Source organism: Microbispora sp. H10830 (genome assembly GCF_014161375.1).
In the GTDB taxonomy this organism is placed as follows: Bacteria; Actinomycetota; Actinomycetes; order Streptosporangiales; family Streptosporangiaceae; genus Microbispora; species Microbispora catharanthi.
Genome location: NZ_JABBWX010000005.1, coordinates 1 through 56,623, shown reverse-complemented (window position 1 = coordinate 56,623; position 56,623 = coordinate 1). Strand labels below are relative to the sequence as shown.

The 56,623-nt window shown below is 71.8% G+C and carries 52 protein-coding genes and 2 tRNA genes (1 of these 54 cut by a window edge); 27 read left to right on the top strand and 27 right to left on the bottom strand.

From position 1 onward, the window contains the following. The 3 genes from HHX35_RS14965 to HHX35_RS14955 all read right to left on the bottom strand — a co-directional run. Nucleotides 1–121: the 5' portion of a hypothetical protein gene (locus tag HHX35_RS14965; RefSeq protein ID WP_182899445.1), read on the bottom strand. Its footprint begins 38 nt before the window's first position; 121 of the gene's 159 nt are visible here — the first part of the coding sequence; its start codon is at nt 119–121; its stop codon lies beyond the left edge, outside the window. A 100-nt stretch (nt 122–221) separates the two neighbouring features. Next, nucleotides 222–2,135 (bottom strand): Xaa-Pro dipeptidyl-peptidase, encoded by a 1,914-nt coding sequence (locus HHX35_RS14960; protein WP_310739102.1) that lies wholly within the window; start codon nt 2,133–2,135, stop codon nt 222–224. Between the two features lie 282 nt (nt 2,136–2,417). After that, on the bottom strand, nt 2,418–3,911 hold the full coding sequence (locus HHX35_RS14955; RefSeq protein ID WP_182899444.1) for a hypothetical protein: 1,494 nt from the start codon (nt 3,909–3,911) through the stop codon (nt 2,418–2,420). A gap of 62 nt (nt 3,912–3,973) precedes the next feature. Between HHX35_RS14955 and HHX35_RS14950 the strand changes: the two genes are divergently transcribed. Next, nucleotides 3,974–4,687, top strand: a complete 714-nt coding sequence (locus HHX35_RS14950; protein ID WP_182899443.1) for a TetR/AcrR family transcriptional regulator — start codon at nt 3,974–3,976, stop codon at nt 4,685–4,687. Between the two features lie 6 nt (nt 4,688–4,693). Here HHX35_RS14950 and HHX35_RS44605 read toward each other — a convergent pair whose 3' ends face one another. The 4 genes from HHX35_RS44605 to HHX35_RS14930 form a co-directional block, all read right to left on the bottom strand. Further along, on the bottom strand, nt 4,694–6,301 hold the full coding sequence (locus HHX35_RS44605; RefSeq protein ID WP_182899442.1) for an SMI1/KNR4 family protein: 1,608 nt from the start codon (nt 6,299–6,301) through the stop codon (nt 4,694–4,696). 247 nt (nt 6,302–6,548) lie between these two features. Next, a tRNA-Pro gene (locus HHX35_RS14940) sits at nt 6,549–6,620 on the bottom strand. Between the two features lie 18 nt (nt 6,621–6,638). Further along, nucleotides 6,639–6,711: transfer RNA gene (locus HHX35_RS14935), tRNA-Lys, on the bottom strand. A gap of 42 nt (nt 6,712–6,753) precedes the next feature. Beyond that, the gene (locus HHX35_RS14930) at nt 6,754–8,166 is read right to left on the bottom strand and encodes a hypothetical protein (RefSeq protein ID WP_182899441.1); all 1,413 of its coding nucleotides are present in this window, start codon (nt 8,164–8,166) and stop codon (nt 6,754–6,756) included. Nucleotides 8,167–8,269: 103 nt separating this feature from the next. Here HHX35_RS14930 and HHX35_RS14925 point away from each other — a divergent pair, with 103 nt between their 5' ends. Further along, nucleotides 8,270–8,770, top strand: a complete 501-nt coding sequence (locus HHX35_RS14925) for a GNAT family N-acetyltransferase (RefSeq protein ID WP_182899440.1) — start codon at nt 8,270–8,272, stop codon at nt 8,768–8,770. A gap of 44 nt (nt 8,771–8,814) precedes the next feature. On the opposite strand, the gene HHX35_RS14920 is transcribed toward HHX35_RS14925, so the two are convergent. After that, nucleotides 8,815–9,150, bottom strand: a complete 336-nt coding sequence (locus HHX35_RS14920) for a hypothetical protein (RefSeq protein ID WP_182899439.1) — start codon at nt 9,148–9,150, stop codon at nt 8,815–8,817. A 9-nt stretch (nt 9,151–9,159) separates the two neighbouring features. Continuing rightward, nucleotides 9,160–9,603 carry a VOC family protein gene (locus tag HHX35_RS14915; protein WP_079318383.1) on the bottom strand — a complete coding sequence of 148 codons (444 nt, stop codon included), beginning with the start codon at nt 9,601–9,603 and terminating at the stop codon, nt 9,160–9,162. Nucleotides 9,604–9,897: 294 nt separating this feature from the next. On the opposite strand from HHX35_RS14915, the gene HHX35_RS14910 reads away from it, so the two are divergent. Further along, nucleotides 9,898–10,854 (top strand): DUF2332 domain-containing protein, encoded by a 957-nt coding sequence (locus HHX35_RS14910; RefSeq protein WP_182899438.1) that lies wholly within the window; start codon nt 9,898–9,900, stop codon nt 10,852–10,854. Nucleotides 10,855–10,860: 6 nt separating this feature from the next. On the opposite strand, the gene HHX35_RS14905 is transcribed toward HHX35_RS14910, so the two are convergent. Next, entirely contained in the window at nt 10,861–12,057 is a 1,197-nt protein-coding gene (locus HHX35_RS14905; protein ID WP_220505452.1) for a cytochrome P450, read from the bottom strand. 90 nt (nt 12,058–12,147) lie between these two features. Between HHX35_RS14905 and HHX35_RS14900 the strand changes: the two genes are divergently transcribed. The 4 genes from HHX35_RS14900 (at nt 12,148) to HHX35_RS14885 (ending at nt 14,251) form a co-directional block, all read left to right on the top strand. Further along, entirely contained in the window at nt 12,148–12,888 is a 741-nt protein-coding gene (locus tag HHX35_RS14900) for a class I SAM-dependent methyltransferase (protein ID WP_182899436.1), read from the top strand. Between the two features lie 67 nt (nt 12,889–12,955). Then, complete coding sequence (locus HHX35_RS14895; protein ID WP_182899435.1) at nt 12,956–13,333, top strand: hypothetical protein; 378 nt, start codon at nt 12,956–12,958, stop codon at nt 13,331–13,333. 36 nt (nt 13,334–13,369) lie between these two features. After that, nucleotides 13,370–13,954 (top strand): hypothetical protein, encoded by a 585-nt coding sequence (locus tag HHX35_RS14890; protein ID WP_182899434.1) that lies wholly within the window; start codon nt 13,370–13,372, stop codon nt 13,952–13,954. A 21-nt stretch (nt 13,955–13,975) separates the two neighbouring features. Beyond that, the gene (locus tag HHX35_RS14885) at nt 13,976–14,251 is read left to right on the top strand and encodes a hypothetical protein (RefSeq protein WP_182899433.1); all 276 of its coding nucleotides are present in this window, start codon (nt 13,976–13,978) and stop codon (nt 14,249–14,251) included. 3 nt (nt 14,252–14,254) lie between these two features. Here the strand turns inward: HHX35_RS14885 and HHX35_RS14880 are convergent, their stop codons facing one another. Together HHX35_RS14880 and HHX35_RS14875 are read right to left on the bottom strand one after the other, a co-directional pair. Further along, a complete protein-coding gene (locus HHX35_RS14880) occupies nt 14,255–14,557 on the bottom strand; it encodes a hypothetical protein (protein WP_182899432.1) in 303 nt (100 codons plus the stop codon). Nucleotides 14,558–14,607: 50 nt separating this feature from the next. Further along, entirely contained in the window at nt 14,608–20,124 is a 5,517-nt protein-coding gene (locus HHX35_RS14875; RefSeq protein ID WP_310739101.1) for a non-ribosomal peptide synthetase, read from the bottom strand. Between the two features lie 507 nt (nt 20,125–20,631). Here HHX35_RS14875 and HHX35_RS14870 point away from each other — a divergent pair. Genes HHX35_RS14870 through HHX35_RS14855 form a run of 4 tightly spaced genes read left to right on the top strand, consistent with a single transcriptional unit; the run spans nt 20,632 to nt 25,867 of the window. Further along, entirely contained in the window at nt 20,632–21,558 is a 927-nt protein-coding gene (locus HHX35_RS14870; protein WP_182899430.1) for a TauD/TfdA family dioxygenase, read from the top strand. Nucleotides 21,559–21,583: 25 nt separating this feature from the next. Next, entirely contained in the window at nt 21,584–23,701 is a 2,118-nt protein-coding gene (locus tag HHX35_RS14865; protein ID WP_182899429.1) for an HAD-IIIC family phosphatase, read from the top strand. A 5-nt stretch (nt 23,702–23,706) separates the two neighbouring features. Continuing rightward, entirely contained in the window at nt 23,707–24,990 is a 1,284-nt protein-coding gene (locus HHX35_RS14860; RefSeq protein WP_182899428.1) for a glycosyltransferase, read from the top strand. Between the two features lie 52 nt (nt 24,991–25,042). Further along, nucleotides 25,043–25,867 (top strand): SDR family oxidoreductase, encoded by an 825-nt coding sequence (locus HHX35_RS14855; protein ID WP_182899427.1) that lies wholly within the window; start codon nt 25,043–25,045, stop codon nt 25,865–25,867. Nucleotides 25,868–25,871: 4 nt separating this feature from the next. On the opposite strand, the gene HHX35_RS14850 is transcribed toward HHX35_RS14855, so the two are convergent. After that, a complete protein-coding gene (locus HHX35_RS14850; RefSeq protein ID WP_182899426.1) occupies nt 25,872–26,570 on the bottom strand; it encodes a TetR/AcrR family transcriptional regulator in 699 nt (232 codons plus the stop codon). A 69-nt stretch (nt 26,571–26,639) separates the two neighbouring features. Between HHX35_RS14850 and HHX35_RS14845 the strand changes: the two genes are divergently transcribed. Both HHX35_RS14845 and HHX35_RS14840 read left to right on the top strand, forming a co-directional pair. Continuing rightward, entirely contained in the window at nt 26,640–28,103 is a 1,464-nt protein-coding gene (locus tag HHX35_RS14845; RefSeq protein WP_182899425.1) for an FAD-dependent oxidoreductase, read from the top strand. Between the two features lie 68 nt (nt 28,104–28,171). Continuing rightward, complete coding sequence (locus tag HHX35_RS14840; RefSeq protein ID WP_182899424.1) at nt 28,172–29,449, top strand: helix-turn-helix domain-containing protein; 1,278 nt, start codon at nt 28,172–28,174, stop codon at nt 29,447–29,449. On the opposite strand, the gene HHX35_RS14835 is transcribed toward HHX35_RS14840, so the two are convergent. Together HHX35_RS14835 and HHX35_RS14830 are read right to left on the bottom strand one after the other, a co-directional pair. Next, nucleotides 29,442–30,596 carry an NAD(P)/FAD-dependent oxidoreductase gene (locus tag HHX35_RS14835; protein ID WP_310739100.1) on the bottom strand — a complete coding sequence of 385 codons (1,155 nt, stop codon included), beginning with the start codon at nt 30,594–30,596 and terminating at the stop codon, nt 29,442–29,444. The two genes, HHX35_RS14840 and HHX35_RS14835, sit on opposite strands and share 8 nt — an antisense overlap. Before the next feature lie 2 nt (nt 30,597–30,598). Beyond that, nucleotides 30,599–31,864, bottom strand: a complete 1,266-nt coding sequence (locus tag HHX35_RS14830; protein WP_182899423.1) for a serine hydrolase — start codon at nt 31,862–31,864, stop codon at nt 30,599–30,601. A 194-nt stretch (nt 31,865–32,058) separates the two neighbouring features. On the opposite strand from HHX35_RS14830, the gene adh reads away from it, so the two are divergent. The 4 genes from adh (at nt 32,059) to HHX35_RS14810 (ending at nt 35,134) form a co-directional block, all read left to right on the top strand. Next, nucleotides 32,059–33,582, top strand: a complete 1,524-nt coding sequence (gene adh / locus HHX35_RS14825; protein WP_182899422.1) for an aldehyde dehydrogenase — start codon at nt 32,059–32,061, stop codon at nt 33,580–33,582. 8 nt (nt 33,583–33,590) lie between these two features. Further along, nucleotides 33,591–33,962, top strand: a complete 372-nt coding sequence (locus HHX35_RS14820) for a DUF779 domain-containing protein (protein WP_182899718.1) — start codon at nt 33,591–33,593, stop codon at nt 33,960–33,962. 156 nt (nt 33,963–34,118) lie between these two features. Further along, on the top strand, nt 34,119–34,766 hold the full coding sequence (locus HHX35_RS14815; RefSeq protein WP_182899421.1) for a hypothetical protein: 648 nt from the start codon (nt 34,119–34,121) through the stop codon (nt 34,764–34,766). Beyond that, nucleotides 34,763–35,134: a type II toxin-antitoxin system PemK/MazF family toxin gene (locus HHX35_RS14810; RefSeq protein ID WP_182899420.1), complete on the top strand. Its 372-nt coding sequence runs from the start codon at nt 34,763–34,765 to the stop codon at nt 35,132–35,134. Before HHX35_RS14815 ends, HHX35_RS14810 begins: the two co-directional genes overlap by 4 nt. 77 nt (nt 35,135–35,211) lie before the next feature. Here the strand turns inward: HHX35_RS14810 and HHX35_RS14805 are convergent, their stop codons facing one another. Continuing rightward, complete coding sequence (locus tag HHX35_RS14805) at nt 35,212–36,723, bottom strand: RICIN domain-containing protein (protein WP_259405085.1); 1,512 nt, start codon at nt 36,721–36,723, stop codon at nt 35,212–35,214. A gap of 270 nt (nt 36,724–36,993) precedes the next feature. Here HHX35_RS14805 and HHX35_RS14800 point away from each other — a divergent pair, with 270 nt between their 5' ends. After that, nucleotides 36,994–37,674, top strand: a complete 681-nt coding sequence (locus HHX35_RS14800; RefSeq protein ID WP_182899418.1) for a TenA family protein — start codon at nt 36,994–36,996, stop codon at nt 37,672–37,674. Here HHX35_RS14800 and HHX35_RS14795 read toward each other — a convergent pair. After that, nucleotides 37,671–38,111, bottom strand: a complete 441-nt coding sequence (locus HHX35_RS14795) for an SRPBCC family protein (RefSeq protein WP_182899417.1) — start codon at nt 38,109–38,111, stop codon at nt 37,671–37,673. The two genes, HHX35_RS14800 and HHX35_RS14795, sit on opposite strands and share 4 nt — an antisense overlap. A 44-nt stretch (nt 38,112–38,155) precedes the next feature. Beyond that, on the bottom strand, nt 38,156–39,247 hold the full coding sequence (locus HHX35_RS14790; protein ID WP_310739099.1) for a winged helix DNA-binding domain-containing protein: 1,092 nt from the start codon (nt 39,245–39,247) through the stop codon (nt 38,156–38,158). Between the two features lie 46 nt (nt 39,248–39,293). On the opposite strand from HHX35_RS14790, the gene HHX35_RS14785 reads away from it, so the two are divergent. After that, nucleotides 39,294–40,397 (top strand): helix-turn-helix transcriptional regulator, encoded by a 1,104-nt coding sequence (locus tag HHX35_RS14785; RefSeq protein ID WP_182899416.1) that lies wholly within the window; start codon nt 39,294–39,296, stop codon nt 40,395–40,397. A 128-nt stretch (nt 40,398–40,525) separates the two neighbouring features. After that, complete coding sequence (locus HHX35_RS14780) at nt 40,526–42,514, top strand: phosphocholine-specific phospholipase C (RefSeq protein ID WP_182899415.1); 1,989 nt, start codon at nt 40,526–40,528, stop codon at nt 42,512–42,514. Nucleotides 42,515–42,536: 22 nt separating this feature from the next. Here HHX35_RS14780 and HHX35_RS14775 read toward each other — a convergent pair whose 3' ends face one another. Next, nucleotides 42,537–43,097, bottom strand: a complete 561-nt coding sequence (locus HHX35_RS14775) for a Dps family protein (protein WP_139577154.1) — start codon at nt 43,095–43,097, stop codon at nt 42,537–42,539. Nucleotides 43,098–43,213: 116 nt separating this feature from the next. Here HHX35_RS14775 and modA point away from each other — a divergent pair, with 116 nt between their 5' ends. Next, nucleotides 43,214–43,972, top strand: a complete 759-nt coding sequence (gene modA / locus HHX35_RS14770; RefSeq protein ID WP_310739098.1) for a molybdate ABC transporter substrate-binding protein — start codon at nt 43,214–43,216, stop codon at nt 43,970–43,972. On the opposite strand, the gene HHX35_RS14765 is transcribed toward modA, so the two are convergent. Next, complete coding sequence (locus HHX35_RS14765; protein WP_259405084.1) at nt 43,953–45,371, bottom strand: MFS transporter; 1,419 nt, start codon at nt 45,369–45,371, stop codon at nt 43,953–43,955. The genes modA and HHX35_RS14765 overlap by 20 nt on opposite strands. 81 nt (nt 45,372–45,452) lie before the next feature. On the opposite strand from HHX35_RS14765, the gene HHX35_RS14760 reads away from it, so the two are divergent. Next, a complete protein-coding gene (locus HHX35_RS14760) occupies nt 45,453–46,289 on the top strand; it encodes an alpha/beta fold hydrolase (RefSeq protein WP_182899414.1) in 837 nt (278 codons plus the stop codon). Nucleotides 46,290–46,295: 6 nt separating this feature from the next. On the opposite strand, the gene HHX35_RS14755 is transcribed toward HHX35_RS14760, so the two are convergent. From HHX35_RS14755 to HHX35_RS14740, 4 genes are read right to left on the bottom strand one after another with little or no spacing between them, the layout of a single operon-like run. After that, nucleotides 46,296–46,667 carry a hypothetical protein gene (locus tag HHX35_RS14755; RefSeq protein ID WP_030511662.1) on the bottom strand — a complete coding sequence of 124 codons (372 nt, stop codon included), beginning with the start codon at nt 46,665–46,667 and terminating at the stop codon, nt 46,296–46,298. A gap of 23 nt (nt 46,668–46,690) precedes the next feature. After that, entirely contained in the window at nt 46,691–47,059 is a 369-nt protein-coding gene (locus HHX35_RS14750) for a roadblock/LC7 domain-containing protein (protein WP_182899413.1), read from the bottom strand. A gap of 38 nt (nt 47,060–47,097) precedes the next feature. Further along, nucleotides 47,098–47,907 carry a helix-turn-helix domain-containing protein gene (locus tag HHX35_RS14745; RefSeq protein WP_182899412.1) on the bottom strand — a complete coding sequence of 270 codons (810 nt, stop codon included), beginning with the start codon at nt 47,905–47,907 and terminating at the stop codon, nt 47,098–47,100. 14 nt (nt 47,908–47,921) lie between these two features. Next, nucleotides 47,922–48,293, bottom strand: coding sequence for a roadblock/LC7 domain-containing protein (locus HHX35_RS14740; protein ID WP_139576883.1), 372 nt, complete (start codon nt 48,291–48,293; stop codon nt 47,922–47,924). Nucleotides 48,294–48,500: 207 nt separating this feature from the next. Between HHX35_RS14740 and HHX35_RS14735 the strand changes: the two genes are divergently transcribed. After that, the gene (locus HHX35_RS14735) at nt 48,501–49,028 is read left to right on the top strand and encodes a DUF523 domain-containing protein (RefSeq protein WP_182899411.1); all 528 of its coding nucleotides are present in this window, start codon (nt 48,501–48,503) and stop codon (nt 49,026–49,028) included. On the opposite strand, the gene HHX35_RS14730 is transcribed toward HHX35_RS14735, so the two are convergent. Continuing rightward, complete coding sequence (locus tag HHX35_RS14730; RefSeq protein ID WP_182899410.1) at nt 49,003–50,229, bottom strand: DUF4032 domain-containing protein; 1,227 nt, start codon at nt 50,227–50,229, stop codon at nt 49,003–49,005. The two genes, HHX35_RS14735 and HHX35_RS14730, sit on opposite strands and share 26 nt — an antisense overlap. Nucleotides 50,230–50,285: 56 nt before the next feature. Here HHX35_RS14730 and HHX35_RS14725 point away from each other — a divergent pair, with 56 nt between their 5' ends. Further along, on the top strand, nt 50,286–51,860 hold the full coding sequence (locus tag HHX35_RS14725) for a DUF885 domain-containing protein (protein ID WP_182899409.1): 1,575 nt from the start codon (nt 50,286–50,288) through the stop codon (nt 51,858–51,860). A gap of 4 nt (nt 51,861–51,864) precedes the next feature. Here the strand turns inward: HHX35_RS14725 and HHX35_RS14720 are convergent, their stop codons facing one another. Then, nucleotides 51,865–52,518, bottom strand: a complete 654-nt coding sequence (locus HHX35_RS14720; RefSeq protein ID WP_310739097.1) for a class II aldolase/adducin family protein — start codon at nt 52,516–52,518, stop codon at nt 51,865–51,867. A gap of 47 nt (nt 52,519–52,565) precedes the next feature. Between HHX35_RS14720 and HHX35_RS14715 the strand changes: the two genes are divergently transcribed. After that, the gene (locus tag HHX35_RS14715) at nt 52,566–52,838 is read left to right on the top strand and encodes a 4a-hydroxytetrahydrobiopterin dehydratase (RefSeq protein ID WP_182899408.1); all 273 of its coding nucleotides are present in this window, start codon (nt 52,566–52,568) and stop codon (nt 52,836–52,838) included. Between the two features lie 18 nt (nt 52,839–52,856). Here HHX35_RS14715 and HHX35_RS14710 read toward each other — a convergent pair whose 3' ends face one another. Further along, nucleotides 52,857–53,720 (bottom strand): nitroreductase/quinone reductase family protein, encoded by an 864-nt coding sequence (locus HHX35_RS14710; protein WP_182899407.1) that lies wholly within the window; start codon nt 53,718–53,720, stop codon nt 52,857–52,859. A gap of 66 nt (nt 53,721–53,786) precedes the next feature. Between HHX35_RS14710 and HHX35_RS14705 the strand changes: the two genes are divergently transcribed. Together HHX35_RS14705 and HHX35_RS14700 are read left to right on the top strand one after the other, a co-directional pair. Further along, on the top strand, nt 53,787–54,248 hold the full coding sequence (locus HHX35_RS14705; RefSeq protein ID WP_182899406.1) for a MarR family winged helix-turn-helix transcriptional regulator: 462 nt from the start codon (nt 53,787–53,789) through the stop codon (nt 54,246–54,248). Nucleotides 54,249–54,363: 115 nt separating this feature from the next. Then, complete coding sequence (locus HHX35_RS14700) at nt 54,364–56,322, top strand: DUF222 domain-containing protein (RefSeq protein WP_182899405.1); 1,959 nt, start codon at nt 54,364–54,366, stop codon at nt 56,320–56,322. Nucleotides 56,323–56,623: the final 301 nt, after the last annotated feature.

Sequence of the window (56,623 nt, the reverse complement as noted above, 5' to 3'; positions counted from 1 at the left end):
CCGAGCTGAACTCCGCGTCGGTCAGCACCCCGCTCCGGTGCGGCTCGCCCAAACGGTGCACCCCCCAGGACAGGCAGCGCGGGTCCTCCTCCGGCCGGCCGGACGGCCCCTCGCCACGCACGTGGAAACGCAGGCTCGCGTAGGCCAGGCCGGACTGCGGCTTGCTCGGACGCGGCGCCGGGACGGAAATCCCGGCGCCGCGTCACCGGACGGTCAGGGGATCAGTAGAGCTTGATCTCCGGCACCGGCAGCCGCACCTGCTTCGGGCCGTGCCAGTCCTTGTGGCCCTTCGGCAGGTTGATCAGCGCGCCGACCAGGTCCAGCGGGAGCGAGACGCTGCTCTTCCTCAGATCGACGGTGACGTTCGCGCCGGTGGCCTGCTCACGGCTGTAGGTGGAGTCGGTCCCGGCGATCACCAGGCCGATCCTGTGGCCCTTCTTGAACGTGTACTCCTGCGGCAGGGTCTTCCACGTGACCTGTGCGTACGTCCCGGGGGTCAGCGGCGACGGCTCGGTGAGGGAGCCGCGGTTCTGCGCGTCGATCCAGCCGCGGGCCACGACCTCCAGGGGCCTGGTGGCCAGGTTGGCGGCGACCTTCTTGTAGCAGGCGTCGTCGGAGGCGGTGCTGTCGCCGTGGCAGTCCTCCTCGGCGAGGGTGGTGATGCCCTGGCCGAGACGCCAGTCGATCCGGGTGTCCTCGCCGAAGTCGACCAGGAGCGCGGTCAGGTTCGAGGTCGGCTTGTCGAGCGAGATCCGCAGGTCCACCTCGGGTGTGCCGGACATGCGCAGGTTCATCGGCAGCTCGCCGGTGGTGAAGGCCACCCTGCCCGGCGTCGCCGTGCCGACGTCGGCGACCATCGCGTCCTCGGACTGGCGGGTGTCGGTGAAGGCGGCCGTCTCACCCTTCCTGGCGGGGAGCAGGCCGAGCGAACCGTCGGCGGCCGGGCGGAGGGGGATCTTACGGGCGAGCGGCGCGGGCCAGTCGCGCTGCGTGATCCACTCGGCCGGTCCGACCTGCACGTCGGCGCGCGGCTCCCGCATGATCCCGTTGTCCACGCCGAGCAGCCAGTGGTCGAACCAACGGTGCAGCGTGTCGACCCACAGGTCGCGGCGCCCCTCGAAGTCGAAGGGGTCCACGTGCTGATACCGACCGATCCAGATCTTGCGCGGCACGTTCCGGTCGGCGAGGGCCTGCCACCACACCGAGAAGTTGTCGGGCTTGACGTTCAGGTCGTTGACCGTGTGCACGACGAAGACGCTGGCGTGCACCTTCGACGCGTCGCCGAGCGACCCGGCGACGTAGTCGCGCTCGGCCCAGAAGCCGTTGTAGTTCCCCGTGGCGTCGTCGGCGTCGGCGTCCAGTTGAGCCCGCTTCGCCGCGCACTTGGCGGGCGGGTCGGTGTCGATCACCCGGGACAGGTACGACATGTAGTTGTAGTTGTAGATGACTCCGTTGGAGCGCTGGTACTTGTACCAGGAGCTGATGGCGGAGATCGGGACGATCGTCTCCAGGCCCTGCACCCCGGTCGCCGCGACCGCGTTGGCCAGCGTTCCGTCATACGACTTGCCGATCATGCCGGCCTTGCCGGTGCTCCAGTCGGCCACCGCGGGGGAGCCGTCGTCGTGGTAGGCGGGGGCGCGGCCGTTCAGCCAGTCGACGACCGCCTTGCCGCCCAGCACGTCCGCCTTGCCGCTCACGTCCGGGCAGCCGTCGGACTTCGTTGTGCCGACCATGTCGACGTTGAGGACGGCGTACCCGCGCGGCACGAAGTAGTTGTCGTAGAACAGCGGGAACTTGGCGGGCTCGCCCGCCGCGTCGTACACCTTGCGCTCGGACTCGTTGCCGCGGCCGGAGTTGTCGTAGTAGGGGCTCTCGTCGATGATCGTCGGAACCTTGAGCGCGGGCCCCGACTCCCTGGGCCTGATGATGTCGACCCTGACCCGGTCGAGGCGGCCGTCGGAGTCGCTGTCGACGCTCGACTCGACGTAGACGTGCTCGCGAACGGCGTCGGCGTAGGAGAAGACCGGTTGGGTGCGTCCCTGGTCGACGGTGATGGCCGGGCCGGTGGCCGCGTGGGCAGGAACCGCGCCGATCGCGGTCACGGCGACCGCGGCCATGGCTGCTCGTAACAGCACGGAGAGCCTCCAGAGGGGGGGTGAGGAATTCCCCGCAAATCTCCATGCGTGCCTGTATGCCGACAAGATCCCTTTATGTGATCGACATCACCTTGGTCCTGCTGTGTGACAGAGGTGGTTCCCGAGGGCCGGAAAACGCCGTGAACCCTTGACTGCTCCCCGGCGAGCTTCAGCGTGGAGGCGGCCCGGCGCCTGACAGGGCGGCTGCGCGACCCGGTGCCGGGACCGCCCGCCACCCTGTTCATGGACGTCACCCTGATCGAGCGGGAGTCCGTCGCTCGATCAGGTCCCGGGGCTGACGAACACCGGCGTGCCGGAAACGGCCACGCGCAGCCGCCGGTCGCGGACCTCGACGGCGAGCGGCTCGCCGAACGCGTCCACGGCCGTCGCGCTGGAGGCGGGCCAGGGCCAGGAGACGGGGACGGGCGGCTGGTCCTCCCCGTCGGCCGTGTCGTCGGCCGTGTCGCGCCGGTCCCACAGCACGAGTAGCGGCCCTCGTCCGGCACGCTCGACCTCGAACGCGTACAGGCCGGGCGGGTCGGCGGACTGGACGCGGGTCACCCGGCGGGCCCCCGCGAGCTGCGCGGCGAGCAGGGCGAAGGTGTCCGCCGCCGGATGCCGGACGGCGAGTTCGCCCTCCCGGTAGCCGAGCATGGCGAGCTTGCCGAACATCAGATGCATGATCTGCAGCGGGTCGGCCGGTCCGGGGACCTCGGGCGCGAGGTTCCAGTAGAGAGTGCGGCGGACCCCGGCGGCGAGCGCCTGCAGGGTGCACGCGACGAGCCGGCGGCAGTTGATCCGGTGTCGTCTGGCCTCGAGCTCGGGCGGGCACCCCTCCATGAACATCCGCAGCCTGGGCGGCAGCTGCGGCATCCGCGCGTACAACGCGGCCATGGCCCGTCGCTCGGGGGTGTCCTGCCGCGCCCTGGCGGCCAGTTCTCTCGTGCTTTGCACGGCCGGCTGACCCGTGCTCTGCGCCTGCGCGTCTCCGGTGAAGGCCTCGGCGAACACCTCGTACATGACGGCCTGGGCGTCGGGGAACTCGAACGGCACGGGCGCGCCGTACTCGCCCACCACCACCGGCCTGAGACAGCCGTGCGCCCGCATCAGCTCCCGCACGGCCTCGATGTGGGCGGGGACCGCGGCGGTGTCGCCGTACAGGTGCACGTCGAACAGGTCGAAGGCGTCTCGGCCGCCGGACAGCACCTGCGCGAAGAAGCGCCACGGCTCGCTTCCCGCCTCGCTGCCGAGCACGTCGTATCCGCACCCGCCGAGCACCACGGCGGCCGCGGGGTCGGCCTCCTTGACCGCGGCGTACATGACCCTCAGCTGCGCGGCGTACTCGTCGGCGGTCCCCGCCCACAGCAGGTCGGTGTTGCTCGGCTCGTTGTCGCACTGCCAGTAGTGCACCCGCCCGGCGCAGCGGCGCACCACCCGGCGTACGAACTCGGCGTAGGCGTTCAGGTCGTGCGCGGGGGAGGGCGGCAGGAAGTCGGTCGGTGTCCGGGTGGCCCACGGGGAGCTGGAGCACAGCGTGATCCACACCTCCTCGTCGCCGTCGAGCTGGCCGAGTAACGCGTCGACCACGTCCCAGCGGTAGCGGCCCGGCTCGGGCTCGACCTGGCTCCAGTACACGTACGCCCGCACGATCCCGGCCCCCAGCGATCGGGCCTGGGGGACGAACGTGCCGGGCGGGCCGAACAGGCCGTAGCTGACGCCCCTCACGATGCCCAGCCGGATCCCCTGCGGTTCGTACGCGTCGGTCGCCTGCGTCATCAGTACCTCCGACCCTGGAAAGTTTATGTCGTATACATGAGCTTATAGCGTAAACTTGTACCGTGGGCGAGGGAGAGACGAACGCGTTCCCGCTGATCTGGACGCAGCAGCCGCCGCGCCGGCGCGGGCTGGACCGGGAGAAGATCACGGCGGCGGCGATCCGCGTGGCCGACGAGGCCGGACTCGACGGCCTGACGATGAAAGCGGTCGCCGCCCGCCTCGGGCCGTACTCGCCGATGGCGCTCTATCGGCACGTGCACAGCAAGGAGGGCCTGTTCGACCTGATGCTCGACGCGGCCACGGCCGAGATCCCGCTCCCCCGGGAGCCCGGTGACGACTGGCGCGGCGATCTGCGTACGCTCGCCCTGGAAACCCGGCGGATGACATCGCGGCACCCCTGGTTCGCCGTGCTGGTCCACGCCCGCCCTCCGGCCGGCCCGCACATGATGCGCCGACTGGAGTTCATGCTCACCGTCCTCGTACGGCGGGGGGCGACCGTCGGCGACGCCATGACCTATGCGGTGCTGATCGATCGGCACGTTCTCGGCAGCGCCCTGCAGGAGAGCGAGGAGGCTCGTCTGGAGCGGCGCCACGGCCTGGACGACGACGCCCGGCTGTACGCCGCCATCGCGACGCTCCGCGAACTGGCCGCCGCCGACGGCGGCCTGCCCCACCTCACGGAATGGCTCACCCATCCGGCCGGTCCCACGCCGGAGGAACGCTTCGTGATCGGGCTCGACTTCGTCCTCGACGGGATCGCCGCCCGGTTGGCCTGATCGCGGCTACCGCCGGGTGGTGCTCTCCCACTCCAGTTCGCCCTTGACGACCTTCGGCCGCCAGCCGCGGATCGGCCTGCCGGTCTCCAGCGACCTCGTGGTCGCCTTCAGCAGCGCCAGGTAGGACGGCCACACCACGTCGCCCTCCAGCGTGAGCCCCTCCTCGTTGAAGAACTCGCCGGTCTTGCCCGTACGGGTGTCGACGAAGAGGTTTCCGCCGTCGATGGCGTAGGCGAAGGGGATGAGGTGGCCGCTCCACCAGTAGCCGAGCGAGTCGCCGCCGATGTCGCACAGCATCTTCCACTCGGAGTGGATGTGCTTGGCGGGCATCAGCTCGTAGAAGGGCGCGGGGCCGAACCCCAGCGAGCCGGCGCCGTCGTGCCGCAGCAGCGAGGCGCGCAGGTCGTCGGGGAAGCGCAGCCCCATCGCCGCCTCCGACCTGGCGATGTCCAGGGGGCGGGCCGGTGGCCGGAGCCGCTTGAACGTGACGGGGGCCTTTCGCGCCAGCCACCGCTCGACACGCCGCCACACCGCGTTCACCTCGGCGATGGCACGCGGCCCCGGCATACGCACCCGCGGCGTACGGCGGGGCGGCAGGCACCCGCCGGCCCGCAGCTCCCCGGCCGTCGGCTTCTCCGGGGTCGGCTCCACGGTGGGCGTGGGGCTGGGGGACGGCCGGGGGCCGCCGGCGCAGCCCGGCCGCACGGGGGCCGGGTCCTCGGCCCAGCGCAGCTCGCAGCCCGCCGTGACGACCGGATACCAGTCGCGCAGCGCCGCACCCCGTTCCAGCGCGCCGGCCAGCGCCTCCAGCATCGCGACATGCGACGGCCAGCCCATCGGGCCGTCGTACTCCAGTCTCTTCTCCGACGCGGCCTCGCCCACACGCCCCGTACGCGGCTCGACGAACAGCTCCCGGCCGCGGCCGTCGCTCCCGATGGCCAGGAAGCTGCCGTGCCACCGCCCGTCCTCGGGGTCGGCCGCGTCCAGGTCACCCTCCATCACCAGGTCCTGGCAGTTGCCCCAGTTGAAGGAGTCGATTTCGAACAGACCGAGCAGGCCGTACGACGGGGGGAGCTGGAACCCTTCTCCCAGGTTGCCGTCGGCGCCGTCATGGCGCAGGTAGGAGGCGTACAGGTCGTCGGGCAGGCGGCGGCCGTGATTGGCCTCCCACCCGGCGAGGGCCTGCGGGCCGGCGCCGAACTCGAGCTTCCGCAGCGTGGCCGAGGCGTGCGCGCCCAGCCAGCGTTCGATCCGGTCCCACGCCTGGTTCACCCGGGCGGCGATCGCCGGATCGGGCGTACGCGGGACGTACGTGGGCTCGTCGCCCACGAAGACCGGTTCCTGCGGCTCCTCGCTTCCCGTCGCGGTCCCGTCGTCTTCCCACCGGATCGGCGGGCAGCCGATGGCCTTCGCCTCCTCGGCGGTGAGCGCGTTGGCCTTCATCTCGGCCTCGAACTCGGGATCGTCGCAGGACAGCGACACGGTGTCGCCCATGGACATGGAGGAGCACATCACCGTCTCCTCCATGAGGTCCGGCTCGCCCGCGAGCCCTGCCATCAGGAGCGCGGCCACGAGCGCCGGTCGTACGACACGCGCCCACCGGGGTCCGATCACCCGCGCACCTTATCGATCTTGCACTATGGACCGCAGGCCGTTCGCAGATGCCAGGTGAGGACGCGCGCGGTCCGCTCACCCCGCGCTCCCAGGCGGGACACGGCGCGTACGGCCTCCGCCCGCACACGGCGCCGCCGGAACAGGGCCGTCCACAGGTCTCACAGCACGTACTGATGACCCGGCGCGGCCCTGGCGACGAGCGTCTCGACGGTTTCGACCACATCATCACGATCCACGCCATGGAGGTCCCCGCCGGCCGGGCTCGAACCGGCGCCCACCCGGGCCCGAGCCGGGCGCTCTACCGCTGAGCTACGACGAGGCCGCTCCATCGTGTGGGCACCGCCGGCCGGGCTCGAACCGGCGCCCACCCGGATGAAGAGCCGGGCGTTCTACCTCTGAACTACGGCGGGCCGGGTTCCAGTCTGCTCGACCGTTCCCGGCCGCGCCACGGATTAATCCGTCTCCACGGCGGAGGGCAGGTCACCGATCACGACGCCGCTCTGAAGCCCGTGCAGGGCCTCCGGAGCCAGGTCGGGCCTGAGGGGCCCGCCGCTGAACACTCCGGCGCGGCGCAGCAGGGCCGCCCACACCGGATCGGCGACGGCGACCCCGTGCACCAGCTCGGGGGTGGGCCGGAACACCGCGACACGGTGCTTGGGCGCGGGCGCGGTCCAGCCTGACTTCTCCGGGTCGAGCCCCGCCGTACGGCAGGCCGCCTCGACATCCGCACGGGTGCAGGACGCCGTGCCGTCCAGCACCTCCCAGGGCGGCGGCAGCGCGGCCCACACCCGGGTGCCGGGATCGACGTCGCCACCGGTCGAGCGGTGCCAGGCCGCCAGGTCCGCGGCCATCAGCCGCATCGCCTTGCCCGGGCAGGACGCGTCCAGCAACTCCAGAGCGTTCAGCGAGGCGAGGCACGCGAGCCACCCGGCACGGGCCGCGTTGTAAGCGCCCGCCAAAGAGTTCCACGTGCTGGAGTCGTCGCCGAGCCGGACGACCATCGTCGCCCGGTCAGTGGCCGGCCGCCAGCGCAGGCCCAGGAGCCGGGCACTGTGCCGCATCACCGCGGACCACTGACCGAGCAGCCGTCCCCGCTCCCCGTCGGTGAGACGGTCCAGCACGTCGGGTGTGGACCGGACCTGCGCGATCATCCACCAGTCCGAATCGTCTCCGCACCGGCGGAGCAGGACCTCCGCGATCTCGTCGAAGGGATTGTCCCGCCCCGAGAGGCTGAACTCGCGGCGCAGCTTGCGGCGCGCGGTGTAGTACGCGACGAAGCAGGCTGCGTCCGGGTCCGCGACGAACCTCTCCAGAGGAATGTCCGCGCCGAAGCCGGTGACACCGATCAGCAGCAGCCGCCGCTTGTCCCGCTCGACCTCGAGTGTGCCCGCCTTCGCGGCGATGCGGCGCAGCATGCGGAACCGGCGGTTGTACTGCCGCTTCGACAGGTCCATCCCGGCGGCCTCCCGGGCCTCGCGGTTGAGCCGGTCGGCCAGGAAGTCGGTCCGGCCGGGCGTCCATGCGATGGAGCGCCCGACCGTGCTCGCGTACGCCAGCAGGGACTCGGGGTCGTCGGGGTCCGCCTCCGCCGGACCGCCGAACAGCCGGGCCGCCGTCGCCACCTGACGCGCTCCGCCGACCGGCCGCGCGTAGTCGCTCGACATCGAGGTGAACCACGCGGAGCCGCGCGAGGAGTGCCGCGCGGCACGGCCCAGCACGAGGCGCTCGCGGCCCGACAGCCGTCCGTCCAGTGCCTGGAGGACCAGTTCGGCGACGTCCTCCGGCCGGTAGCGGCGGTCCAGCGAGCCGTGCAGCTCGACGAGCGCCTCCCGGCGGGCGCGCTCGAAACCCTTGCGGTGCTTCATGCCCGCCATGATGTCCGCCGTGCACGCCAGGAATCGATCGGTTATCCGGCCGCCCGCGAAAAGCCGTTGGGCGTACGGGCCGGGACGGGGGAGACTTCGGCGTATGGAGACCATCTCGGCGGCGCGGCTCACGCTGTGGCCGCTGACCGTGCAGGACGCGGACGAGATGGCGGAGGTGCTGGCGGGGGAGGAGTTGTACGCCTTCATCGGCGGAGCCGCGCCCACCCTGCCGGAACTACGCGCCCGGTACGCCGCGCTCGAAACCCGCTGCTCTCCGGACGGGCGGCAGGAGTGGCTCAACTGGATCATCCGCCGCGACACCGACGGGCGGGCGGTCGGCTACGTCCAGGCGACGGTGGAGGACGAGGGGCGGCGGGCCGAGGTCGCGTGGGTCGTGGGAACCGCGTGGCAGGGCCGCGGGTACGCCTCGGAGGCCGCGGCGGCCCTGGCCGGTTGGCTGCGTGCGCGCGGTGTCGCCCGCATCGAGGCCCACATCCATCCCGATCACCAGGCGTCCATGACGGTGGCCGGCCGGATCGGCCTTCTGCCCACCGATCGTTTTGAGGACGGCGAGCGCCTGTGGGCCTGGGACCGACCGGCCTGAGACCCGTGGTGGCGGGGTGAGATGACAAACGCGACCCCTGATGATCATTGGAGGGCGTCTCCGGGGAAGCCGTGGCACGGGTGAACCTCGCAGCGCATCATCCCGGCTCGAACGCAGGGGTCCCCGGCCATGATCTCCGCGGCTTCTTCGGCCGGCACGGTCATGATCGCGACGCCGGCCACGGTGTCGGAGGCGACCGGGCACAGGATCGCGATCACCCCCTCGGCGCGCAGCGATACCATGCGTCGCTGGTGTTCGAGTTCGATTGCGTCCGCGCCGTCCACGGTCCGCTCCGGCCCCCACTGAAGGAGCGCCAGGCTGTAGGGCTTCGCGGTCGCGGCCAGGGCCCGAATCTGTTCGTCGGTGACGGTCGTGCTCATGATGTCTCCTCACTTCTCGATGCGCTCGGCCAGCGAGACGATGATTCCTTCGGGCCCGCGGACGTAGGCCATCCGCCACACGCCTTCGTATTCGCCGATGCCTCCCACCAGGCCGTAGCCGTCGGCTGCGGCGTGGTCGACGGCGGCTTGGAGGTCGTGCACCTCGAAGGCGACGTTGCGCAGGCCCAGCTCGTTGGCCGGCGCGGCAGGCGAACCCGGGAGGTGGTCCGGCCGCGTGAAGCTCGAGAGCTCCAGCGTCGTACCTCCGCCGGGCGCTCGCAGCATGACGATCTCGGTGCGGGCGCCGGTCATGCCGATCACCGTGTCCAGGAACTCGCCTTCGACGGCCATCTTCCGATCGGCCTCCAGACCGAGGCTGACGAAGAACGCCGTCACAGCATCGAGGTCGGCGACGGTGATGCCGACGTGGTCGAAGCGCCTTATGAATGTCATCGGATCCCTTCCGAGGTTTCTTTAAGAGACGCTGGAAAAGGTAGCACCCGAGGTTCCGTAAGGGAACCCCACTTGCTGGATTGCTGCCATGCAGCGAGCGCGGTTCGGGGAGATGGCGGTGTGGGCCAGGGTGCGCCGCTTCGACCACATCCAGGCTGAGGTGCTCCCCTGAGAGGGCGGACCGTCGTAGAGAAAGAAAGCGGGCAGAAGGTCGAGATCGTCCAGCCGGACGAGGGCTAGCGAGCCGGGTTCGGGCTGATTTGATGGGTCTTCGGCGTTCCTCGGGGAGGCGGCATGGAGACGGCGGAGTGGTACCGGTACTTCGCGGAGCGGGAGGTCAGAGGGCACAGCCCCGCCTACGAGGCACTCGCTCTCGGGATCGCCGCCGACGCCGGGCTGCTCGAACTGATCGACGGCCTGCCGGAGCCGAAGCGGCAGCCGAACCTGCTGCTGGCCGCCGTACGCTTCCTCGGCGGGCCGTACGACGAGTTCGGCCGCTTCCGGGAGTGGACCGTGAGCCACTGGGCCGAGGTGCGGGAGACGATGCTCGCCCGGCGGACGCAGACCAACGAGGCGGGCCGGTGCGCGAGCCTGCTGCCGGTGCTGGCGACGCTGCCGCAGCCGCTGGCCCTGGTGGAGGTGGGCGCCTCGGCGGGGCTGTGCCTCTACCCGGACCGCTACCGCTACCGGTACGACGACGGGCCCGAGATCGGCCCGGCCGAAAGCCCGGTCCTGCTCACCTGCCGGACGAACGGGAAGGTGCCGGTGCCGCAGCGCCTCCCCGAGGTCGTGTGGCGGGCCGGGCTGGACCTCGATCCCATCGACGTACGCGACGACGAGGCGGTGCGCTGGCTGGAGTGCCTCGTCTGGCCGGAACAGCGGGACCGGCTCGCGCGGCTGCGCGGGGCCGTGCGGATGGCGAGGCGGGACCCGCCGCGTCTGGTGCGCGGGGACGCCGCGGCGGCTCTGCCCGATCTCGTCGCCGCCGCGCCCGCCGGGGCGACGGTCGTCGTCTTCCACAGCGCGGTCATGCCCTACCTCGACGCCGAGGCACGGGACCGCTTCGTGGCGCTCGTACGTAACCTGCCGGTGCGGTGGATCTCCAACGAGGGCTCGCCCCGGCTGCCCTCCCTGCTTCCGAAGCTGACGGCCGACCTGCCGGAAAGGCGGCTGGCGTTCCTGCCCGCGCTCGACGGGGAGCCGCTCGCGATGGCCGGGCCGCACGGCGAGTGGCTGGACTGGCTCGCCTGAGCAGCATCACCAGGTGAGCCACAGCTCCTCCGGGCCCCTGTGGATGAGCGTGGGGGCCATGACGACCGGCCGGTCGGCCGCGAGCCGCAGCCCGGGCAGCCGCCGGGTCAGGATCTCCAGCGTGATCCGCACCTGTTCGCGGGCGAGCTGCGCCCCCGGGCAGGAGTGCACGCCGTGCCCGAAGGCGAGATGGCGCCGGGCGCGCCGGGTGACGTCGAAGTCGCCGGGCCGGTCGTGCCTGGCCTCGTCTCTGTTGGCGGAGCCGTACGCGACCAGCACGGTGGCGCCTTCGGGCAGGTCGGTGCCGGCGAGCGTCACAGGCCGGGTGGTGACGCGGCGGAACGCCTGGACGGGGGCGTCGTGCCGGGCGGCCTCCTCGACCGCGTCGGGGATCAGTTCGGGCCGGGCGCACAGCAGCTCCCACTGCTCCGGTCGCCGCAGCAGATGCAGCACCGCGGTGCAGATCAGAGCCGTCGTGGTCAGGTGGCCGGCGATCAGCAGGTTCTGCAGGTTCGACACCAGCTCCGCCCGCTGCTCCCGCGTCAGCGGCCCGGTGCCCGGCGCGAGCGCCTGGACCATCTCGGTGCACAGGTCGTCGCGGGGGTCCTCCCGGCGGCTTCGCGCGTACTCGTCGAGCAGATGCTGCAGGGCGACGACCTCGCGGGCCGCGGCGATCCGCCCCTCCTCCCCGACCGGGAGGAAGAACAGCTCCTCGGCGCGATAGCCGGCCTCCACCGCCAGGGGCACGTGCTCGGGGTCGAGGCCCAGCAGGCGCCCGATCACCTCCCCGGGCAGCCTCCTGGCGTACGCGCCGGCCAGCTCGATCCGGCCCGCCGGAGCGAAGGCGTCCACGAGCGACTCGGCGCGTTCCCGGATGAACGGCACGACCGAGGCGATCCGGGCGGGCGACAGCCCCCGGACGAGCGGGGCCCGGTAGCGCTGGTGCGCCGCCCCGTCGGAGGTGACCACGACGGGCGCGCCGCCGACGCCCTTGCCGAGTTCGGCGAGCACGGACGGCTCGGGGACGAAGTCTCCACGCAGGGCGTTGGCCGAGGAGAAGACCTCCGGACCGCGCAGCACCTCGCGCACGTCGGCGTCCCTGGAGACCAGCCAGGCGTTCATCTCGGGGAGGAAGGTCAGCCCGGGGGTCTCACGGGCCTTCGCGTAGACGGGGTAGGGGTCGCGAAGCAGCGCGTCGGTCATGCGGGCCTCCCGTGATCGGAATCCGGTACCTCCCGTCATACTGATCGGCTCCGGCCGGTAGGTGAACGGTTCTCCGCGGATACTTACGTCATGACCGTCTACAACCAGATCGGCAGGACCTACAGCGCCGCCCGCAGACCCGACCCGAGGCTGGCCGCCCGGATCACCGCCGCGCTCGGGGACGCCGCGACGGTCGTCAACGTGGGGGCGGGCACGGGGTCGTACGAACCCCCGGCGACCCTGCTCGCGGTCGAGCCCAGCACGGTGATGATCGCCCAGCGGCCCCCGGGGTCGGCCCCCGTGGCGCGCGCCCGGGCCGAGGCCCTTCCCCTCGCCGACGGCGTGGCCGACGCCGCGATGGCGATCCTGACGGTGCACCACTGGACGGACCTCGCGGCCGGGATCGCCGAGTTGCGCAGGGTCGCCCGGCGCCGCGTGGTGATCCTCACCTGGGACCAGGAACTCACCCGTGACTACTGGTTCCTCAGGGAGTACCTGCCCGAGGGCGCGGCGCTGGACGACGCACGCGCCGTCCCGATCGCCGATCTCGTCCGGCTGCTCGGCGGCGCGCGGGTCGAGCCCGTCCCCATTCCGCACGACTGCACCGACGGGTTCGGCGCCGCCTACTGGCGCAGGCCCGCGGGCTACCTCGATCCCGTGGCCCAGGCGGGCATGTCCGTGCTCGCCCAGCTCGATCAGGCGGTCGTACGGCCGGCCCTGGACCGGCTCGCGGCCGACCTGGAGTCGGGGCGCTGGCACGAGCGCCACCGCGACCTGCTCGACCTGGAGGAGTACGACGCCGGATATCGGCTTCTCGTGGCCGATCTGTGAGCCGATCTGTGAGCCGGGGCGTGGGATCCGCACCGCGGGGGGTAAGGACAGACCGGAAGGAGAAGGCATGCCTGACCCTGCGGAGACGGAGCGGCTGCGCCAGGTCGTGGACGAGGTGTTCCACGACCGCCTCCGCGTGACGCGCCGCGACCTCTACTCCGCCGCCGCCGCGGACATTCACGTGCCGGCCGAGACCCTCGCCCTCCTGAACGAGATCCCCGAGGGCTCCTACAGCCGGCGGGAGATGCTGGAGGCCATCGAGGGGGCCGTACGGGACCGGGACGAGGCGGAGCGGGAGGCGCGGCCACCGGAGCGGATCACCGCGCTGGAGGACACACCCGAGTTCGAGCACGCCATCGCCGACGACACCACGTTGAACGCGCTGATCCAGGAGTCCTCCGGCCCTCCGCCGGACGCGCCGCGGTTCCGGGAGCCCGGCGAGTGAGACAACCGGCGCACGAGAAGGAGGAGGGGTGACGCGATGCGATCCGGCCCGGTGACGATGCGGGTGCGACGCTACCTGCCCGACGGCAATCCGTTACGGCGCGGAACCGACCGCGTCGAGTCCGCGGCCGTCCTGGCCTTCCTGATCCTGGCCGTGCTGAGCCTGGTCGCGGCGTTCGCCGTGGGCGCCGCCGTGTATCGCGGCGGCGTGGCCGAGGAGCATTCCGGGCGCTGGGTGACGGCCACCGTCACGCGGGACGCGCCGGCGGCCACCTGGGTCGCGGTGGAGGGCACCGCCGCGCGGCTGCGCACGGGAGTCGCCTGGACGGCCGCCGACGGCCGTACGGTGACCGGGCAGGCGCCGGTTCCCTCAGCGGCCAGGGCCGGCACGCCCGTGCGGATCTGGCTGGACCGCGACGGCAGGCCGGGCGACGGCCCGCGGAGCCGCATCGACACGGTCGCGGACGGCGTCGCGTCCGGAACGGCCGCGGCGGCGCTGTCGCTGACGGCCCTGCTGGCGTGCCTCGCCCTCATGCGCCGCCGTCTCGATCATCGCAGGTACGCCGCCTGGGACGCCGGATGGCTCGCGATGAACCGGCGGCGCAAGCCCGAGGACGCGTGAGCAGACCCTAGGAGGCGCGTCGTGCTGACAGTCACCGACCACGCCGTTCAGGCGATCCGCGATCTGATGGTGGGGGAGTACCTCCCCGATGAGGCGGGCCTGCGCATCGCGGCCAAGCCGGGCGAGCCCGCCTCGCTGGAGCTCTCGCTGGTGAGCGCGCCCTTCTCGGGCGACGAGGTGATCAAGAGAGCGGACGTGCGCGTCTTCCTCGACGCAGAGGTCGCCCAGGCCGTCGGCGGCAAGACGCTGGACGCCGAAACCGGTCCGGGCGGCCGCCCGACCTTCCGCCTGAGCTGAGACCTACTGGTCGCCCTCGTCCTCCTCGTCGCCGGGCGGCAGGCCGGTGCCCGCCACCGTGTCGGCGAGCTGGTCGTCGTCGAGCCGTCCGGTCGGCGGCTGCCCGAACGTTCCTCCTCCGGAGGCCCCGCCGCCCGACACGCCGGTCCCGCCGACGATGCCGGCGGCGTCCTGGTCCGCCTTCTCCACCGACCCCTGCCGGGTGGCCCGGATGCCGGGCGTCCGGTTCTTGAACCGCGGGTCGTCCTGCGCGTTGGTCGCCAGCTCCTCGGCGAGCTGCTTCGGGTTCGTCTTCTTCTCGTCCATACGGGCCGCCGTACCCGGCGGCCCGTAGGCCATTCATCCGTCAGAGCACCTCAGAGCTCGGCCGGGACCCGCTGCGCCGGAACGCTCGCCTCCTGGCGGCTGCGCAGCGCCTCCAGGCCGACCAGGTCGTCCGCCTCGGCGTCCGGGGTCTCCTGGTCGAACCTCGCCAGGGCCGGGTGACGCAGGGCCAGCGTGATCGTGAGCGCGATGGCCAGGCCGCACACGACGTACAGCAGGCCGATGCCGCGGCCCTCGCCGACCCCGATCACCGTGCCGACCGTGTCGGCCAGCGGGCCGTCCGGCCGCATCAGCGGCTCGAAGACCAGCCCCACCAGCCAGGCCTGTACGGCCAGGCCGACCGGCTGGGTCGACAGCGCGAGCATCCGGTTGATCGCGATGACCCGGGCGTGGTAGCGCTGGGGCACCTTCGAGTGGATGATCGTCAGCCAGATGCCGTCGCTGATCGTCATCATCAGCGACATACCGAAGGCGCCGACCGTGATGAGGACGAGCGACGGGCGCAGACCGGCGATCGCGCAGAAGATCCCGAGCACGCCGGCGGCCGACAGCATGCCGAACATCCGGCGGTCGCGCGGGCCGCCCCACAGCGTGATGATCACGCCGCCGCAGACCGCCCCGATCCCGGCGAGCAGCGCCACCCGCCCGGTGTCGGCCAGCTCGCCGACCGACAGCACCAGCGGCGAGATCATGATGAACCCGGTGAACAGGAAGAAGTTCACGATGAACATCGTGAAGGCCATGGCCCGCAGGCCCCGCCGCCGCAGCAGGTAGCGGAAGCCGTTGCGGATCTCGGCGGAGACCGTCTCCCTGCGCCGCCAGGCCATCGTGGCCGGGAAGCGCACGAGCAGGGTCACGGCGAACGCGATCGCGTAGCAGATCACGTTGGCGGTCAGGATGCCCTCGATGCCGATCAACGCCAGCACGGCGACGGAGAACAGCGGGACCATGAGCTGGGCCACGGCGTTGCCGAGCTGGACGACGCCGCCGACATGATGCAGGTAGTGCTTGGGCGCGAGCTGCGGACCCGCCGACTGCCAGGCCACCCGTTGGAGGGTCACCGATATCGACAGCACCACCAGCAGGCCGTACAGCAGGGGCATGCTCAACACGTCGCCCGCCATCAGCGCGAGCAGCGCGGCCTGCACGGCCAGCGACATGCCGTCGGCCGCCAGCATCGCCCGTTTGCGGTCGTACCGGTCGACGAGCGCGCCGATCAGCGGCGCGAGGACGAGCCCCGGCACCAGCCCGATGATGGCGAACAGCCCGAACTGCACCAGCGAACCGCTCTTCAGGTACGCCCAGATCGGCACGGCGAACTCGGTCATCACGGCGCCGATCATGGAGACGATCTGACCGGTCGCCACCGTGAAGAACCGGCCGAGGCTGGGCTGCGGCCCGGCGACGTCGGCCCGCCGGTCGGCGGACAGCGCCTGCCGCCACCACGTCGCCGGGTCGTCGGGCGGGCGCGGATGCCACTCCCCGGGACTCTCCACGGCGGTGTGGGTGGTCGTGACGATCGCGGCCAGTTCCTCGGTGCGGTATCGGAGGAAGTAGTGGCCGGCCTCGGCCATCACGACCAGCGCCGTGGTCTCGGAGACGCAGTGCCAGTCGCGGTAGCGCTCCTGGTAGAAGTCGGTCAGCGCGTCGCGGTCGCCGACGATCGAGATCACCGGGGCGCGCAGCTGCGGGCTCTGCTGCTCCACGAGTTCGCTGAAGTAGTCCTCGCCGGCCCGCGCGTCCACCCGCATCGTGCGGATGATGTGGTCGACCTGCTCGGGGTCGAGGTCCTGCAGGTCGGCGCCCATCGCGCGGAGCCAGTTGGCGTGCGCGTTGGCGTTGTCCAGCGCCTTGCTGCGGAAGATGCGGCCGAGCAGGCCGTTCAGGCCCTTGGTGGGGGTGGCGAACGGGAAGCTGCCGCCCACGTAGACGGCCTCGACGTGCCGCCCGGCCGCCTCCAGCCGCCGCGCGATCTCGGCGGTCAGCGCGCTGCCGACACAGTGGCCGTACAGCGCGACCGGGCCGTGCACGCGGTCGAGCACCTCGTCGCAGACCCGCTGCGCCGCCTCGTGGAACGGGATCGTGCTCTCCTCGACCCCGAGCTCGTGGCCCGGCAGGGCGACCGCGAACAGCGAGTGCCCGGCCGGCAGCGCGTCGGCCAGCGGCTGGTAGATCATCGCGCTGGCCCCGCCGTACGGAATGCAGACCAGGGACAGCGTGGGCGCCTTGACCGGCCGGGTGAGCTCGACCAGCAGGCCGCGGGGGCCGTCCTCGGTCTCCTCCGGCGCCTGCCGGGCGGCGTCGATCAGCGCGGCCAGCTCCCGCACCGTGCGGTTGGCGATCGCGTCGAGCACGGTCACCTGGTAGCCGTCGGCGGGCAGCGCCTGGCGCAGCTTGGCGACCATGCGGATGAGCAGCAGCGAGTGGCCGCCGAGCGCGTTGAAGTCGTTGTCGATCGAGACGGCCTCGATGCCGAGGACCTCACGCCAGACTCCGGCCACCACGATCTCGGTCTCGGTCGTCGGCTCGGCCAGGTCCTCGCCCACCCGGACCACCGGATCGGGCAGCGCCTTGCGGTCCACCTTGCCGTTGGCGTTGAGCGGGATGGTCTCCAGCGGCACGAACACCGACGGGATCATGTATTCCGGCAGCCGCGCCGCGCAGTGCTCTGCCAGCTCGGATAACTCCGGACCTGTGGGGACGTAGTAGGCGACGAGCCGTTTGTCCTCGGGCGTGAACGCGTGCACGGTGACGACCGCGTCGCGCACGCCCGGGTGATCGAGGACGGCCGCCCGCACCTCGTCCAGCTCGATGCGGTAGCCGCGGATCTTCACCTGGTCGTCGAACCGGCCGAGGAAGGCCACGTTCCCGTCGCGGGTCCAGGCCACCCGGTCGCCGGTGCGGTACATCCGCCCGCCCTCGTTCCCGGAGACAGGGTGGAAGGGGTCGGGGAGGAACCGCTCCTCGGTGAGGTCCGGCCGGTTCATGTAGCCGCGGGTCACGCCCACGCCGCCGACGTACAGCTCGCCCGGCACGCCGACCGGCTGCAGCCGCCGGTTGGCGTCCAGGACGTACATCCGCATGTTGGGCAGCGGACGCCCGATCGGGACGACCTCCACGAGCTGGGCGTCCCGCACCGGATAGATACACGTGCCGACAGAGGCCTCGGTGGGGCCGTACTCGTTGATCAGCCGGCCCGGGCCGAGCATCTCCAGCCAGCGGTTGGCCATCGAGCCGGGCAGCGCCTCGCCCGCCACGACGATCTTCCCGGCGAGCGCCGCGGCCTGCCGGGCGTCGATCTGGTGACCGAGCACCTCCAGGTGGCCGGGGGTGCACTTGATGAAGCCGTACGGCCCGCCCGCCACCAGCAGCGCGCCCAGCTCGCCCATGTCGAAGTCCTGGGCCAGCACGGTGACCCGCTGTCCCACGACGAGCGGCGCCCACAGGTTGGGCACCACGAGGTCGAACGCCACCGAGCCGAACAGCGGCGCGCCGCCGTCGCCCTGGGACGCCAGGTCCTCGACGGCCCACCACACGTGGTTCACCAGCCCGCGGTGGGTGACCTGCACACCCTTCGGCTTGCCGGTGGACCCCGACGTGAAGATCACATAGGCCAGCCGGTCGATGTCGTACGGCACGCCGGCCGGGTCGCGCGGCTGCTCGTCGAGCAGGCCGCCGTCCACGTCCACGACGTCGACGCGGACGCCGTCGAAGAGATGCGCGTAGCCCGCCGAGGTCAGGACCAGCGGGGTCGCGGCGATCGACAGCATGTCGCGGACGCGCTGTGCGGGGAACTTGGGATCCATCGGCAGGTAGGCCGCGCCCGCCTTCCACACGCCCAGCAGACAGGCGATGAGGTCCGGGCTCCGGTCGAGCAGCACGCCCACCGTGTCCTCCGGGCCGATGCCCCGCTCGCGCAGCAGGTGGGCGACCTGGTTGGCGCGGGCGTGCAGCTCGGCGTACGTGGTCGTACGGCCCTCGAAGGAGGCCGCGACCGCGTCGGAGCCCGCGTGGCGCTCCAGCAGCTCGGGCAGGGCCACGTCCGGATACGGCCGGGCCGAGTCGTTCCAAGTGCCCAGCACCACATCGCGCTCGGCGTCGGTGAGCAGCTCCAGGCCGGCCAGCGGGGTGTCCGGGGCGGCGGCGATCCGCTCGGCCAGCGCCCGGTAGTGCCCGGCCATCCGGGCGACGGCGTCCGCGTCGAACCGGTCCTTCTGGTAGGTCAGATAGAGCTCGGGGTCGCCGGTGCCGTTCAGGTGCACGAGCAGCGCGAGGTCGTAGGTGAAGTCGTCGACCTCGTGCTCCCAGACCGACGCCTCCAGTCCGGGCCAGCGCCCGCGCTGGTCACGGAAGACGCGCAGCGAGAAGCCGACGGTCGACAGCGAGAAGTTGCGGGCGTCCCGGTCGCTCAGCGCCCCGGCCAGTTCCGAGAACGGCAGGTGGTTTTCGAGCGCCTCGCCGAGCCTGCGCCGCACCCCGGCCGCCGCCTCCCGGAACGAGGGGTCGCCCGACAGGTCGGCGCGCAGCGGCAGGGCGTTGACGAAGCAGCCCAGCACGGGCTCCAGCTCCACCCGGCGCCGGCCGCCGTCCACCGTGGCGATCGTCAGGTCGCCCTGCCCGGTGTAGCGCGCCAGCAGCATCGAGAAGACCGTGAGCAGGGCCACGAACGGGGTGGTTCCGGGGCCGCCGGCCTCCCGCAGCGCCCGCAGGACCTCGTCCGGCAGCGTGAACAGGTGGCAGTCGCTCCGGTTGCCCTCGGTGGCGGCATGACCGTCCCGCGCGATGGGAAGCTCCACCGCGCTCGCGCCGTCGAGCCGGTCGCGCCAGTAGGCGAGCCGCCGCTCGCGCCGCTCGCCGGTCAGCTCACGCCGCGACCAGGCCGCGTAGTCGGCGTACTGGAGCGGGGGCGTGGCCACCTCGGCGGGACGGCCCTCGTGGGCGGCCGCGTACACGCTGGTCAGCTCGTCCACGATGATGCCGACCGACCACCCGTCGCACGCGATGTGGTGGCAGACGAACATCAGCACGTGGTCCTCGTCGGCCAGCCGGACCAGCGTCGTGCGGTGGACCGGCCCGGTCTCCAGGTCGAAGCGTTCGACGGCGGCCCTGCACGTGATCTCCCGGGCCCGGCCCTCCCGCTCGGCCTCCGGCAGGTCCCGCAGGTCGACGACGTCGAGCGGCGCCGGCCCGGGGTCGAGGACGATCTGGCGGGGCTCGTGCCCGTCGCCCTCGTAGACCGTACGCAGGATCTCGTGGCGTTCGACCAGGCTGTCCAGGGCGACGGTCAGCGCCCGGGTGTCGAGCGGGCCGGTGAGCCGCAGGCCGATCGTGGCGTTCGGCGCCGGAGCGCCCTCGGCGAAGCGGGCGCCGAGCCACATCTGGGTCTGCTCGTAGGAGCAGGGGGCGGGTCCCTCGCCGCGCGGGGTGATCGCGTCCGCGGCGGCGGCCCTGGCGGCTCTGGCGGCGAGGAGCCGGCGCAGGGCCTCCTGCCTGCGTGGGGAAAGCGACGCTATTAGATGCTCGTTGTCAGTCGTCGGCGATATCGTCACCGAGCGTTCTCCTCTCTGCGCAAATTATGCGCAGGACCAGCTGACCACGCAGAAAAGTGGTTGAACCAGAAAACGCTTGATCGTCGATTTCGCAGGATCTCGCCGCGTATCTCGCCGCGTTTCGAGCCGAGATGCGTGGGAGCGCTCCCACGAAGTGATTATTTCACGATACGGGATGCACAGTGGGTAACGCAAGCCTCACTTCGACCTGCTATCCGGTGCGAAGAGTATTGGGAAATCGACCTTCCGTCATCGATTGCGGGCGACAGAACATGAGTGGTCGTCGGCATTGCCGATGGACACAGGCGAATGTCGGATAATTTGACTGACGCCGTCGAGTGAACCGGATGAAACATGTTTCTTGCGCGTGACCCGATTCGGGTTCTATGTTGGCCGCCGGAATCTCTTTTCCGCAGGGACGCCGCCTATTCGAGGGCCCGCCTGCCTCCTTAATTCGACTTTTCCCCGTGCTCGGCCGCGGCCGGATCCCGCGCACAAGGAGGACGCATGGACGACTTCTGGAAGCCCCTGGAAATAACCCCGGACGGCACCGCCGCCACGCCCGAGGGGCTGGTGGAACGGCTGCGCGGATTGAACGTGGGCGACCTGCTGGTCCGCGAGAAGGCGCTCGTCTTCCGGGGGTTCGGCGTCACGCCCGAGACCCTCGAGCCCGTGATGGACATGCTGCTGCCCAACCGGCTGGCGTACGTCCACGGCAACTCGCCCCGCACCAAGGTGGGCGGCAACGTCTACACCTCGACCGAGTACCCGCCCGAGTACACGATCTCCATGCACAACGAGCTGTCGTACTCCGCCACCTGGCCCTCGCGGCTGCTGTTCTACTGCGAGAAGGCGGCCGAGACCGGCGGGGCCACCCCCGTCGTGGACGGCGTGCGCTGGCTGGAGTCGCTCGACGACGAGGTCAGGGAGGCCTTCGCCAAGGGCGTGCGCTACACCCAGAACCTGCACGCCGGCCGGGGGCTCGGCAAGAGCTGGCAGGAGACGTTCGAGACCGAGGACCGCGACGAGGTGGCCGGATTCCTCGACCGCATCGGCGCGGACTGGCAGTGGCGGCCCGACGGCGGCGTGCGGATCTCCCAGATCAGGCCCGCCACCACCCGGCACCCGGTGACCGGCGCCGAGGTGTGGTTCAACCAGGCCGACCAGTGGCACCCCGCCTCGCTCGGCGACGAGGCCGCCGCCATGCTCGCCGAACTCATGCCGCCGGAGGAGCTGCCGCAGTCGGTGACGTTCCCCGACGGCGCCCCGATCCCCGGCGAGTACGTGATCCAGGTGCGTGACCGGGGGCTGGACAACGCGGTGGACGTCGACTGGCGGAAGGGCGACCTGCTGCTGATCGACAACGTGCTGGTCGGGCACGGCCGCAGGCCCTTCACCGGCTCCCGCCGCATCCTCGTCGCCATGTCCGACTGATCGCGCTCTCGAAAGGGAAAACGCAGTGAACAAGATCGGACTTGGGGTCGCCGCGACCTTCACCGCCGAGCCGCTCGGGGACGCCCTGCGGTTCTGGCTCACCGAACTCGGCGTCGAGGGGGAGGTCGCCTTCGCTCCGTACGACCAGGTCTTCCCCTCGCTCCTCGACTCGGGCAGCGTGCTCGGCCGGGCCGGCGCCGCCGTCGTGCTGGTCCGGGCGGAAGATCTGGTCGCCGGGGATCTGGTCGCCGGGGATTTGGCCGCCGAGCAGGACAGGCTCGACGAGGTGGAGGCCGTGGCCATCGACCTCGCCGCCGCGCTGCGAACCTCGGCACGCGCGTCCGGCACGCCTCACGTGCTCGTCGTCTGCCCTCCCTCGCCCGAGCACGGCTCGCCCGAGGCCCACGCGCGCCTCGCCTCCAGTCTGGCCCGGGCGTTCGAGGGCGACCGGGCCGTCTCCGTGCTCACGTCCGCCGAGCCGTACGAGCCCGCGCCGGAGGCCGTCCACGACGCCTTCGCCGACCGGACCGGCAACGTCCCCTACACCGACCGCTACTTCGCCGCGCTGGCCGCCGCGGCCGCCCGCCGCCTGCACGCCATGACCACCCCGCGTCCCAAGGTCGTCGCCGTGGACTGCGACGGCACGCTCTGGGACGGCGTGGTCGGCGAGGACGGCCCCGACGGCGTGGTCATCGGCCCGGAACGGATGGAGATCTGGCGGGAGCTGGCGCGTCAGGTCGCCGCGGGCAGGCTGCTGTGCCTGTGCAGCAAGAACGAGGAGAAGGACGTCCGCGAGGTGTTCGCCCGGCATCCGGAGCTGCCGGTCGGCCTGGACGACGTCGCCGCGATGCGCGTCGGGTGGGAGGCCAAGTCTCAGTCGCTGCGCTCGCTCGCCGCCGAGCTCGACCTCGGGCTCGACTCGTTCGTCTTCCTCGACGACAGCCCGGTCGAGTGCGCCGAGGTCCGGGCCGGCTGCCCCGAGGTGCTGACCCTCCGGCTCCCGGCAGGCGCCGCGGAGGCGGCGGCCTTCCTCCGGCACTGCTGGCCCCTCGACCTGACCGCGGTCACCGAGGCCGACCGCGAGCGCACCCGCCGCTATCAGGAGGAACGGCAGCGAGAGCAGGCCAGGGACGAGATGTCCCTCGCCGACTTCTTCGCCACGCTCGACCTGCGGGTGACCATCACCCCCGCCGGTCCCGAGCACGAGGCCCGGTCCGCTCAGCTCGCCGAGCGGACCAACCAGTTCAACCTCTCGGGGGCGCGTCGCCTGGACGGCGACGAAAGGTTCGTCGTGGACGTGCGCGACCGCTTCGGGGACTACGGCGTCGTCGGCCTCACCGACGTGCGTACGGAGGGGGACACGCTGCGCGCCGGTGCGTTCCTGCTCAGCTGCCGGGCGCTCGGGCGCGGGGTCGAGCACCGCATGCTCGCGCACCTGGGGGCGCTCGCGCGGGAGCGCGGGCTGGCCCGGGTGGCCCTGGCCTTCCGGGCGACCGAGCGCAACCAACCGGCCAGGGACTTCCTGGCCGCCCTGCCGGCGACGGTGGAGCCGTACGGCGAGGAGGCGGCCTGGTACGTCCTCGACGCGGGCGCCGCGGCGGCCGTCGTCCACGCGCCGGGCCCTGCTGAGGAGAGGGCAGCGGGGCCCGCCCGGACCACAGCACAGACCACCGGGACCACAGGGACCACCCGGATCGCGGAACCCGCCGCTCCCGCCGGCTGGGCGGCCGTCGAACGGATCGCGACCCGGCTGACCGGCGCCGACGCGATCCTCGACGCCATGCGAGCCGCCCGTCCCGTGGCGGAGGTGGCCGGAGCGAGCCCCGTCGAGGCGACCGTGATGCGGATGTGGGCCGAACTGCTCGACGTGGCGCCGGCCTCGGTGAGCGACGGCTTCTTCCAACTGGGCGGTCACTCGCTGCGGCTGGTGCAGTTCATGGCGCGGGTGCGTGCCGAGTTCGGCGTCGAGCTGCCCTTCGACACGCTCTACACCACCTCGTTCACCGTCGCCGAGGTCGCCAAGGCGATCGAGGAGCGGCAACTCGCCGACACCGACGACGAGGAGCTGGCCGGGCTGCTCGACGAGCTCGCGGGCCTGTCGGACGAGGAGATCGACGCCCTGCTCGACTCGGGGAACGGCTGATCCGCATGGCCACGATGCTGCTGAGCACCCACGGCACCAACGGCGACGTGCTCCCGTTCGTACGCATCGGGCGCGAGCTGGCGGAGCGCGGCCACGACGTCGTCGTGATGACGCACTCCTGGTTCGCCGACCGGATCGCGGCCGCGGGTCTCCGGCACCTGCCGATCGACACGGCGGAGGGCTACGACCGGCACCTGGACGACGCCCGGCGCTACATGCTCGATCCCCTGAAAGACCCCGACGGCGTGCTCGCGCTCTACCGGCGCAACGGCCTGTTCGAGCTGCTCGCCGACGAGGTCCGCATGATCGAGGCGCATTACCGGCCGGGGGAGACCGTGGTGGTCGCCCGGCACACCTCGGGCATCGCCGCGCTGATGGCCGCCGAGCGTCGCGGGGTGCCGGTGGCGCTGGTGTCCGTCACGCCCCACCAGTACGTCTCGTTGCCGGTGCTCGGGAACCTCTTCAGACGCGTGCTCGGGCAGGGGTACGACGACGTCTTCCAGGCGTTCGGCCTGCGGCCGGTCCGCGACTGGGTCGCCTACCTGACGAGCGCCAAGACCCAGCTCGCGCTGTGGCCGGAATGGTTCGACGCCGCGGGCCAGCCGGCGCCGGAGGGCGTCGTCCGCTGCGGGTTCGTGCTCGGCGACACGGCGGAGGGGCCGGTTCCCGACTGGGCCGAGCCGCCCGTGCTGATCACCGGCGGCACCGGGCAGGTGCTGCACGACCGGTTCTACGACGTGGCGGCGCGGGCGTGCCGGCGGATCGGGAGGAAGGCCCTGCTGGTGAACCGGCACCCGTCGTTCCAGCCCGAGTCGCTGCCCGACGGGGTGGAGTGGGTGCCCTCGGCGCCGTTCGCCACGGTCATGCCCCATGTCGCCGCGGTCGTCCACCACGGCGGGATCGGCACACTCGCCCGGGCGCTGTCGTCGGCGACCCCGCAGGTGCTCCTCGCGCACGGCGTCGACCGCCCGGACAACGCCGAGCGGCTGGAACGCGCCGGGGTGGCGACCTGGCTGCCCGTGTCGCACTGGACCGAGGACCGGACGGCCGGCCTGCTGGCCCGGGCCCTGGACTCCGCGGCCGACGGCGGATACCGGGAGCGGATCGCGCCGCTCGCGGCCGACGCCGCGTCGGAGGACTCCGTGCGGGTCGCGGCCGAGCACGCCGAGGCGCTCATCGGGACCGACGCGGTCATGACGCGGCCGGATCCGCGCGAGCGGCTGGCGCGTCTCACCCCGGAGCAGCGCACGCGCCTGGCCGCCATGGCGCGCGCCCGCCGGGGCGTGTGAAGGAGGGCCTCCCGGGTACGCCGAGGTGCCGTACACCGACGGAGGGGGATCCATGGGCGGCACGGTGGCGCCGATCTCGCGCTTCGACTACGACAAGGTGGCGATCGTCACCGGGGCCGACTCGGGGATCGGGCGGGCGACCGCGGTGATGCTCGCCGCGCACGGCTTCGACGTCGGCGTCACCTTTCACCGGGACGAGAAGGGCGCGAGGGAGACTGCGGAGCAGGTCGAGGTGCGGGGGCGCCGGGCCGCGGTGCGGCAGCACGACCTGACCGACCCGGTGGCCGCGGCGGCCGTGATCGACGAGCTCGCCGACGAGCTGGGCGGCCTCGGCGTGCTGGTGAACAACGCGGGCACCGGCACGGCCGAGCCGCTTCTGGAGATCGGCTACGACCGGTGGCGGTCGGTCCTCGCGGTCGACCTCGACGGGCCGTTCCTGTGTTCGCAGCGGGCCGCCCGCCGGATGATCGCGCGCGGCGCGGGCGGCCGGATCGTCAACGTGACCAGCGTCCACGAGGAGTACCCCCGCCTCGGGGCCGGGCCCTACTGCGCGGCCAAGGGCGGTCTGCGGATGCTCAGCCGCACACTCGCGATGGAGCTGGCCAGGCACGGCATCACGGTCAACACCGTGGCACCCGGGGAGATCGCGACTCCCATGACCGGGCAGGAGGACCAGCCGCCCCGGCCGGACACCCGGCCCGGCTATCCGCTGGGCCGTCCCGGCGACGCCCGCGAGGTGGCCGCGATGATCGCCTTCCTGGCCGGGCCGGCCGCGTCGTACGTCACCGGCGCGTCGCTGTTCGTGGACGGAGGGCTCGGCCTGATGGGCCCGCAGGCCGCCGGCGACATCGACAAGGACATCTGGGCGTCCGCCTGACCCGTCATCCGCCGGGGAGTGCGGCGGCCAGGCCGTCGAGCACCTGCCGCAGGCCGGACGCGAAAAGCCGCTCGTTCCGGTCGGCGCGGTGCGGCCCCTCGGCCTCCACCATGATCCGTATCAGCGTGGGATGGGCGCCCGAGGCGATGATCGCGTCGCCGTACGCGCCCTGGGCGGCCAGCCACGTCTTCGCGTCGTAACCCGCGGCCCGCTGCGCCACCTCGTACGCCACCGAGCCGTGCACGAAGATCTGGATCGTGCTCACGGCCGCCAGCATCGCGTCGGGGTCGAGACCGAGGCCGTCGACCGCGTGCAGCCACGCCTCCAGCCAGCGCAGACTGCCCGGGCCGAGACCGGGCCGGGCCGCCGCGGCGACCGGAAACCAGGGGCGGCGCAGCATGAGCGCGCGTGTCCGCTCGGCGAGCTCGCGCAGGTCCGCACGCCACTCCCCGGTGGGCTGCGGCGGCGCGTGCTCGTTCAGCACGGCGTCCACCATCAGGTCGATCAGGTCGTCCTTGCTCGACAGGTATCGGTAGAGCGAGGTCGTGCCGGTGCCCAGCTCCGCCGCGACCCTGCGCATGGACACGGCGTCGAGCCCCTCCGCGTCCGCCACCGCCACCGCGGCCCTCGCGATGTCGTCCCTGCTGTGCGCGGGACGGGGCCCACGAGCGGCCCGCGCGGGACGGTTCCAGATCGATTCCATTGCGAACAGTGTACGCAGTAGTCTACGGTCAACAACTGCGAACGCTGTTCCCGAGTTTTAGGGGTGATCATGGACGTCGACGTGGTGGTGGCGGGTGCGGGCCCGGTCGGGCTGATGCTCGCCTGCGAGCTGCGACTGGGCGGGGTATCGGTGCTGGTCCTGGAACGGGAGGCCGAGCCCGGGGCGGCGCACAAGGCGGGGGCGATGGGCGCGCGGTCGATCAACGCGCCGACCGCGGACGCCTTCCACCGGCGGGGGCTCCTGGAGGAGGTGCGGCGGGCCGCGCTGATGTGGTTCACTCCGGGCGCCCCTGATCCGGACGCCCCTGATTCGGACGCCTCTGGCCCGTTGCCGTTCGCCGGGCACTTCGCCGGACTGCCGGTCAGGGTCGACCGGCTGGACCCGGGCGATCCGGACCTCGCCGCCCACACGCTCGGCGGCGGTGCGATCAGCGTGCTCGACCTGGAGGCGATCCTGGAACGCCGCGCCCGTGCGCTCGGCGCCGAGATCCGGCGCGGGTGTCCGGTCACCGGCTTCGACGCCGGCGACGACGGGGTGACCGTCGCGACCCCGGCCGGGCGGATCCGGGCGGGTTGGCTGGCCGGGTGCGACGGCGGCCGGAGCACGGTCCGCAGGCTCGCCGCAATCGCGTTCCCGGGCACCGACCCGGAGTTCACCGGCCGCCAGGCGATGGTCGAGATGACAGAGCCGGACCTGCTGCCGCTGAGCGGCTGGGTGCGCACCGGCCGGGGCTCGTACGCGCACGGCCCGGTGCCGGGGCGGCTCCACATCGTGGAGTACGGCCCTCCGCCCGCCGACAGGAACGCGCCGGTCACCACGGAGGAGATCGCCGGCTGCCTGCGCCGGGTCGCCGGGATCGATCCCGGCATCGTCTCGGTGAGCGCGGGCACCAGGTACACCGACGCCACCCGGCAGGCCGCCACCTACCGGGCGGGCCGGGTCCTGCTGGCGGGCGACGCCGCGCACATCCATTCGCCGGCCGGTGGACAGGGCCTCAACCTCGGCGTCGGCGATGCGATGAACCTCGGCTGGAAGCTCGCCGCGACCGTGCGCGGATGGGCGCCGGAGGGGCTGCTCGACACCTACACAGAAGAGCGTCATCCGGTCGGTGCATGGGTGCAGGGCTGGAGCGACGCGCAGACCGCGCTCGGCCGTCCCGACGCCCGCACCGCGGCGCTGCGGGCCGTGGTCGCCGATCTGCTCGACACCGTGCCCGGCGCGACATACGTGATGAAGCAGATCTCCGGTGTCGGGCGGCTGCGCGGCCGCGTGGCGCCCGATCTCGTGCTCGACGACGGCAGCCTCCTCGCCGGCCGCTGCCGCACCGCCCGCTTCCTGCTCGTCACGCGCGACCCGGGGCTCGCCGCGCGCGCCGAGGGCTTCGCCGGCCGTCTCGCCGTGCTCCCCGGCCCGGACATGCTCGTCCGGCCGGACGGGTACGTCGCCTGGGCGGGCGAGCCGCCCGCGGACCCGTTCACGCCGTGGCTCGGGCACAGAGGGCTTGGTGGCTGACGGGCCCTTGTCGCACGACCCGGGCGTGGGTGACGATGGCGCCTGAAGACGCGGAGAGTGAGGGCGCCGTGACCAATCCATGGCTCGCGCTTGAATCCGGGGCCGACGCGGCGGAGCGTACCGGTGAGCTGCGCCGCGCCCATGAGCGCTTCCTGTCGGCCGGGGCGATCGACGGACCGGTGCGTTCCCTGGTCGCCGACTCGTGGCGGCGATCGGCCCAGGCGGTCGATCCGGACGCGCTCGCGCCGCTGGAGCTCACCGACGCCGAGCTCGAGGAGTATCGCAGCGCGCACCCGCTGGCCAGGGTGCTGCCGCTGTTCCGCGATCTGCTGGGCGGCATCGCCGACGACGGGCGGCACCTGCTCGCGGTGTGCGACGCGGCCGGCCGGCTGCTGTGGGTCGAGGGACATCGCGGGGCGCGGGCGCGGGCCGAGCGGATGAACTTCGTCGCCGGGGCCCGGTGGGACGAGTCCCACGCGGGCACCAACGCCCCCTGCGTCGCGATCACGGTCGGCCATCCCGTGCAGATCTTCGCGGCCGAGCACTTCGCCGTACCGGTGCAGCCGTGGACCTGTGCCGCCGCGCCCATCCACGACCCGCACACCGGCCGCCTGCTCGGCGCGGTCGACGTCACCGGCGGCGACAACCTGGCCAGCCCGTACAGCCTGGCCCTCGTGCAGGCGGCGGCCCGCGCGGCGGAGGCGCACCTTGCTTCCGATCACGGGGCCACGCTTCCCGCTCCGGCCCTTGCGCCCGCCGTGAGGCTCACGGCGCTGGGCCGGGACGACGCCGTGCTCACCGAGGGCCCGCGCCGCATCAGGCTCGGTCCCCGGCACAGCGAGATCGTCGTGCTGCTGGCCTGCCATCCCGAGGGGCTGAGCAGCGACCAGCTCAGCGCGGAGCTGTACGGCGACCGTATGCTGAACCCCGTCACGCTCCGCGCGGAGCTGTCCCGGCTGCGCCACCGGCTCGGCCCGCTGCTCGACTCCCGTCCGTACCGGCTGCGGGTGCCGGTGCGGGCCGACTTCCAGGCGCTCGCCGAGCACCTGGCCGCCGCGGACGCCGACGCCGCGCTGCGGGCCTACCGGGGGCCGCTCCTGCCCGCCTCGGACGCGCCCGGCGTCGTATGGCAGCGCCGCCTGCTGGACGACGGCGTACGCGATCTGCTGGTGGCCCGGCGTGACTCCGCGCTGCTCGAGCGATGGACGCGCGCGCCGTGGGGCAGGGACGACATCGTCGCCTGGCAGGCGCTGCTGGCCGCGCTGCCCGCCGGATCCCCGGCCCGGGCGGGGGCCGCCCGGCGGGTGCGCGACCTCGACGCGGAGTACGGCCTGCCGTTCAGGTGAAATTCTTGAGCCAGCGGAGGGCGACGGCCGCCGCCAGGCGGGGCGGCACGGTGCCCGCCCCGAGCCCGACGTCGACGAGCAGGTCGAACACCTCGGTGCGGCGGGCGGCGACCGTGATCGCCGCGTCGATGAAGCCGGGGGAGCGGGCGGCCAGGGCGAGCACGTCGGTGGTGCGCAGGTGCCGCCCGAGCGCCCCGCGCAGCCCGCGCCGGTAGGCCCGCAGCGGGTCGTCCGGCGAACCGATCGCCGCCTCGGCGGCCAGCCGTCCCGACAGCAGCGCGTAGTAGATGCCCTCGCCGGTCAGCGGGTTGACGAGGCTCGCCGCGTCGCCGGCCAGCAGCACCCGGCCCGCGCCCGGCACCGGCCGCCCGCTCGACAGCGGCAGGTGATGCGCCCGCAGGTCGCGGACGGGCGACCTGATCTCACCCAGCAGGGGCAGGAGCCGGGCCAGCCGCCCGTGCAGGATCTCGCGCCCGGGCCGGCCGGTCTGTCTGAGCATCGGCAGCAGCAGGCCGTAGCCGACGTTGGCCGTGCCGTCGCCCACCGGGAACGACCAGGCGTAGGCCGGCCAGGCCTCGCTCTGCATGACGATGACCTGCTCGTCGTCGTCCGGCGGCACGTCGGCGTACCCGCGCACCGCGATGGCGGTGTGCCGGTCCGGGCTCGGCGGGACGCCGATCAGCCGCCGTACGGCCGAGTTGGCACCGTCGGCGGCGACGACCGCCCGGGCGACCAGGTGGCCGTCGATCACGACGTGCCCGCCGAGGGCGGTCAGCGTACGCACCCGGTGGCGGCGCACCTCCACGCCGCGCGCCCGCGCCGCCTCGACCAGCCGGGCGTCGAAGACCCGGCGGGGGACCACGTGGTTGGGCCGCGCGACGACGGCCGAGACGTGGGCCCCGCCGGGCGACGTCACCGACAGGCGCGGCGTCGGCCGGTGGTCGTCGAGCAGGCCGGGCAGCCCGAGCCGCGCGAGCTCCTGCCGTGCGTGCGCCGCGATGCCGTCGCCGCAGGCCTTGTCACGCGGGAAGGCCGCCCGGTCGAGCAGCAGCACCCGGCAACCGGGGTCGAGTTGCTTGGCCCGCAGCGCGGCGGCCGAGCCCGCCGGTCCGGCGCCGACCACCACCAGGTCCCAGACGTCCTCCACATCTACAGACCGTACGTGGAGAAGAGGTTGGTGGTGGGCCAGGACTTCACCGAGTTCGCGGCGGTGTGGAGAAGAGCGTCGATGGCCCCGTAGTTCAGCCCCGAGGCGTCGTCGCGCTGGTCGAACAGCACCACCCAGCTCAGCCCGTCGTAGCGCCGGACCATGAGCGTGGAGGTGCCGGCCAGCGACCCCGTGTGCCAGGTGTTGCGGCCCCCGGTGACCGGGCGGACCTGCCAGCCGAGGCCGTAGTACCAGCCGTCGGAGTTGACTCCGATCGACGGCTTGGCGAACGCCTTGGAGATCGAGGTAGAGGTCAGCACGCCGGCCGCGTCGAAGAGGGTGGTGAACTTGGCCAGGTCGACGGCCGTGGCGAGCCAGCCGCCGTGGGCGGCCATGTTCTCGAGGTTGAACCCGCCGTACGGGAAGGGCACCACGGAGTTGGAGGTGTCGATCACGCTCTTGCCGGTGTACTGCGAGAAGTACGGCACCTCACCCGATTTGCGGAGACTCTTGGCGGTCCTGCCGAGCACCATCCGCTTGATCTTGAGGGGCGTCAGCACCTTGCTCTGCACGTAGCTCGCGTACGAGACCCCGCTCGCCTTCTCGATGATCTTCTGCAGGAGAAGGTATCCGTAGTTCGAGTACGCGTATGTCGTGCCCGGCGCGTGGTCGAGCTTGAGGCCGGACGTGTGCGTGACGATCTGCGCCTGCGTGATCGGCAGCGGGACGCCGAGTGCCGCGGCGATGACCCGGTCCTTGAACATCGGGTCGCCCGAGACCTCGGAATCCCACCCGCCGAGGTGCTGGAGCAGGTGGGTCACGGTGACGGAGGCGAGGCGCGGGTCGGCGGTCGTGCTCAGTCCCAGCAGCGGCGCGACCTTGGCCGAGAGGCTGAGCTTGCCGTCCTGTGCCAGCTTCAGCACCGCGGCCGCGGTGACCGGCTTGCTCAGGCTCGCGATGCGGAACAGCGAGGTGGGCCCCGCCGTGAACGAGGTGTCCGCCGTCCAGTTGTAGCCCCGGGCGAGCACGAGCTTGCCCTTGCGGACCACGGCCAGGGACGCGTGGGGGATCGCCCGGTCCATCATGAAGCGCTTCAGCGTGTCGTCGAACGGCTTGAGCGACGTCGCGCTGCGGCCGGTGACGCTCCACACGCGGGCCGCCGCGTTCGCCGGTGACGTGGGCAGCCCGGCGGCCAGCCCCGCCGCGGCGCCGCCCGCCAGCAGGCGCAGGGCGTTCCTTCGGGAGGCAGAAAACGTTTCCGAAATCATGACGGCTGATCTTAGGGGAGATTTGACCATTTATGACCGCGGCTCTGACCGCACCGGCCAGAGGCTGAGTGCGGAAGGACGCCGCGGGACGACGCTCCGGAACGATGCGGGAACACGGACGCAACGTGTCGGCAACGTGCCCGCGACTAACGTCCGGGGCGTCAGACCCACACCCTGTCCGGGAGGTCCATCTCATGACCCGTTACGCCGCGCCGGGACAGCCGGACGCCCTTATGGCGTACGAGCAGCGTTACGACCACTGGATCGGCGGCGAGTACGTCCCGCCGCAGCGGGGGCAGTACTTCGAGAACCCCTCGCCGGTGACCGGTCAGACCTTCACCGAGGTCGCGCGCGGCACGGCCGAGGACGTCGAGCGCGCGCTGGACGCCGCGCACGGCGCCGCCCCCGCCTGGGGGCGTACGTCCGCGGCCGAGCGGGCGAACATCCTCAACCGGATCGCCGACCGCATGGAGCAGAACCTGGAGCGGCTCGCCGTCGCGGAGACCTGGGAGAACGGCAAGCCGATCCGGGAGACGCTGGCCGCCGACATCCCGCTGGCCATCGACCACTTCCGCTACTTCGCGGGGGCGATCAGGGCCCAGGAGGGCAGCCTGTCGGAGATCGACGCGGACACCGTCGCCTACCACTTCCACGAGCCGCTCGGCGTCGTCGCGCAGATCATCCCGTGGAACTTCCCGATCCTGATGGCCACCTGGAAGCTCGCGCCGGCGCTGGCCGCGGGCAACGCCGTGGTCCTGAAACCGGCCGAGCAGACCCCGGCGTCGATCCACTACTGGATGAGCCTGGTCGCCGACCTCCTCCCGCCGGGCGTCCTCAACATCGTCAACGGGTTCGGCGTCGAGGCGGGCAAGCCGCTGGCCTCCAGTGCGCGGGTCGCGAAGGTGGCGTTCACGGGGGAGACCACCACCGGGCGGCTGATCATGCAGTACGCCAGCGAGAACATCAAGCCGGTCACGCTGGAGCTCGGCGGCAAGAGCCCCAACATCTTCTTCGACGACGTGTCCTCCGCCGACGACGAGTTCTTCGACAAGGCGCTGGAGGGCTTCACGATGTTCGCGCTCAACCAGGGGGAGGTGTGCACCTGTCCCTCCCGGGCGCTCATCCAGCAGGGCCACTACCAGCGCTTCCTGGAGGCCGCGGTCGAGCGCACGGAGAAGATCGTCCGCGGGCACCCGCTGGACCAGGCCACCATGGTCGGCGCCCAGGCGTCCAACGACCAGTTGGAGAAGATCCTGTCCTACCTCGACATCGGCCGGCAGGAGGGCGCCAAGGTGCTCACGGGCGGGCACCGCGCCGACCTCGGCGGCGAGCTGTCGGGCGGCTACTACGTCGAGCCGACGATCTTCGAGGGCGCCAACAACATGCGGGTGTTCCAGGAGGAGATCTTCGGGCCGGTCGTCTCGGTGACCTCGTTCACCGACTTCGACGACGCCATCAAGATCGCCAACGACACGTTGTACGGCCTCGGGGCGGGCGTGTGGACCAGGGACGTCAGCAAGGCGTACCGGGCCGGCCGGGCCATCCAGGCCGGGCGGGTCTGGACGAACTGCTACCACGCCTATCCCGCCCACGCCGCCTTCGGCGGCTACAAGCAGTCGGGCATCGGCAGGGAGACGCACAAGATGATGCTCGACCACTACCAGCAGACCAAGAACCTGCTGGTCAGCTACTCGCCCTCGAAGCTCGGCTTCTTCTGATGCCCGAGATGTCCCGCGTGGACCTCACCTCCGCGGCCGCCGACCTCATCCGGCGGCTGCGGGTGGCCCACGGCCCGCTGATGTTCCACCAGTCCGGCGGCTGCTGCGACGGCAGCGCCCCGATGTGCTACCTGGAGGGCGAGTTCCGCACCGGCTCCTCGGATGTGCTGCTCGCCTCGCTGGCCGTCGAGGGCGTCGACGAGCCGGTCACGTTCTGGATGTCGGCGAGCCAGTTCGAGCGCTGGCGGCACACCCACCTGACCGTGGACGTCGTCCCCGGCCGGGGCAGCGGCTTCTCCCTTGAGGCGCCCGAGGGCGTGCGCTTCCTGATCCGTTCCCGCCTGCTCACCGACGCCGAACGCGCCGTCCTCGACGGCTGACCGGCCTCGCGAAAGAAGCCCCTCCCGGTATCGGCCGCCTCCGTCACTCATTGACGCGGCAATGTGACGGTAAGTAATGTCTCCGCTGTTGCTGTGCAAGGTGGCGGACGGAGCGGGAGGGGTACGGTGAGCATGCGGCTGAGCCGGGGAGGAGCGGTGATCAGCATGCCCGTCGACTCGCCGAATCCTCTGGCAGGGGCCGTGCTGTCCATACTCGTGGCGGCGCGGGAACTGAAGCTGCCGGTGACCGAGGCTCACCTGGTTGGGCTCCTTTATCTCACCGACGTCGCCGCCGTCGAGGCGGGGCATCCGCCTATCACCGGTGCCACCTGGCGCCTCGGGCGCTGCGGCCCCTATGACCCCGCGCTTACGCGGGCCCAGGACTATGTGGTGGAAAGCGAGCTCGCGGAGCGCGGCGCCGACGAATCCGCTGACGCGGAGGCGGGCGTGTTGTACTTGACCATGGATGTGGACGATCCTCTGGGCCATGACGCCATGAGATTCGTCCGCACGGTCGTGGCCCTGCATGGGGGGAGGGACACCGTCGTTCTCCGGTCCGTGGTGGACGCCACCGTGCCCGTCGTCGAGGCGCAGGCGGGCGGAGAGTCCGGCGTCCTGCTCGACCTCAACCGGGCACGGCGGCGCAGGCAGGCCACGGCGCTGCTCGCACGAGCGAAGGCGAGGCGCGCATCGATGCCTCCCGAGCACGACGACCCCGGTGTCGGTGCGATTGTCAAGGAAGAGTTTCTGCAGACGCGAGACGCTCTCCGCCGCGCTAACGCGAAGGCCCTGGACGATCGGTGAAGTCGTTCATTCGCAAGGGTGGTGTCTACTACGTCTCCGACAGATCGCTCACGATGCCGCCCAACGACCAGCGCAATCTTCACCCCCGGCGACCGGTCGTCGTCCTGAGCGGTGACGCGAAGAACCAGCAGTCGGACTGGGATCTGATCTACGTCGCGCCGTTGTCGACGGCCACGACGCTCAAAACGGAGTATTGCGTCAAGCTCGCGCAGGGGACCGCCAACCTGCCCGGCAAGTGCTGGGTGCGAACCGTCTGCGCACAGCCCTTTCTCAAGGAGGAGCTCGGCGACTACCTGGGGCAACTTCCACCGCAGTTGGTGGCCCTGATCGAGGACAACCTGTTCGCGTACCTCGGCCTCGTCGACTGACGGGCGCGGGGAGGCCGCGGCGGGTGGCCGCGGCCTCCGGGACTTCACAGGGACGTGCCGGTACCTGTGCGTCTGAGCTAGATCTTGCCGGTGCCCGCGTTGGCGAGGACGTTCGCCTTCACGCCGCTGGGGTTGTCCACCGTGTACGAGTACGGGATGGAGGCGACGCTGCCGGAGGTCTGCGGCGTGCCCGAGTTCACGAAGTAGTTGTTGCGGGCGACGATCGACCCGCCAGGCGACGAGCCTTCGGCGGTGTGGGTGGGCTCGGCGACGTTCTCGAAGTAGTTGCCCTCGACGAGCACCCCGGCGCCGCAGGTGGAGGCGATGCCGTAGCTGTAGTCGGTGTAGGACGGGTCCTTGTAGTAGTAGTTGTTGAACACGTGGACCGGGTTGCCGAAGCGCACCCGGGGGTTGCGCTGGGCGCAGGTCTGGAACGCGTTGTGGTGGTACGTCACGCGCAGGTGCCCGGAGTCCTCGGAGCCGTTGCCGTCGCTGTGGCCGACGAGCGAGCACTTGACGTGGTCGTGCAGCTTGCTCCAGGAGACGGTGACGTAGTCGGAGCCGTGCGTGATGTCCAGCAGGCCGTCGTAGTAGTCCGTGCCGTGGCTGGTGTCGCTCGACAGGTCGTTGTGGTCGAGCCACACACGCTTGGCGTTGTCGAGGTGGATCGCGTCGCCGTTGCCGTTGCCGGCCGGGACCTTCGAGATCTTCATGTTGCGCACGATGACGTTGCTGACGTCACGGATGTTCAGGCCGCAGCCGGTCAGCCCGGAGTTCGCGCCGACGCCGAGGACGGTGGTGTTGGCGCCCACCCGCACGTCCTCCGAGCAGCTGAAGTTGCCGCTCACCTGGACGACCTTCGCGGTGTCGCCCTTCACGGCGGTGGTGAGCGCGGTCAGGGAGGTGACCGTCGTCGTGGCGCCGCCCGCGCCGCCTGTCGTGCCGCCGCCCTGGGTCGCCCAGCCGATCAGCCCGGTGGTGGGCGGGGTGGTCGGGCCGCCCGTGGGCGTGGTGCTGGGCGACGGGCTCCTGGTCGGCGTGGCGGTGGGGGTGGACGACGGCTGGGAACCGGCCGGCTGGAGGGTCCACTGCTTGGTGGAGACCGAGTCGCAGGAGTTCTGCTGCACCAGTGCGCCCGAGGAGGTGGAGTTGTCCTTGGTGTTGAGGCACTTGTCGCTGTTGGCGTTGACGATGCGGTAGTTCGATCCCGAGGCGGTGAGCTCCCAGGTCTGCGACGAGGCGCCGGTGCACGACTCCTGCTGGACGGCCTTGCCCGCGGAGGTGGAGGCTCCGGCGACGCCGGCGCACTTGCCGCTGTTGCCCGCGGTCAGGCGGAAGCCGCTGCCCTGGGCGGACAGGTTCCAGGTCTGGTTGCTCGCGCCGTTGCAGGCGGCGACCGTGAGCTGGACGCCGTCCGAGCCGCTGCTGCCTGGAACGGTGAGGCACAGGCCGCTGGCGCCGTTCACGATCCGGTAGGCGCCCGCGCTCGGCGCCGCGTTGGAGACGCCGGCGAAGACGCCGCCGACCAGGGCGGCGACCCCGACGACGGTGCCGATCACTCCGACTCCGGTTCTGGTTCTGGTTCTCAAAGCCGAGCTCCTTGCATGTCGTGCAGGACCCCTGACCGAGGGGATGAACTCCTGGTCCCACATAGAGGGGCGTTCATGAATGCGAACAGCATTCATGAGGAGGAACAACACGCATCAAATTACGGACCTGTTAAGCGCCGGTCAACGGGTTCGTCCGCGCGGGTCTCCGCCCGCCCCGTCGCTCGCCCCGGCTGGGCAGGTGGAGACGGACAGCGGGTCTTTGAGATCATCGTGAAACGTTCAGGCCGGATCGTCGGGGAGGGATGGCGGATGAGCGAGCGAAGCGAGCGAATCGATGAGCACAACGAGGAACCGGAGTCGAGAGCGCCGTTCAGCGCGTGGCTGCGGTCGCAGAGCGAGCCCGACTGGACGGCGGTGGTCACGCACCCCTTCGCGGAGGCGATCGGGAGCGGCACCGCCGAGATGCGCCGCTATCTGGAGCAGGACTTCCAGTTCGTGGACACCTTCACGGCGCTGCTCGGCGCCGCGGTCGCCGCGGCCGACACCTTCGAGTCGCGGGTGGCCGTGGGCCGCTTCCTCGGGCAGACCGTCGCCGACACCGAGCGGGGCTACTTCCACCGCGCGCTCGCCGAGCTCGGCGGCGAGCCGGCCCCGCCCACGCTGGAGCCGGTGACGATCGAGTTCCGGGCCCTGATGGACGAGGTGCGCCGCAGCCAGGACTATCCGCTGATCCTGGCGGTGCTGTGTGTGGCCGAGTGGACCTACCTCGGCTGGGCCTCGCGGACCGCCGGGCTCCCGGAGGGCTTCGTCCACCGGGAGTGGATCGAGCTGCACAGCGGGCCGGAGTTCGAGACGTGGGTGGGCTTCCTGCGCGGCGAGCTCGACCGGCTCGGCCCCGGCCTCGACGAGAACGGCCGGGCCCGGCTGCTCGACGTCTTCCGCCGGGCGACCGCCCTGGAGCGCCGCTTCTTCGACATGGCGCTCGGTTAGGCACGCAGGGCGAGGGCGGCGAGGCGGCGCAGGGACAGGCGCAGGAAGACCGCGCTCACCGGCCCGGCGACCCGCCAGCCGATCCGCCCGGCAAGGCCGAAGGGCACGTGGAGCTGCTCCTCCCAGACGATCCTGCTTCCGCCGTCGGGACGGGGCAGCACGTGGAACCGCCCCGTGCCGCGCACGACACGGCCGGTGTGGCGGACCTCCACCTCGTGTGGCGGGCGCCAGCCGGTGACGTCCATCGTGTCCACGAACGACAGCGGGCCCACCCCGGTGGCCGCCGCGAGTCTGCTGCCCCTGCTGCGCCCGTCGCCGGCGACCACCCAGGCCCGGGTCAGCAGCATCCACTCGTGGTGCCGGGGCCAGTCGGTCAGCACGGCGAAGACCCGCTCCGGGCTCGCCTGCGCGTCCACCGTGACAGAGAGGGTCTCCACCTCGTAGGTCCTACCCAGGAAAGCGTCCTTACCAGGAAGGCGTTCTACCCCAGGAAGCGGATGTCGCGTGCGGGGGCGTCGCCGGCCGCGAAATCCAGCAGGCGCTCGCCCTCGGCCGCGAGCGCGTCGCGGGTGGCGGGGCCGAGCGGCTCGAACGGCTCGATCGCCAGGACCGCTGTCTTCCCATCCCCCTCGATCCGCCCCCGCTCGATCCGCCACAACCCCGCGACGAAACCGTCGACCAGGATCGTCGCGCGGATGATCCCGTTGACTGTGAAGACCCGCGGGCGGTGCTCCTCGGCCATCACCCGCGTCCGGTCGGCGTGCGAGAGCAGCAGGTTGTCGAACTCGGGCAGGAACCGCACCGGCGCCTCGGCGTCCGGCCCGGGCAGCGGCGCTCCGGGCAGGTCGAACAGCTCCACTCCGTTCTCGTCCCGGTAGGTGACCAGGTCGAGGCCCTTCACGACAGAGCGCAGCCCGGTCAGGCCCGACCAGGTCTGCATGTCCTTCACCGACGCCGGCCCGAAGGCACGCAGGTAACGCAGCACCATCTCACCGGCGGCCGAGCCGTCGCCGAGCGGGCGGCCCAGCCACGACTCGGCGGGGACGTGCCGCGCCTGGCCCGAGGCGCCCCACACGCCGCGCGGCGGGACCTGGACCAGCGGCACGACCGCGCGTACGGCCTGGGCCAGCGCGTCGCGGCCCGGCCACCGCTCGCCGAGCAGTTCCTCCAGCTCCGCGAAGGTCAGCGGCCGCTCCTCCATCAGGGCACGGGCGGCGCTCGCCACCTCGCCGAGATCCACCCCGTCCAGCCCTTTGCCGTATGACGTGCGCAGCCACCGGTCGAGGAGCGGCTGCATGACCGGGCGCAGGGCGAGGCAGTCGTCGGCGCTGACGAGGTGGATGGTGCCGCGCATCAGCGCGATCCGTACGGCCGTGCGGTCGGTGAGCAGCCCGGCCAGGTCCTCGTGCCGGAAGTCCAGCAGGCGGGTCCACAGGCCGACGTAGGCTGGGAGAGGAGCCTGCGACTGCATGCCCACCAGGTGCTCGATCGCGGCCAGAGCCTTGGCGTCGTGGCGGCGCAGCAGCATCTGGCGGTCGAGCAGCGCGCGGTTGAGCATACGTCGGGTCAGCACGCCGCAAACATAACGCCCGGCACCGACAGAACCGGGGGTGCCACTGATGATCACTATTGACGTCCCGCTGTGGGCCGCCCGCCTGCGGGCGCTGCGCCGCGGCCGGCTGTGGAGCCGCCGGGACCTGGAAGAACGGCTGACCGAAGCCGCAGGGGAGACCGAGCCCGGCCTGCCCGCGGACGCGGTGCGCGCATGGGAGGCGGGGGAGCGGCGGCCGGACCCCGGCCACGCGGAGCTGCTGTGCCGCGCGTTCGGCGTGGACGAGGCGGGCCTGTTCGTCGGGCCCGGGTCGGGCACGACCCTGTGGCACCACGTGACCGGCATTCCGCTGATGCCGGGCCTGTTCCCCGAAGAGGAGGAGGAGCGGGTCGGCCGGGCCATCGAGCGGCCCTGGCGTGCCGACGCCGGCACGGCCGGCTACTTCGAGCGGGTGCTCGACGCCTGCGCCGTGCCGCACGCGCGGCCCGCCGATCTCGCGGCGGCGCTGCGGCCCGTCTTCGCGGGCATCGAGGCGTTCCGCCGTGACGCCAGGCCGTCCGCGCGGGGGCCGCTGCTCGCGCTCGCCACCCGCGACGCGGAGCTGATCAGCGGGATGGAGCACGAGGCGGGCGACGCCCGGAGGGCGCGGGCCTGGTCCGACCGGGCGATCCGCGAGGCGCGCGAGACCGGCGACACCGCCACCGAGGTCTTCGCGCTGATCCAGCGGGCCGAGTTGGTCGACGCCGCCGAGCCGGGCGAGATCGTGGAGGCGGCCGTGGCCGCCCGCGAGCGTACGGGCGTGCCGGCGGAGGTCGGGCCGCTGTCACGGCGGCACGAGGCCCGGGCGCACGCGCTGGCGGGTGAGGTGGAGCTGTGCCACCGCTGCCTTGAGGAGTGCCTTGAGGAGTCGGGCGAGACGGGGGCGGAGCTGTGCGCGGGCTGCCTGGTCGACCTCGGCCGGCCGGGCGGCGCCATCGAGATGCTGGAGGGCGAGCCGGCCCCGTCCGCGCCCGCGTACCTCGCGGCGTACGTGCTGGCCCGCAAGGCGCACGCGTACGCCGAGGCGCACGAGCGGGACCAGGCGGCCGACCTCGCCCGGCAGGCGCTTTCACTGGCCCGCCGTGCCGGGGCCGCCAGGGCCCTGCGGGAGCTGGGCCGCGTCCACCTGTGACGGGCCTCGGTCGATGCCTGGCGGGCAGACTGCAGTGATCCATTCCCTGTCAGGGCCGAATCGCCGGGGCTCGTGAGGCCTTGTTAGGTTGTGGGCGTTTCGCCTGATTTCCTCCTGAAGGGGCGCCCATGTCGGCCGGATCCTCCTTGCCGCCCTCTCTGCTCCGGGCGCTGGCCCGGCCGGTCCCGCCGGGGAGCCTGGCCGACGTCGAGCACGTCGTCTTCGTCATGCTGGAGAACCGCTCGTTCGACCACTACTTCGGCCGGATGCGCGGGGTGCGGGGGTTCGGTGACCGCAACGCGGTGTCCACCCGGGCGTGGCGGCCGATCTTCGAACAGGACGGCGTGCTGCCCTTCTCCGTACGGGAGGCGGCCGAGCGGGCGGGGGCGGACCCGATGCTGCTCGACACGCACGACCACACCTGGCTCGGCACTCAGAACGCCTGGGCCATGGGCTGGAACGACGCCTGGGTGCCCAGCAAGGGGCCCGGCTCGATGGCCTACTACGACCGGCGCGACCTGCCCTTCCACTACGAGCTGGCCGACACGTTCACGATCTGCGACGCCTATCACTGCTCGCTGCTGACCTCGACGACCCCCAACCGCAACTACCACATCTCGGGTTACACCGGCTACGAGCCGGGCACCCGGCAGCGCGCGCTGGACAACGTCGCGTCCGAGGGGGCGGAGGGGCATCCGGGCTACGACTGGGTCACCGTGCCCGAGCTGCTGACGCGGGCCGGGCACACCTGGCAGGTGTACCAGGAGTGGGACAACTACGAGTGCAACAACCTGGAGTTCTTCCGGCCGTTCGCGGCCGTGATGGACCGGATCGGGCTGGGCAGCATGCGCTCGTTCTACGAGAAGGTCCGGGCGGCGGAGGACCCGGCGCCGTTGCTCGCGGAGCTGGCGGAGCGGGTGGCCGTCCTGGAACCGGCCGACCGCGACCTCTACGACCGGGCGCTGCGCCGCGCCCCCGCGGGTGGCCTGGGGGAGTGGTTCGCCGCCGACGTGGCCGCCGGGCGCCTGCCCGCGGTGTCGTATGTCGTGCCCTCGCTGGCCGACTCCGAGCACCCCGAGGGGTCGTCGGCCGTGGAGGGCGGGCGGGTCGTCCACACGCTGCTCGACGCGCTGGGGTCCCACCCCGAGGTCTGGGCGCGTACCGCTCTGTTCGTCACCTACGACGAGAACGACGGATTCTTCGACCACGTGCCGCCGCCGGTTCCGCCCGACGGCACCCCGGAGGAGTTCGTCGGCGGGCGTCCGATGGGCCTCGGCGTCCGCGTACCCATGATCGTCGTGTCGCCGTGGAGTGTGGGCGGCAACGTCTGCTCCGAGACGTTCGACCACACCTCGACCGTACGGTTCCTGGAGCGCAGGTTCGGAATCACGGCGCCCATCGGCGAATGGCGGCGCCGGGTGGCGGGCGACCTCACCTCCGCCTTCGACTTCGCCACGCCCACGCCCACGGCCCCGCCTCCCGTGGAGACCGTCGCCGGCCCGCGGCCGTCTCCGGCCGGAAACCGGTGGTATCCGCAGGTGCCGGCCGAGCAGCGGATGCCGGTGCAGGAGCCGGGGGCCAAGCCCGCCCGCGCCCTGCCCTACCAGCCGGACGCGGAGGCGGTGGTGCGCGGACGGTCCGTGGAGATCGCGATGCGCAACTCCGGCGCGGCCTCCGCCCACTTCATCCTGTACGGCCACCTCGGCGAAGTCGCCAAGCCGATGCACTTCGACGTGCTCGGCGCGGCGGAGGAGGTGGTCTACTTCCCCTGCCCGTCGTACGACCTGGTGCTCGTCGGGCCGAACGGGTTCCGCCGGGAGTTCCGCGGCGGGACGGCCGACCCGGTGGAGGTGACCGGCGCGATCGACGCCGCCGCCCGCGCCGTCGTGATCGCCGTGGCGAACCGGGGCGCCTTCCCCGCCGAGGTGTCGGTCACCCCGCTGGCGTACGGAGGCGCGGCGCGTACGGTCCGGATCACGCCGGGAGACACCGCCCGCCTGGAGTGGCAGGCGCCCACGGGGTGGTACGACCTGATGATCGGGGTGGCGGGGCACGACGGGTTCGCCCGGCGGCTGATGGGACACATCGAGAACGGCCGCCCGAGCGTCACGGGGTGACGCCCGGGGCTGGGAACGCGGGTCAGGCGCGGACGAGCGGCGTGTCCACGAGGTGCTCGGCGAGGAACCACGCCTGCAGCTCACCCGTGCGGATGACCTCGGAGACGAGCAGGTCGTTGGTGCCGTCGTCGCCCATCTCGGCCGCCCGGGAGGCGGCGTCGTGCGCGGCGACCAGGATCGTCTCGTGCGCCTCCAGGAGCCGGGAGAGCATGGCGGGCACCTCCTCCACGCCGTCCGGCGGCCGCGGGATCACGGTCATCTCCGCCACCTGGCGCGGATCGCCGACCGCGACGCCGCCGAGGGTCTGGATGCGTTCGGCGACGGCGTCGATGATGGGCAACTGCTCGCTCGCATGCTTGTCGAGCAGCAGGTGAAGCTGGTAGAAGGTCGGCCCCCGCATGAGCCAGTGGTGCTTCTTGTAGAGGTTGTAGAGGATCTGCGTGTCGGCGAGGATCTGGTTGAGCCGCTGACAGGAGTATTCCCGCGTCTCCCTCGGCAGCCCGACCGGGAAGTCCCGCACGGTCCCGAACGCCTGTATCTCGGTGCCCCTCTGGTGGAGCCAGGGCTGGCTGCTCTCACGCATTCTGGAGGAAGGGTTGACGCTCAAGATGTCTCTCCTCGCTCAGTCGGTTTATGTCTAATAGGGAGTCTTTCGCCAGACATGACCTCTAAACGCCCTCTTAGGGCATATATCCCAAGGTGAACCATTTCACACCGCCGACCTGCGTGGCGCTCGCGTTGGTGCTGCTCGCGGCGACCGGCTGCGGGGGCGGCGGAAGGCAGACGCTCACCGTGTTCGCCGACGCCTCGCTCACCGGGACGTTCGGCTCGCTCGGCAAGACGTTCGAGGCCGCCCACCCCGGCGTCGCCGTCCGGTTCGACTTCGGCGGCAGCGGCGCGCTGGCGCAGCGGATCGCGCGGGGTGCGCCGGCCGACCTGTTCGCCGCGGCCGGCACGGCGGCGATGCGCGGGTCGGGGGCGCCCAGCCCGCGGGTCTTCGCGCGCGACAGCCTCCAGATCGCCGTGCCGAAGGGCAACCCGGCTCACGTCGCGGGCCTGAAGGACCTGACCGCTCCCGGCGTCAGGGTGGCCCTGTGCGCCGAGTCGGCGCCGTGCGGGGCGGGCGCCCGCACGGCGCTCGCCGCAGCCGGAGTCACCGTCACGCCCATCGGCCCGGATCAGAACGGCAAGGCGCCGGACGCCGCCAAGGTGCTGGCCAAGGTGCGGCTCGGCGAGGCGGACGCGGCGCTCGTCTACCGTACGGACGTCAGGGCGGCGGCGGGAGCGGTGGAGGGCGTGGATCTCCCCGAGGCGGCAAGGGCGGTCGAGGACTACCTCATCGCGACCGTCCCCGGGACCGAGCGCCTCGCCCTGACCCGGGAGTTCGTCGACCTCGTGCTGTCCGACGAGGGCCGCAAGGTCCTCGGAAGTGCCGGCTTCACCCCCGTGACAGGGTGACCTGCGGGCTTTCCGTGAGCCGCGCCGCCGTACGCTCGGCCGTGGCCCTGGCCCAGCGGCCGGTCGTCAGGAGGGCGACCGCCAGCACGATCAGCCCGTACAGGGCGTTGACGCGGTAGGCCGCGTGCGCGGCCGGGACGAACGCCGCGCCGGTGCCGGCGCCCGAGACCACGGACCCCGCGATGGCCACGCCGAGCGACTGGCCGACCTGCCTGCTGGTCGAGGCGACCGCGGCGGCCACGCCCGCCTGCGCGAGCGGCATCCCGGAGACCGCGGTGTTGGTGATCGGGGGGTTGAGCATGCCGAACCCGACACCGAAGACCACGTAGATTCCGAGCAGCAGGGGGAGCGGCGTGGTGAGCGTCACCTGGGACAGCAGCGCCCCGGCGGCGGCCAGGCACACGCCCGCGACGACGGACGGCACGCGCGGGCCGCGGGTGCCGACGAGCCGGCCAGACAGCGGCCCCACGATCGTCGTCGTCACCGCGACCGGCAGCGTGCACAGCCCCGCGGCGAGGGCGGAAAGCCCGCGATGGCTCTGCAGGTAGAGCGTGTTGAGGAACAGGAAGGCCCCCAGGCCGCCGAAGCCCGACACCGCCATGACGGCCGCGCCCGAGAACGGCGCGCTGCGGAAGAACCGCATGTCGATGAGGGGTTCGGGCCTGCGTAGTTCCCAGACGACCAGCGCGGCCAGGGCCGCCGCCGCGACGACGAAGCAGACGGCGCTCACGGCGGGGCCCGCGGCCCGGCCCTCGATGATCCCGTACGTGAGCGTGCCGAGCAGGACGATGACCAGCACCTGCCCGGCCGGGTCGATCCTCCGTGCCGAGGGCGCCTTGGACTCCGGGACGAAGCGCCAGGTCAGGAACAGTGCGAGCAGGCCGATGGGCACGTTGATCCAGAAGATGGCCCGCCAGTCGACCGTGTCGGTGAGCAGGCCGCCGACGACCGGTCCGAGCGCCATGCTGACGCCGACCACGCCGCCCCACACGCCGATCGCCTGGGCCCGCTCCCTGCGGTCGGTGAACGTGTTCGTGATGATCGACATGGCCACCGGATTGAGCATCGACCCGCCTACGGCTTGGACGATCCGGGCGGCCACCAGCCAGCCCAGGCTCGGGGCGAGGCTGCACAGCAGCGACCCGGCCGTGAAGATCACCAGACCGGTCTGGAACGTGCGGCGGCGGCCCACCCGGTCGGCCGTCGAGCCGGCCAGCATCAGCAGGCTCGCGAGCGTCAGCGTGTAGGCGTCCACCGTCCACTGGAGGCCGGAGACCGGCGCGTGCAAATCGTGCCCGAGCGACGGCAGGGCGACGTTGACGATCGTGTTGTCGAGAGACACGATCAGCAGGCTCATGCAGCAGATGAGGAGAACAAGTATCCGCCGTCGGCGGGTCATTTGCGACACCACATCACACAACCGTACAGATCTGGTCATGTAGCGCTTGCGGCAGGGCAAACCGAATGAAATTCTGCCCGCATGCATGCGACGGCGAACGGCATCGAGATCTGCTACGAGGTGTTCGGCGAGCCCGGGGGACGTCCGGTCCTCCTCATCATGGGGCTCGGAGCACAGATGATCGGCTGGCCAGAGGAGCTGATCGAGCTGCTGGTGGAGTCCGGCCACCGGGTCGTCCGGTTCGACAACCGGGACGCGGGCCTGTCCACCCACTTCACCCCGGCGGACGGCCTCGCGCCCGCCCCGTCGTACACGCTGGACGACATGGCCGACGACACGGCCGGCCTGATGGACGTGCTGGGCTGGGAGAACGCCCACGTGGTGGGCGCGTCGATGGGCGGCATGATCGCGCAGGCCCTCGCCATCCGCCACCCCGCCCGGGTCCGTACGCTGACCTCGATCATGTCCACGCCCGGGCCCCGGGTGGGGCGGGCGACCGAGGCGGCCATGACCGTGCTGATGGCGCCCCCCGCGCAGGACCGCGACGAGGCGATCGCCCGCGCCGTCGCGACCGCGCGGGTCGTCGGCTCTCCCGGCTACGAGATGGACGTCGAGCGCGTCACCCGGATGGCCGCGGAGGCCTACGACCGGGCGTTCGATCCCGCGGGCACGGCCCGGCAGTTCACCGCCATCCGGATCTCCGGCGACCGTACGGAGGGGCTGCGCGGGCTCTCGGTGCCCGCGCTGGTGATCCACGGCGAGGACGACCCGCTGATCACCCTCGAAGGCGGGACCGCGACCGCGGACGCCATCCCCGGCGCGAAGCTGCTGACCTTCCCGGGGATGGGCCACGACCTGCCCCGCCCGCTCTGTCCGGTCATCGCGGAGGCGATCGCCGAACTGACCGGGCGGGGCTGACGGGCCTCAGATCTCGAGCTTGTCCTCGATCGCACGGAGCTGGTGCCGGGCCATCGCGAGGTTGGCCCGGTTGCGGTCGAGGGCGAGGTAAAGGAATAAGCCCTTGCCGCCGCGGCCGGCCAGCGGCCGGATGATGTGATACTGCGTGCTCAGCGTGATGAGGATGTCCTCGATCGCGTCGCTCAGCTTGAGCGCGTCCATCGCGCGGAGCTTGGCCTTGACCACCTCGGTGTTGGCCGCGGCGGCCACCTGGAGATCGAGGTCCTTGGAGCCGCCGAGCGTGCCCAGCGCCATCCCGCTCCCGTAGTCGGCCACCGCCGCGCCGATCGCGCCGTCGATGGTCAGCATCTCCTTCAGAGAGACGTCGATGTTCGCCATGTCTCTTCTCCTGTTCTCGGTTGTCATCCGCGTTCGACGATGGCGGCGATCTTGTTCGCCGCCCTGCGTCCCTCGATCCGGAGCAGGCCGAGATTTGCTCCCCGGCCCGCGAGAACGGTGAGGACGATCGTGGGGCCCGCGGCGTAGCACGCGGTGTGCCCCTGGGTGCCGGAGATCAGCGTCTCCTCCAGCCGCCCGATCCTGGCGAGATCGGTCATCTTCCGGCTCAGCGACAGCAGCGCCGACGTGAGCGCCGCGGTCTGCTCGGTGTCGGCGGCCAGGTCCGTCGTCACGAGCATGCCGTCGATCGTGCAGGTGAGCGCTCCGGTGATCTCGGGCGCCCGTTGCCGCAGAACGACCAGTTCCTCATGTATGTCGTGGCGCAGATCCACCGAGACACCCCTTCCGGCCCGCTTGAGCCATCCGATCACTACAGCGCCTCCAGCGCGTCACGCAGTCTGAGCAGCAGGTTCACGTCGGTCGCGTCGCCGTTGACCTGGGGGAGTCCCGAGCCGGCACGCCCGGGCTCCCTCGGCGGTGCGGGCGACTTGGGCGTGCGCTTGGGCAGTGCCGCCGTCTCGCCCGTCATCACCAGGCCGGCCGCCGCGAGCTCCCGTACGGCCAGCAGCGTGGAGTAGGCCGGACGCCCGAGGCGGCGGGCCAGCTCGACCGGCGTGGCGGTGGAGTCCGCGGCGAGCAGCAGCTCCCACTGCAGCCGGGTGAGCAGCGCGTGCGTACCCGGGATCTGCCGCAGGGGCGTCACCGGCCGCGCGTCCAGTTCCTCCGAGGGCCAGGCCCGCTCCAGCCGGGCCCGGCGCCTGGCGCACTCGCGCAGCAGCCCAGGGACGTCGAAGAACCAGTGGACCCCGAGCCAGTGGGCGTCGCCCTCCCTGAACCTGGTCCGTACCGTTCTCGACGTGAGCAGGAAGAACGCCGCGTCGAGCGTGGCGGACAGCACGCAGAACTCCAGCTCACCCCGGCTGAGCACCCCTCTGTCCACGAGCAGGGCGCCGCCGTCGCCGCCGGAACCCGACTCCTGCCGCGCGTGCCGCATCCCGTTCGCGCTGATCCGGCCCGACGCGCCGAGCAACCCCTCCACACCGGGCGTGGCCGCGCACTCCACGTACGACACCCGGCCGCGGACGTAGTAGACCGTGCCCTCCTTGCCCACCCGCAGTGAGCCGGTGGCCTCGTCCTGGGCGAGGCCGGTGAGCACGGCGTCGAGAGTCGGGGCGGCCACCGGTCAGGCTCCCATCAGGAGGCGACCAGCTCGTCCGTGATGGTGCGCAGCCGCCGCCGTGCCAGGGCGAGGTTCGACCGCTCCACGTCCAGGCGTACGCACAGCAGCAGCGGACCGTCGAACATCATCTCCATGGGCCGCACCAGGTGGTAGGCCGAGCCCGTGGTGACGATCACGTCCTCGATCCGGAAACCCGTCTCCTGGGAGGCCATCGCGATCCCGTCGAGCGTGGCGCGGTACGCCTCGCTGAGCCCCGCGGCCGCCCTTCCGGGATCGGGGATCCCCTTTCCCGCGACGGCCATGCCGCTGGTGTGGTCCACGAGAATGGCGCCGAGCGCGCCCGGGATCGACATGGCCTCGGAGAGGCAGTCCTCTATCCCGATCAACTCGTAACTCCTCGCCTCGCCGGTACAGCGCGGCCAACACTAGAGGAGCAGGTGGACGGGTCACCCGAGCCGGAAACGGCGGGGATAAACGGATTAGTCCCGAGGAATAAGAATTCTTCTTCCCGGAATGGAAATCCCGATTTTCATGAAATTTCCTCGTATCGGGGACGGCGCGCGCACCGCCGTACGGCGGCCAGAATGGGAGGCGTGGAGCGGATTCTCGTCAGCGCCTGCCTGCTCGGCAGCCGGGTTCGGTACGACGGCGGGGCCAAGACCAGCGACGACGACCTGCTCGCCCGCTGGCGCGCGGAGGGGCGGCTGGTGCGGTTCTGCCCCGAGGTCGAGGGCGGGCTGCCCGTCCCCCGGCCGCCCGCCGAGATCGAGGGCGGCGCGGGCGGCGCCGCCGTCCTGGCGGGCGCGGCCCGGATCCTGACGCCGGAGGGCGACGACGTGACCGCCGCGTTCCTGTCCGGAGCGCAGCAGGCCCTCGCCGTCGCCCGGTCCTTCGGCGTACGGGTCGCGATCCTCAAGGAGGGCAGCCCGTCGTGCGGGTCGCTGCGGATCTACGACGGCAGCCACCGGGGGAGGACCACCCCCGGGCAGGGCGTGACGACGGCGCTGCTGGAGCTGAACGGTATACGCGTCTTCGGTGAGGACCGGATCCCGGACGCCGCGGCCTATCTGAAGAGTCTCGTCACGGAGACGGCTTCTACGGAGACAGGGGATCGGACGTGACGATGACGGCCTTCTCGTCGGGCTTGTGCACCAGGACGTTGTCCACGTAGGACCGCACCGCCGCCTCCAGCCCGACGTCCTTGCCCGCGGCCTCCGACATGTACCAGCGGTGGTCGAGCACCTCGTGGAAGAGCTGGGCCGGCTCCAGCTTGCGCCGCAGGTCGGCCGGGATCGCGTTCACCACCGGCTGGAACACCTCGGCCAGCCAGCGGTGGGCCACGATCGCCTCGTCCTCGTGCCGCAGGCCGGTGGACACCCGGAACGAGTCGAGGTCGTTGAGCAGCCGCCTGGCCTGGTTCTCCTCCACGTCGAGGCCGGTCAGGCGCAGCAGGCGGCGCTGGTGGTGCCCGGCGTCCACGACCTTCGGCCGGACGATCAGGCGGGAGGTGCCGGCCTTGCGGCGCACCATCATCTCCGCGACGTCGAAGCCGAGCGAGTTGAGGCGGCGCACCCGCTGGTCCACACGGTGCCAGTCGACCTCCTCGATGATCTCGTCCTCGGTCAGCTCGTCCCACAGCCGGTGGTAGCGCTCGACGAGCTGCTCGGCGAAGGCCAGCGGGTCGATGGTCGGGTGGAGCAGCCCGCCCGCCTCCAGGTCGAGCATCTCGCCGTAGATGTTGACGTGCGCCACGTCGATGTCGTGGGCCCGCTGGCCCTCACTGATCGCAGGGTGGAGCTCGCCGGTCTCGGCGTCCACCAGGTAGGCCGCGAACGCCCCGGCGTCCCGCCGGAACAGCGTGTTCGACAGCGAGCAGTCGCCCCAGTAGAAGCCGGTCAGATGGAGCCGTACGAGCAGGACCGCGAGCGCGTCGAGCAGGCGGGTCAGGGTGTCGGGCCGCACCGAGCCCGACAGCACGGCACGGTAGGGCAGCGAGAACTGCAGATGCCGCGTGATCAGGGCGGAGTCCAGTTCGGAGCCGTCCGGGGCGGTCCTGCCGGTGACGATGGCGACCGGCTCGACGGCGGGGGCGTCGTGCCGCGCCAGATCCCACAGGAGCTGATACTCCCGCTTGGCATACCTGGTGCTGATCTCCTTGATCGCGTACACCCGGCCGCTGAGCCGGGCGAAGCGCACCACGTGCCGGGAGATACCGCGGGGCAGCGTCACCAGGTGGTGGACGGGCCACTCTTCGAGGGGGACGTCCCACGGCAGGCGGATCAGGTCGGGGTCGCTGGGGGCGCCGGTGATCTGCAGGGGCACCAATCGCTCCTTATCTGGGGGCTTCCACCCAAGTGTCGCGGATAGAGTCGGGCGCTATGACGCTGGTGGACGAGTTCATCGACTGGTACCTGGCCGAGAACCCGGTCAGGGCGGCCCTCCTGGGGGCCGACGGATACGACCGCACGCTGGGCGATCTCAGCGCGAGCGCCTTCACGGCGCGGGAGCGGGCGGCCGAGGAATGGCTGCGCAAGCTGTCGGAGTCGACGCCCGAGAGTCCCGAAGACGAGATCGACAGGGACCTGGTCGCCGCTCATCTGCGCGGGCAGATCGCGCTGGCCCGCTGGCCGGAGTGGCGTCGCGAACCGGCCGCCTACCTCAGCTGGGTCTTCGCGTCGATGTTCACGCCGTTCCAGCAGCGCCTCAAGCCGGAGGCCGAGCTGGTCGACGCCGCCGTCGCGCGGCTGGCCGAGGTGCCCGCCGTGCTCGCCGCCTGCCAGGCCAACCTGGACCCCGATCTCGCCGCCGACCTGCTCGTCAAGCGCGGCCTCGACCAGGCCCGTACGGGACGCCGCTTCCTGACCGAGACGCTGCCCGCGCAGGTCGGCGATGCGGACCTGCGGGCGCGGCTGGCGCGGGCCGCCGAGCCCGCCGCCGACGCCTTCGACGGGCTGGTCGGCTTCCTGGAGGGCTTCGAGGCCCGGGGCACCTGGCGGATGGGCGAGGAGATCTACTCCGCGCTGCTGCGCGAGCAGGAGATGCTCGGGTATGGCGCCGCAGAGCTGCACGAGAAGGGCCGCCAGGCATGGGCCGAGCTGGACACGCGGATGACGGAGGTCGCCGCGCGCCTCGGCTCCGGCAGCTGGCGGGAGGCGATGGAGTCACTCATGGACGACCACCCGCCGACGCTGGAGGCCATGCGCGCCGAGTATGAGGCCGAGACGCTGCGGGCGCGCGAGTTCGTCCGCGAGCGCGGGCTGGTGACCTTCCCCGAGGGGGAGGTGTGCCGGGTCGAGCCCTCGCCGGAGTTCCAGCGGCCCATCATCGCCGTGGCCAGCTACCTCGCCCCGCCGCCGCTGTCGTCCTCGCGGGATGGCGTCTTCTTCGTGCCGTACACGCCGGACGGCTTCACCGAGGAGCAGGTGCGGCAGCGGCTGCGGACCAACTCGCGCCCGCAGATGCCCTCGATCAGCGTGCACGAGGGGTACCCCGGCCACCACTGGCACCTGTCCTGGATGGCCGGCAACCCGCACCGCGCCCGCAAGATCTTCCGTACGCCCTACTTCGTGGAGGGCTGGGGGCTCTACGTCGAGAAGCTCATGCACGAGCAGGGCTACTTCGACACGCCCCAGACCGAGCTCGCCCACCTCGACTGCCGCATCTGGCGGGCCGCCAGGATCGTGGTGGACACCGCGCTGCACTGCGACGACATGACGATCGAGCAGGCGGAGGAGTTCCTGACCACGAAGGCGTCGCTGTCGCCGGGCACCGCGGCGGGAGAGGTCAGCCGCTACTGCGCCTGGCCCACGCAGGCGCCCTCCTACCTCACGGGCGCGCTGGAGATCGAACGCATCAGGGCGGACTACGACGGCGATCTGCGGACCTTCCACGACACGATCGCGGGCTCCGGCGGGCTTCCGCTCGGCCTCGCCCGGAAGGTCGTGCTCGGCTGAGAGTTCAGCCGCTGAGTGCGCGTTCGATGACGGCGGTGAGCTGGTCCTCGGTGAGCACCGTGGGCCGGCCCACGCCGAGAGCGCGGACGTAGACCTCGCACAACCACTCCAGCAGGCGGGTCGCCTCGAACGCCTGCTCCAGGCCGCCGCCGATCGTCACCGCGCCGTGGCTGGCCATCAGGGCGGCCTGCCTGCCCTCGACAGCGGCGATGACGTTGCGCGCCAGCTCCGGCGTGCCGTACGTCGCGTACGGGGCCACGCGGACGGCGCCGCCGAGCAGCAGGGCGTTGTAGTGGATCGGCGGCAGCTCGGTCATGGTCGAGGCGACCACGGTCGCGAAGACCGAGTGGGTGTGCACCACCGCCCTGGCTCCGGTCGCCTCGTACAGCGCGAGATGCATCGGCGTCTCCGAGGAGGGCTTGCGCTCCCCGTCCACGACCCGCCCTTCGAGGTCGACCACGGGGCAGTCCTCCGGGCGCAGCCGGTCGAGCGCCACGCCGGAGGGCGTGACGACGACCAGGTCGCCCTCCCGGGCGCTCAGGTTGCCCGAGGTCCCGATCACCAGGCCGAGGGCCGCCGCCCGCCGGCCGTACTCGCACAGCTCACGCCGCAGCTCGTCCAGCTGCTCGTCCGCCTGCTCGTTCACCTGCTCGTTCACGCCGGCGAATCTACACAATCGGCGGTGTTTCGTGATGTCCTGATGCCATGTACGAGGCTTCCGAGTGGCGCCGCGACGGAGACACGATCCGCAGGACCGTGGTCGCCCGAGATTTCCGTACGGCCATCGCGATCGTGAACGACATCGCCGAGCAGGCCGAGGCCCTGAACCACCATCCCGACATCGACATCCGATGGCGCACCCTCCACCTGGCGCTGACCACCCACGACGCCGGCGGCCTGACCGACCTCGACTACAAGCTCGCCGCTCGCATCGACGCCATCGTGGCCGACCACGAGGCCGGATCGCCGCAGTCCTAGCGCGGTCCTAGGGCGGTCCTAGAGCGCGTTCAGTGCGGTGAGGAGCTGTTCCTCCTCGCGGGCGAAGTGGGCCTCCAGCTCGGCCGACAGGCGGGTGAGCCTGGCCTTGACGGTGGCCGGGTCGCCGGAGCCCGCCTCGCCGACCGCCGCGTCCAGGTCCTCCCTGATCCGGGCCAGCCGCACGTGCTCTTCGCGCAGGCGGTCGAGGGTCGGGGCCAGCCCGGGGAAGGCCCGCTCCAGCAGGGGGAAGCCCCGCTCGTTCTCGTTGGCGTGGTGCTCGTGGAAGGCCGTGCAGAAGGACAGGCAGCGCTCCCGCAGCGCTCCCTCCAGGCCGCGACCCGGCAGGTTCACCGTCGTGCCCGTGGCGAGCCCGTCCTCGACCGCGGCCAGCAGCGCGGCCATCTCCGCCCGCAGTCCGTCGTGGATCCGCACCAGCTCGTCGCCCATCGCCCGGGCGCGTTCGCGGTCTCGCCGGTAGAGGGCGACGACGGGGATGACGCGGGAGGTGTGGGCCTGATAGTCGGCGAAGGCCGGCACCAGCTCGGCCTGCCGGGCGTACATGCGGTCGCGCTCCTCGCCCGACAGCGGTACGGCCGTGGCGGTGAACGTCTCGATCGCCGTCCCGTCACCCGCCTCGACGGTCACCGTGGGATTGGCCAGCAGATTGTGATACCAGTCCGGGTGGCGTGGCGCGCCCGCGTAGGAGGCGAACACGAGGGTTCTGTCCCCGTCGCGCAGGCAGGCGACCGGGTTCGTCCGGGCGGCGCCCGTTCTGGCGCCGGTGGTCGTCAGCAGGATCAGCGGTGTCCCCTCGAACGGCCCGCCGACCGTGCCGGCGTTTCCCCGGAACTCTTCAATGATCTTGTCGTTCCATTCGGACATGCGACGATGGCTCCCGGACCTCGGATGTATTTGCTTTGATAGCAAAGCTATTTTGGAGATCAACATATGTCAACGGATGACGGCCTGAGCCTGGATGAGGGGGTCCGAACCCTCCTGTTGCTGATGCCGCGTCTGGTGGGCCGCGCCAAGCGCATGCCGGTCCCCGAGTCGCTCCGGACGCTCGACCTGGCGCCACGGCACCTGTCGCTGCTGTCCTACCTGCTGTTCGACGGTCCGCTCACAGTGAACGAACTCGCCGCCCGGCTGGAGGTCGCCCCGGCCACCGTGAGCCTGATGGTGGGCGACCTCAGCCGCAAGGGCGTCGTGGACCGGCGCGAGGACGACGCGGACCGCCGCCGCACGATCGTGAGCATCGCCGAGGCCAATCGGGAGGCGGTCGACGCCTGGCTCGCTCGCGGCGCCCGTGCCTGGCACAGCGCGCTGGAACCGCTGACGAGTGAGCAGCGGCGCATGTTCGTCGAGACGCTCCGGTCGTACGAGCGAGCCGTCGCCGGTGACGCCGAGTGACGGGTTCGGATCCCGTCTCGCCTGTGATTCCAGGTTATCGGCTGGCGAGCTTGCCCGATGCTCACGGAGAGTGAAAGAATTCACACAGGTTTTCGAATTACGTGAGGAGGGTGTGATGGATCTGTTCGACTCTGATTCTGAACACTCTCGTCGTTCGAATAACACTGACGGCGACTGGTGGGACCGGTTGACCGCCGATTCCCCTCTGTGGTCGTCCGAAGGATCGCTCGCCCGCGAGCACTTTCCGATCGCTGACCCCGAGCCGCGACAGGACACGAGCCAAGACACCAGCGACGGCGCTCCCGGCACCGGGGGCACTGACAGCCCGGGTGTGGATGCCGGTGGCGCGGGTGATCGCAGGGCCCGGTCGTCGTGGGTGTTGGTGGGTTCTCTGCGTGAGTCGGCGCAGGCGTTGGCGTTGGCGGCGGTGCCGGACGATGTGGATGTCTGTCTTGCCGAGGCTGAGGAGTTGGTGTTCGCGCGGGATCGGATCACGTGTGCTCTTGCTGATCGGGTGGGGCGGGTGCATGGTGCGGGGCAGGCCAGGCGGCATGGGCATGCCTCGACCCGCAGTTGGTTGCGTACCGCTGGGGGGATGAGCGTGCCCGGTGCCGGCCGTCTGCTCACGCTGGCGGTGGAGTTGGCGCGTCTGCCTCGGGTGCGGGAGCGGTTCGCCGCGGGTGGGTTGGCGGCGGGGGTGGTGGTGGAGGCGATCTGCATGGCCACCGCCCAGTTGAGCGATGAGCATGCGGGGTTGGCTGAGCCGATCCTGCTGGAGTTGGCGGGTCAGGCGGGCGCGGCGGAGGTGGCCAAAGCCGGGCGCTATCTGCGGGCGGTGCTGGACCCCGACGGGGAAGAACGCGACGAGCGGGCCGACTTCGGGCGGCGGTTCCTGAGGGTCCGCCCCACCAAAGGCGGGGGCGTGGAGGGAGAGTTCTACCTGCCCCGTGAGGCGGCCGCCCGGCTGCGGGCGTTGTTGGACGCCTACGCCAAGCCTCGGGCTGAGGGGGATGATCGGCCGCTGAGGGTGCGTAACGCGGATGCGTTCATCGCGTTGCTGGAGCAGAAGATCGCCGCCGAGCTCCTGGTCCTGGTCACCGCCGAATCCCTCCCCACCGACCCCCGACCCGCTGACCCCGGCGACGATCACCCCGAAGACATTGACGACGCCCAGGATGCCCAGGATGCCGAGCGTGCGGAGGGCGCCGAGGACGCGGAGGGCGCCGAGGCCGACGAGGACGGCCGGGACAGCGAGGACACCGGCGCCACCGGTGACATCGGAAGCGCTGACAAACCCGGCGACGTCGACAACACCAGTGCCCCCGGCGAGATGGGCGGCCCCGGCGACGTGGGCAGCACCGGCGCTGCCGCACCTGCCCAGGATGAGGGCCTGTGCCATCCTGCCGACCCCGCCGACTGTGGCGATGCCGGGGCAGATGCCGGTTCACCTTCGCAGACAGCGCGGCCGGATCCTCCTCCCGAGGAGGCCGCTGCGCATCACGCCCACGCGGGGCATCGGCCTGCGGGGGACTGCCGGCATGGGCAGAGCACGCCCGAAGGCCACGGCGACGTGCGCCGTGGACGGTCGTCAGCAGGGACGGCGCCGGGCGTGCCGGGACCGGGCCGTGGGTCGGGGACACCGCCGGGGAGGCCATCGGGAACAGCGCCGGGGGTGTTGCTGGCGACCGGGCAGATGCTGCCGGTCTCCAGCGTGCACCGCCTTGCCCGCACCAGCACCCTGGTCCGCCTGGTCATGGACGCCGAGGGGCAGGTGCTGGACATGGGCCGCAAGGTCCGCCTGGCCACCCCCGCCCAACGCAGGGCCGTGTTCGCCCGCTACGCCACCTGCTGGATCGACGGCTGCCCACTACCCGCCACCCTGTGCCAGATCGACCACGCCGACAACTGGAGCAACGGCGGCCTCACCGACCTGAAACTGCTCGGCCCCGCCTGCCAGTTCCACAACCGCGACCGCTACCGCCACCCCGACCGCTACACCCGCCGCAAAGCCGGCACCGACCGCTGGGCCTTCACCTACCGCAACCCCACCAGAGCCCGGCGGCTACGGGAATGACGACCAGGGCGACGCGAGGGCCGCTGGTGCGCTGTACATAAGGCTTTCGGGGGCCGAGGGAGCGGAGCGGAAGGGAGCGGGGACCGGAGCGAAGGCGCAGCGGAGCGGGCTTCGCGAGGACCGGAGGTTCCTTCCGGCGCAGTGACCGACCCGGCCAAAGATTCGTGGACACCCCACTAGTAGGACTTTGTTAGTTGGAGATCTTGTCTGAGATGATCTCGGGGTGACTCCGGCTGAGTTGGCTGAGGTGCGTGGCCGTCTTGAGGATTTTGCGGGTGAGGTGTTCACCTCGTTCGCTCGT

Bases quoted from the DNA above. Each gene is read 5' to 3' on its own strand.
- HHX35_RS14780 (WP_182899415.1), top strand. From the start codon at position 40,526: ATGTCGGCCGGATCCTCCTTGCCGCCCTCTCTGCTCCGGGCGCTGGCC.
- HHX35_RS14905 (WP_220505452.1), bottom strand. From the start codon at position 12,057: ATGACCGACGCGCTGCTTCGCGACCCCTACCCCGTCTACGCGAAGGCC.
- HHX35_RS14895 (WP_182899435.1), top strand. From the start codon at position 12,956: ATGCCTGACCCTGCGGAGACGGAGCGGCTGCGCCAGGTCGTGGACGAG.
- HHX35_RS14925 (WP_182899440.1), top strand. From the start codon at position 8,270: ATGGAGACCATCTCGGCGGCGCGGCTCACGCTGTGGCCGCTGACCGTG.
- HHX35_RS14755 (WP_030511662.1), bottom strand. From the start codon at position 46,667: ATGGCGAACATCGACGTCTCTCTGAAGGAGATGCTGACCATCGACGGC.
- HHX35_RS14725 (WP_182899409.1), top strand. From the start codon at position 50,286: ATGACGCTGGTGGACGAGTTCATCGACTGGTACCTGGCCGAGAACCCG.
- HHX35_RS14955 (WP_182899444.1), bottom strand. From the start codon at position 3,911: ATGACGCAGGCGACCGACGCGTACGAACCGCAGGGGATCCGGCTGGGC.
- HHX35_RS14760 (WP_182899414.1), top strand. From the start codon at position 45,453: ATGCATGCGACGGCGAACGGCATCGAGATCTGCTACGAGGTGTTCGGC.
- HHX35_RS14910 (WP_182899438.1), top strand. From the start codon at position 9,898: ATGGAGACGGCGGAGTGGTACCGGTACTTCGCGGAGCGGGAGGTCAGA.
- HHX35_RS14860 (WP_182899428.1), top strand. From the start codon at position 23,707: ATGGCCACGATGCTGCTGAGCACCCACGGCACCAACGGCGACGTGCTC.
- HHX35_RS14890 (WP_182899434.1), top strand. From the start codon at position 13,370: ATGCGATCCGGCCCGGTGACGATGCGGGTGCGACGCTACCTGCCCGAC.
- HHX35_RS14845 (WP_182899425.1), top strand. From the start codon at position 26,640: ATGGACGTCGACGTGGTGGTGGCGGGTGCGGGCCCGGTCGGGCTGATG.
- HHX35_RS14705 (WP_182899406.1), top strand. From the start codon at position 53,787: ATGTCAACGGATGACGGCCTGAGCCTGGATGAGGGGGTCCGAACCCTC.
- HHX35_RS14785 (WP_182899416.1), top strand. From the start codon at position 39,294: ATGATCACTATTGACGTCCCGCTGTGGGCCGCCCGCCTGCGGGCGCTG.
- HHX35_RS14920 (WP_182899439.1), bottom strand. From the start codon at position 9,150: ATGAGCACGACCGTCACCGACGAACAGATTCGGGCCCTGGCCGCGACC.
- HHX35_RS14850 (WP_182899426.1), bottom strand. From the start codon at position 26,570: ATGGAATCGATCTGGAACCGTCCCGCGCGGGCCGCTCGTGGGCCCCGT.
- HHX35_RS14765 (WP_259405084.1), bottom strand. From the start codon at position 45,371: ATGACCCGCCGACGGCGGATACTTGTTCTCCTCATCTGCTGCATGAGC.
- HHX35_RS14800 (WP_182899418.1), top strand. From the start codon at position 36,994: ATGAGCGAGCGAAGCGAGCGAATCGATGAGCACAACGAGGAACCGGAG.
- HHX35_RS14820 (WP_182899718.1), top strand. From the start codon at position 33,591: ATGTCCCGCGTGGACCTCACCTCCGCGGCCGCCGACCTCATCCGGCGG.
- HHX35_RS14715 (WP_182899408.1), top strand. From the start codon at position 52,566: ATGTACGAGGCTTCCGAGTGGCGCCGCGACGGAGACACGATCCGCAGG.
- HHX35_RS14700 (WP_182899405.1), top strand. From the start codon at position 54,364: ATGGATCTGTTCGACTCTGATTCTGAACACTCTCGTCGTTCGAATAAC.
- HHX35_RS14830 (WP_182899423.1), bottom strand. From the start codon at position 31,864: ATGATTTCGGAAACGTTTTCTGCCTCCCGAAGGAACGCCCTGCGCCTG.
- adh (WP_182899422.1), top strand. From the start codon at position 32,059: ATGACCCGTTACGCCGCGCCGGGACAGCCGGACGCCCTTATGGCGTAC.
- HHX35_RS14880 (WP_182899432.1), bottom strand. From the start codon at position 14,557: ATGGACGAGAAGAAGACGAACCCGAAGCAGCTCGCCGAGGAGCTGGCG.
- HHX35_RS14870 (WP_182899430.1), top strand. From the start codon at position 20,632: ATGGACGACTTCTGGAAGCCCCTGGAAATAACCCCGGACGGCACCGCC.
- HHX35_RS14710 (WP_182899407.1), bottom strand. From the start codon at position 53,720: ATGTCCGAATGGAACGACAAGATCATTGAAGAGTTCCGGGGAAACGCC.
- HHX35_RS14855 (WP_182899427.1), top strand. From the start codon at position 25,043: ATGGGCGGCACGGTGGCGCCGATCTCGCGCTTCGACTACGACAAGGTG.
- HHX35_RS14930 (WP_182899441.1), bottom strand. From the start codon at position 8,166: ATGAAGCACCGCAAGGGTTTCGAGCGCGCCCGCCGGGAGGCGCTCGTC.
- HHX35_RS14915 (WP_079318383.1), bottom strand. From the start codon at position 9,603: ATGACATTCATAAGGCGCTTCGACCACGTCGGCATCACCGTCGCCGAC.
- HHX35_RS14900 (WP_182899436.1), top strand. From the start codon at position 12,148: ATGACCGTCTACAACCAGATCGGCAGGACCTACAGCGCCGCCCGCAGA.
- HHX35_RS14775 (WP_139577154.1), bottom strand. From the start codon at position 43,097: ATGCGTGAGAGCAGCCAGCCCTGGCTCCACCAGAGGGGCACCGAGATA.